The 54,301-nt window shown below is 65.0% G+C and carries 58 protein-coding genes and 1 tRNA gene (2 of these 59 only partly in view); 25 read left to right on the top strand and 34 right to left on the bottom strand.

Annotated elements, in window-relative coordinates:
* The 3 genes from PotMrB4_RS17625 to PotMrB4_RS17635 all read left to right on the top strand — a co-directional run.
* Positions 1-4, top strand: the 3' portion of a protein-coding gene (locus PotMrB4_RS17625) for a hypothetical protein (protein WP_172434083.1). 1,082 nt of this gene lie to the left of the window's left edge; 4 of the gene's 1,086 nt are visible here — the last part of the coding sequence; the start codon falls outside the window, past its left edge; it ends in the stop codon at positions 2-4.
* Between the two features lie 203 nt (positions 5-207).
* The gene (locus tag PotMrB4_RS17630; protein WP_172434084.1) at positions 208-807 is read left to right on the top strand and encodes a hypothetical protein; all 600 of its coding nucleotides are present in this window, start codon (positions 208-210) and stop codon (positions 805-807) included.
* A 13-nt stretch (positions 808-820) separates the two neighbouring features.
* Entirely contained in the window at positions 821-1,237 is a 417-nt protein-coding gene (locus PotMrB4_RS17635; protein ID WP_044400257.1) for a hypothetical protein, read from the top strand.
* A 13-nt stretch (positions 1,238-1,250) separates the two neighbouring features.
* Here the strand turns inward: PotMrB4_RS17635 and PotMrB4_RS17640 are convergent, their stop codons facing one another.
* Positions 1,251-1,541 (bottom strand): hypothetical protein, encoded by a 291-nt coding sequence (locus PotMrB4_RS17640; protein WP_074969339.1) that lies wholly within the window; start codon positions 1,539-1,541, stop codon positions 1,251-1,253.
* Between the two features lie 262 nt (positions 1,542-1,803).
* Here PotMrB4_RS17640 and PotMrB4_RS17645 point away from each other — a divergent pair, with 262 nt between their 5' ends.
* On the top strand, positions 1,804-4,602 hold the full coding sequence (locus PotMrB4_RS17645) for an autotransporter outer membrane beta-barrel domain-containing protein (protein ID WP_172434085.1): 2,799 nt from the start codon (positions 1,804-1,806) through the stop codon (positions 4,600-4,602).
* Positions 4,603-4,615: 13 nt separating this feature from the next.
* Complete coding sequence (locus tag PotMrB4_RS17650) at positions 4,616-5,467, top strand: alpha/beta hydrolase (protein WP_232060734.1); 852 nt, start codon at positions 4,616-4,618, stop codon at positions 5,465-5,467.
* A 3-nt stretch (positions 5,468-5,470) separates the two neighbouring features.
* On the opposite strand, the gene PotMrB4_RS17655 is transcribed toward PotMrB4_RS17650, so the two are convergent.
* The 4 genes from PotMrB4_RS17655 to PotMrB4_RS17670 form a co-directional block, all read right to left on the bottom strand.
* Positions 5,471-6,055, bottom strand: coding sequence for a GNAT family N-acetyltransferase (locus PotMrB4_RS17655; protein ID WP_074969335.1), 585 nt, complete (start codon positions 6,053-6,055; stop codon positions 5,471-5,473).
* A gap of 138 nt (positions 6,056-6,193) precedes the next feature.
* Complete coding sequence (locus PotMrB4_RS17660) at positions 6,194-6,853, bottom strand: PIN domain-containing protein (protein WP_172434086.1); 660 nt, start codon at positions 6,851-6,853, stop codon at positions 6,194-6,196.
* A 156-nt stretch (positions 6,854-7,009) separates the two neighbouring features.
* Positions 7,010-7,099 (bottom strand) — tRNA-Ser (locus PotMrB4_RS17665).
* 93 nt (positions 7,100-7,192) lie between these two features.
* Positions 7,193-7,411: a hypothetical protein gene (locus tag PotMrB4_RS17670; protein ID WP_074969333.1), complete on the bottom strand. Its 219-nt coding sequence runs from the start codon at positions 7,409-7,411 to the stop codon at positions 7,193-7,195.
* Positions 7,412-7,613: 202 nt separating this feature from the next.
* Here PotMrB4_RS17670 and PotMrB4_RS17675 point away from each other — a divergent pair, with 202 nt between their 5' ends.
* The 5 genes from PotMrB4_RS17675 to PotMrB4_RS17695 all read left to right on the top strand — a co-directional run bounded on the left by PotMrB4_RS17675 (position 7,614) and on the right by PotMrB4_RS17695 (position 13,137).
* Entirely contained in the window at positions 7,614-8,303 is a 690-nt protein-coding gene (locus PotMrB4_RS17675; RefSeq protein WP_044400244.1) for a crotonase/enoyl-CoA hydratase family protein, read from the top strand.
* A 214-nt stretch (positions 8,304-8,517) separates the two neighbouring features.
* The gene (locus PotMrB4_RS17680) at positions 8,518-10,401 is read left to right on the top strand and encodes a methyl-accepting chemotaxis protein (RefSeq protein WP_044400241.1); all 1,884 of its coding nucleotides are present in this window, start codon (positions 8,518-8,520) and stop codon (positions 10,399-10,401) included.
* Between the two features lie 39 nt (positions 10,402-10,440).
* Complete coding sequence (locus PotMrB4_RS17685) at positions 10,441-11,274, top strand: substrate-binding periplasmic protein (protein WP_172434087.1); 834 nt, start codon at positions 10,441-10,443, stop codon at positions 11,272-11,274.
* Between the two features lie 75 nt (positions 11,275-11,349).
* Positions 11,350-12,069 carry a 1-acylglycerol-3-phosphate O-acyltransferase gene (locus PotMrB4_RS17690; RefSeq protein WP_172434088.1) on the top strand — a complete coding sequence of 240 codons (720 nt, stop codon included), beginning with the start codon at positions 11,350-11,352 and terminating at the stop codon, positions 12,067-12,069.
* A gap of 96 nt (positions 12,070-12,165) precedes the next feature.
* Positions 12,166-13,137: a magnesium and cobalt transport protein CorA gene (locus tag PotMrB4_RS17695; RefSeq protein WP_044400228.1), complete on the top strand. Its 972-nt coding sequence runs from the start codon at positions 12,166-12,168 to the stop codon at positions 13,135-13,137.
* Positions 13,138-13,210: 73 nt separating this feature from the next.
* Here the strand turns inward: PotMrB4_RS17695 and PotMrB4_RS17700 are convergent, their stop codons facing one another.
* Together PotMrB4_RS17700 and PotMrB4_RS17705 are read right to left on the bottom strand one after the other, a co-directional pair.
* The gene (locus tag PotMrB4_RS17700) at positions 13,211-13,933 is read right to left on the bottom strand and encodes an amidotransferase (RefSeq protein ID WP_107330924.1); all 723 of its coding nucleotides are present in this window, start codon (positions 13,931-13,933) and stop codon (positions 13,211-13,213) included.
* Between the two features lie 45 nt (positions 13,934-13,978).
* A complete protein-coding gene (locus PotMrB4_RS17705) occupies positions 13,979-14,239 on the bottom strand; it encodes a hypothetical protein (protein ID WP_172434089.1) in 261 nt (86 codons plus the stop codon).
* Here PotMrB4_RS17705 and PotMrB4_RS17710 point away from each other — a divergent pair.
* Both PotMrB4_RS17710 and PotMrB4_RS17715 read left to right on the top strand, forming a co-directional pair.
* A complete protein-coding gene (locus PotMrB4_RS17710; protein ID WP_044400222.1) occupies positions 14,238-14,456 on the top strand; it encodes a hypothetical protein in 219 nt (72 codons plus the stop codon). The genes PotMrB4_RS17705 and PotMrB4_RS17710 overlap by 2 nt on opposite strands.
* A gap of 7 nt (positions 14,457-14,463) precedes the next feature.
* Complete coding sequence (locus PotMrB4_RS17715) at positions 14,464-14,727, top strand: hypothetical protein (RefSeq protein ID WP_172434090.1); 264 nt, start codon at positions 14,464-14,466, stop codon at positions 14,725-14,727.
* Between the two features lie 54 nt (positions 14,728-14,781).
* On the opposite strand, the gene brnQ is transcribed toward PotMrB4_RS17715, so the two are convergent.
* From brnQ to sdhC, 10 genes are all read right to left on the bottom strand, one after another.
* Positions 14,782-16,095, bottom strand: coding sequence for a branched-chain amino acid transport system II carrier protein (gene brnQ / locus PotMrB4_RS17720; protein WP_074969323.1), 1,314 nt, complete (start codon positions 16,093-16,095; stop codon positions 14,782-14,784).
* Between the two features lie 282 nt (positions 16,096-16,377).
* Entirely contained in the window at positions 16,378-17,265 is an 888-nt protein-coding gene (sucD, locus tag PotMrB4_RS17725) for a succinate--CoA ligase subunit alpha (protein ID WP_172434091.1), read from the bottom strand.
* On the bottom strand, positions 17,265-18,431 hold the full coding sequence (gene sucC / locus PotMrB4_RS17730) for an ADP-forming succinate--CoA ligase subunit beta (protein ID WP_044400213.1): 1,167 nt from the start codon (positions 18,429-18,431) through the stop codon (positions 17,265-17,267). Before sucC ends, sucD begins: the two co-directional genes overlap by 1 nt.
* Positions 18,432-18,619: 188 nt before the next feature.
* Positions 18,620-20,056 carry a dihydrolipoyl dehydrogenase gene (gene lpdA, locus PotMrB4_RS17735; RefSeq protein WP_142008077.1) on the bottom strand — a complete coding sequence of 479 codons (1,437 nt, stop codon included), beginning with the start codon at positions 20,054-20,056 and terminating at the stop codon, positions 18,620-18,622.
* Positions 20,057-20,122: 66 nt separating this feature from the next.
* A complete protein-coding gene (gene odhB, locus PotMrB4_RS17740) occupies positions 20,123-21,346 on the bottom strand; it encodes a 2-oxoglutarate dehydrogenase complex dihydrolipoyllysine-residue succinyltransferase (RefSeq protein ID WP_074969321.1) in 1,224 nt (407 codons plus the stop codon).
* A gap of 42 nt (positions 21,347-21,388) precedes the next feature.
* Positions 21,389-24,220, bottom strand: a complete 2,832-nt coding sequence (locus PotMrB4_RS17745) for a 2-oxoglutarate dehydrogenase E1 component (protein WP_172434092.1) — start codon at positions 24,218-24,220, stop codon at positions 21,389-21,391.
* Between the two features lie 246 nt (positions 24,221-24,466).
* The gene (locus PotMrB4_RS17750) at positions 24,467-25,183 is read right to left on the bottom strand and encodes a succinate dehydrogenase iron-sulfur subunit (RefSeq protein WP_044400201.1); all 717 of its coding nucleotides are present in this window, start codon (positions 25,181-25,183) and stop codon (positions 24,467-24,469) included.
* 11 nt (positions 25,184-25,194) lie between these two features.
* Positions 25,195-26,967: a succinate dehydrogenase flavoprotein subunit gene (sdhA, locus tag PotMrB4_RS17755; protein ID WP_165671072.1), complete on the bottom strand. Its 1,773-nt coding sequence runs from the start codon at positions 26,965-26,967 to the stop codon at positions 25,195-25,197.
* 3 nt (positions 26,968-26,970) lie between these two features.
* The gene (gene sdhD / locus PotMrB4_RS17760) at positions 26,971-27,339 is read right to left on the bottom strand and encodes a succinate dehydrogenase, hydrophobic membrane anchor protein (protein WP_044400195.1); all 369 of its coding nucleotides are present in this window, start codon (positions 27,337-27,339) and stop codon (positions 26,971-26,973) included.
* Positions 27,333-27,707 carry a succinate dehydrogenase, cytochrome b556 subunit gene (gene sdhC / locus PotMrB4_RS17765; RefSeq protein WP_044400192.1) on the bottom strand — a complete coding sequence of 125 codons (375 nt, stop codon included), beginning with the start codon at positions 27,705-27,707 and terminating at the stop codon, positions 27,333-27,335. Before sdhC ends, sdhD begins: the two co-directional genes overlap by 7 nt.
* 361 nt (positions 27,708-28,068) lie before the next feature.
* Here sdhC and gltA point away from each other — a divergent pair, with 361 nt between their 5' ends.
* Positions 28,069-29,355 (top strand): citrate synthase, encoded by a 1,287-nt coding sequence (gene gltA, locus PotMrB4_RS17770; protein WP_044400187.1) that lies wholly within the window; start codon positions 28,069-28,071, stop codon positions 29,353-29,355.
* 58 nt (positions 29,356-29,413) lie between these two features.
* Here the strand turns inward: gltA and PotMrB4_RS17775 are convergent, their stop codons facing one another.
* From PotMrB4_RS17775 to PotMrB4_RS17785, 3 genes are all read right to left on the bottom strand, one after another.
* Positions 29,414-30,022: an START domain-containing protein gene (locus PotMrB4_RS17775; protein ID WP_172434093.1), complete on the bottom strand. Its 609-nt coding sequence runs from the start codon at positions 30,020-30,022 to the stop codon at positions 29,414-29,416.
* Positions 30,023-30,071: 49 nt separating this feature from the next.
* Positions 30,072-30,347 (bottom strand): YkgJ family cysteine cluster protein, encoded by a 276-nt coding sequence (locus PotMrB4_RS17780; RefSeq protein WP_074969317.1) that lies wholly within the window; start codon positions 30,345-30,347, stop codon positions 30,072-30,074.
* 107 nt (positions 30,348-30,454) lie between these two features.
* On the bottom strand, positions 30,455-31,114 hold the full coding sequence (locus PotMrB4_RS17785) for a hypothetical protein (RefSeq protein WP_172434094.1): 660 nt from the start codon (positions 31,112-31,114) through the stop codon (positions 30,455-30,457).
* A 144-nt stretch (positions 31,115-31,258) separates the two neighbouring features.
* Between PotMrB4_RS17785 and PotMrB4_RS17790 the strand changes: the two genes are divergently transcribed.
* Complete coding sequence (locus PotMrB4_RS17790) at positions 31,259-31,600, top strand: DMT family protein (RefSeq protein WP_044400183.1); 342 nt, start codon at positions 31,259-31,261, stop codon at positions 31,598-31,600.
* 4 nt (positions 31,601-31,604) lie between these two features.
* Here the strand turns inward: PotMrB4_RS17790 and PotMrB4_RS17795 are convergent, their stop codons facing one another.
* Positions 31,605-32,471 carry an NAD(P)-dependent oxidoreductase gene (locus PotMrB4_RS17795; RefSeq protein WP_172434095.1) on the bottom strand — a complete coding sequence of 289 codons (867 nt, stop codon included), beginning with the start codon at positions 32,469-32,471 and terminating at the stop codon, positions 31,605-31,607.
* 121 nt (positions 32,472-32,592) lie between these two features.
* Between PotMrB4_RS17795 and PotMrB4_RS17800 the strand changes: the two genes are divergently transcribed.
* Both PotMrB4_RS17800 and ppnP read left to right on the top strand, forming a co-directional pair.
* Positions 32,593-33,153 (top strand): exonuclease domain-containing protein, encoded by a 561-nt coding sequence (locus PotMrB4_RS17800; protein ID WP_142008068.1) that lies wholly within the window; start codon positions 32,593-32,595, stop codon positions 33,151-33,153.
* A gap of 67 nt (positions 33,154-33,220) precedes the next feature.
* Positions 33,221-33,502 (top strand): pyrimidine/purine nucleoside phosphorylase, encoded by a 282-nt coding sequence (gene ppnP / locus PotMrB4_RS17805; RefSeq protein WP_044400175.1) that lies wholly within the window; start codon positions 33,221-33,223, stop codon positions 33,500-33,502.
* Between the two features lie 55 nt (positions 33,503-33,557).
* Here ppnP and PotMrB4_RS17810 read toward each other — a convergent pair whose 3' ends face one another.
* From PotMrB4_RS17810 to PotMrB4_RS17835, 6 genes are all read right to left on the bottom strand, one after another.
* Positions 33,558-34,664: a saccharopine dehydrogenase family protein gene (locus PotMrB4_RS17810; RefSeq protein WP_232060735.1), complete on the bottom strand. Its 1,107-nt coding sequence runs from the start codon at positions 34,662-34,664 to the stop codon at positions 33,558-33,560.
* Positions 34,665-34,674: 10 nt separating this feature from the next.
* On the bottom strand, positions 34,675-36,462 hold the full coding sequence (locus PotMrB4_RS17815; RefSeq protein WP_172434097.1) for an ABC transporter transmembrane domain-containing protein: 1,788 nt from the start codon (positions 36,460-36,462) through the stop codon (positions 34,675-34,677).
* Positions 36,463-36,474: 12 nt separating this feature from the next.
* On the bottom strand, positions 36,475-36,882 hold the full coding sequence (locus PotMrB4_RS17820; protein ID WP_172434098.1) for a DoxX-like family protein: 408 nt from the start codon (positions 36,880-36,882) through the stop codon (positions 36,475-36,477).
* Positions 36,869-37,312 (bottom strand): thiol-disulfide oxidoreductase DCC family protein, encoded by a 444-nt coding sequence (locus PotMrB4_RS17825; RefSeq protein ID WP_172435114.1) that lies wholly within the window; start codon positions 37,310-37,312, stop codon positions 36,869-36,871. The genes PotMrB4_RS17820 and PotMrB4_RS17825 overlap by 14 nt, the downstream gene beginning before the upstream one ends.
* A 39-nt stretch (positions 37,313-37,351) precedes the next feature.
* Positions 37,352-37,942, bottom strand: a complete 591-nt coding sequence (locus PotMrB4_RS17830) for a DUF1287 domain-containing protein (RefSeq protein WP_172434099.1) — start codon at positions 37,940-37,942, stop codon at positions 37,352-37,354.
* 328 nt (positions 37,943-38,270) lie between these two features.
* Entirely contained in the window at positions 38,271-39,401 is a 1,131-nt protein-coding gene (locus PotMrB4_RS17835) for an ATP-NAD kinase family protein (RefSeq protein WP_172434100.1), read from the bottom strand.
* 180 nt (positions 39,402-39,581) lie between these two features.
* Between PotMrB4_RS17835 and PotMrB4_RS17840 the strand changes: the two genes are divergently transcribed.
* Complete coding sequence (locus PotMrB4_RS17840; protein WP_172434101.1) at positions 39,582-39,761, top strand: PA1571 family protein; 180 nt, start codon at positions 39,582-39,584, stop codon at positions 39,759-39,761.
* Positions 39,762-39,815: 54 nt separating this feature from the next.
* On the opposite strand, the gene PotMrB4_RS17845 is transcribed toward PotMrB4_RS17840, so the two are convergent.
* The 3 genes from PotMrB4_RS17845 to PotMrB4_RS17855 form a co-directional block, all read right to left on the bottom strand.
* Entirely contained in the window at positions 39,816-40,583 is a 768-nt protein-coding gene (locus tag PotMrB4_RS17845) for a GntR family transcriptional regulator (protein ID WP_044404340.1), read from the bottom strand.
* A 137-nt stretch (positions 40,584-40,720) separates the two neighbouring features.
* Positions 40,721-41,425 carry a FadR/GntR family transcriptional regulator gene (locus PotMrB4_RS17850; RefSeq protein WP_044404337.1) on the bottom strand — a complete coding sequence of 235 codons (705 nt, stop codon included), beginning with the start codon at positions 41,423-41,425 and terminating at the stop codon, positions 40,721-40,723.
* Between the two features lie 71 nt (positions 41,426-41,496).
* Complete coding sequence (locus tag PotMrB4_RS17855) at positions 41,497-42,789, bottom strand: C4-dicarboxylate transporter DctA (protein WP_172434102.1); 1,293 nt, start codon at positions 42,787-42,789, stop codon at positions 41,497-41,499.
* Positions 42,790-43,102: 313 nt separating this feature from the next.
* On the opposite strand from PotMrB4_RS17855, the gene PotMrB4_RS17860 reads away from it, so the two are divergent.
* Positions 43,103-44,452, top strand: coding sequence for an NCS2 family permease (locus tag PotMrB4_RS17860; RefSeq protein WP_044404331.1), 1,350 nt, complete (start codon positions 43,103-43,105; stop codon positions 44,450-44,452).
* A 62-nt stretch (positions 44,453-44,514) separates the two neighbouring features.
* On the opposite strand, the gene PotMrB4_RS17865 is transcribed toward PotMrB4_RS17860, so the two are convergent.
* Complete coding sequence (locus PotMrB4_RS17865) at positions 44,515-44,787, bottom strand: hypothetical protein (RefSeq protein WP_044404328.1); 273 nt, start codon at positions 44,785-44,787, stop codon at positions 44,515-44,517.
* A 385-nt stretch (positions 44,788-45,172) separates the two neighbouring features.
* On the opposite strand from PotMrB4_RS17865, the gene PotMrB4_RS17870 reads away from it, so the two are divergent.
* Entirely contained in the window at positions 45,173-45,880 is a 708-nt protein-coding gene (locus PotMrB4_RS17870) for a LexA family transcriptional regulator (protein ID WP_160158544.1), read from the top strand.
* A 140-nt stretch (positions 45,881-46,020) separates the two neighbouring features.
* Here the strand turns inward: PotMrB4_RS17870 and uraH are convergent, their stop codons facing one another.
* On the bottom strand, positions 46,021-46,374 hold the full coding sequence (gene uraH, locus PotMrB4_RS17875; protein ID WP_044404322.1) for a hydroxyisourate hydrolase: 354 nt from the start codon (positions 46,372-46,374) through the stop codon (positions 46,021-46,023).
* Positions 46,375-46,772: 398 nt separating this feature from the next.
* Here uraH and puuE point away from each other — a divergent pair, with 398 nt between their 5' ends.
* The 6 genes from puuE (at position 46,773) to PotMrB4_RS17905 (ending at position 53,309) form a co-directional block, all read left to right on the top strand.
* Positions 46,773-47,699 carry an allantoinase PuuE gene (gene puuE, locus PotMrB4_RS17880; RefSeq protein WP_172434104.1) on the top strand — a complete coding sequence of 309 codons (927 nt, stop codon included), beginning with the start codon at positions 46,773-46,775 and terminating at the stop codon, positions 47,697-47,699.
* On the top strand, positions 47,699-48,214 hold the full coding sequence (uraD, locus tag PotMrB4_RS17885; protein ID WP_142008046.1) for a 2-oxo-4-hydroxy-4-carboxy-5-ureidoimidazoline decarboxylase: 516 nt from the start codon (positions 47,699-47,701) through the stop codon (positions 48,212-48,214). Before puuE ends, uraD begins: the two co-directional genes overlap by 1 nt.
* A 374-nt stretch (positions 48,215-48,588) precedes the next feature.
* Positions 48,589-49,092 carry an ureidoglycolate lyase gene (locus PotMrB4_RS17890; RefSeq protein ID WP_044404313.1) on the top strand — a complete coding sequence of 168 codons (504 nt, stop codon included), beginning with the start codon at positions 48,589-48,591 and terminating at the stop codon, positions 49,090-49,092.
* A gap of 51 nt (positions 49,093-49,143) precedes the next feature.
* Positions 49,144-50,415 (top strand): urate hydroxylase PuuD, encoded by a 1,272-nt coding sequence (locus PotMrB4_RS17895; RefSeq protein ID WP_107330962.1) that lies wholly within the window; start codon positions 49,144-49,146, stop codon positions 50,413-50,415.
* Between the two features lie 223 nt (positions 50,416-50,638).
* A complete protein-coding gene (locus PotMrB4_RS17900) occupies positions 50,639-51,982 on the top strand; it encodes a nucleobase:cation symporter-2 family protein (protein WP_165666630.1) in 1,344 nt (447 codons plus the stop codon).
* Between the two features lie 505 nt (positions 51,983-52,487).
* Positions 52,488-53,309 (top strand): outer membrane protein OmpK, encoded by an 822-nt coding sequence (locus PotMrB4_RS17905; RefSeq protein ID WP_172434105.1) that lies wholly within the window; start codon positions 52,488-52,490, stop codon positions 53,307-53,309.
* 60 nt (positions 53,310-53,369) lie between these two features.
* Here PotMrB4_RS17905 and PotMrB4_RS17910 read toward each other — a convergent pair whose 3' ends face one another.
* Both PotMrB4_RS17910 and PotMrB4_RS17915 read right to left on the bottom strand, forming a co-directional pair.
* Complete coding sequence (locus PotMrB4_RS17910; protein ID WP_172434106.1) at positions 53,370-53,819, bottom strand: ferritin-like domain-containing protein; 450 nt, start codon at positions 53,817-53,819, stop codon at positions 53,370-53,372.
* A 104-nt stretch (positions 53,820-53,923) separates the two neighbouring features.
* A protein-coding gene (locus PotMrB4_RS17915; protein ID WP_172434107.1) for a substrate-binding periplasmic protein crosses the window boundary here: on the bottom strand, positions 53,924-54,301 show its end. 465 nt of this gene lie beyond the right edge of the window; 378 of the gene's 843 nt are visible here — the last part of the coding sequence; its start codon lies off the right edge, out of view — the gene reads right to left on this strand; it ends in the stop codon at positions 53,924-53,926.

Consider the following 54,301-nt stretch of genomic DNA (forward strand, 5'->3'; position numbering starts at 1 on the left):
CTGAGCCACTCCCGCGCCAGACAACACCCCCTGGAGTCCACGACTCCAGGGGGTGTTGCGTTCAGGGCCCCGGCCCATCGCATTGCGCACTGGCGCACAGTCCGCCAACAAGCACCCTGCCACTAGTCCATGCGCCCTATTCATGCCGCCCTGGGGGCTCGCTACCGTTCGCCCAGCGCCGCAGACCGGCATACCAGGGAAGACCGCATGAACACCAGGAACAGACTGATCGGGGCCGCCACGCTGGCCCTGCTGGCCCAGGCCCCGCAATCGGCACTCGCCGCGGACTGGTGGGTGATATTCGGCACGGGCGATTCACCGGAGCGCGACATGTTCTACGCCGACGCCCTGTCGGTGGCCGAGCAGCGCCGGGGCTCGGGCGAAACGGAGGCCCCGCGCAGCGTCGGGGTCGTGCAGGTGCTCGAATCCGCCGAGGCGCCGAACTTCGTGCACTACAGCATGCAGTTCCAGTGCCGCCAGCGCCTGGTGAAGTTCGACGGCATCACCGCCTACATGCGCTCCGACACCCCCTCCAACCTGGCCTCGCCGCAGGGCTGGAAACCGGTGCCACAGAGCTGGGTCGACCGCGCCTACACCTTCGCCTGCGACGCGCAGAACCGCGAAGGCAACGCCATGCTGCGGATCGGCAACACCACGGCGGACGTGCTGGCCCAGGTCACCCGTACGCAGATCTGGGGCCTCACGACCCCAGCAGCCTATGACCAGGCCCCCGGCGCGGTGCGCAACGGCACCGACGGGGTGATGCGCGACCTCGACATCCTGCTCGGCAACCCGCCCAAGCGCTGAGGAGACGGCCCCCATGACCCTACGCGCCCTGCTCGCCCTGTTCGCCCTGCCCGCCGCCCTGTCCGGCTGCATCCAGATGGACACGCTCCCCGAGATACTGGCCCGCAACCAATGGATGGGGCGCCCGGCCGAAGACGCCATCAGCTATTTCGGCCGCCCCGACGAGATGACGCCCCTCGCCGATGGCCAGGTGGTGATGCGCTGGACCACCGACACCTCCTACTACCGCAGCGAAGTGGTGGGCAGCTCGACGGAGCAGCAGGGCAATGCCCTGGTCACCACCCACTACTGGGACAACGTGCACCACCCCAACCGCTGCATCATCTCCGTCACCGTCGACAAGACCCGGACCATCACCGCGTTCGAGGCCGATGACGGCGAATTACTGCTGTCCAGCGGGTGCGCCAGCATCCAGTACGGCCCTCCCTGATCACTCCGGGTCGTCACTCCTGCGCCATACGCGCGCGGTAGCGGGCGATGGCCTCGTCGCTGACGTCCTCGCGAAAGCACAAGGGCGCCTCGCCGCCCGGCCGGTCATGGGCACTGCGCCGCCCGCAGCGGCTGCCGTTACGGGCGGTGCTGTAGGGACAGGGGCAGCTCCCCGCATAGCGGGCGATGGACGCCTCGATCAGCCGGCGCGCGATCTCGTCGTCATCGGGAGAGGGGGTGGTGGGTTGTGCCAGGGCCAGCGTGGCCAGGAAGGCCAGCGGCGCCAGCAATAGGGAGGACTTCATGTCGGCTGCACTCATCATCCGGGTGATGAGGCAGATTTACCCAAAGGCAACATGCCATCAAGGAATTTTCTTACAAAGAAAATAGGGTTATATCTATTGCCATAGAAGACAGGACACGAATGCAAACCCATTCGACGATCCGTCCGGCAGCGGCATGGGGCATCGGGTACAGCGACCGGGGCATCGCGCTGGCATCCGGGACCTTCATGACCGCGGGCCACTGGTGTGCCCGCCATACGACCACCTGAACAGGGACGTCACCATGCGGCTGACCACCACCGCCTTTCCGCTCCGTCGCCTTGCCCAACACATCGCCCAGGCTTCGCTCCTGCTCGGCGCCTCTTCCGCCTTCGCCCTGCCACCGCCGCTGACCGGCTGTACCACGTCCGGCAACGTGGCCTCGCTGCAATGCGGCCCGACCGACATCCAGATGCAGGGCAACGCGGGAGCCTCTTCGCTGACCGTCACCGACGTGACGGCGAACTCGGTGGCGGTGCTGAGCAACCCCTCGGCCACCGGCCCCTTCACCCAGAGCCTGACCATCGACGGCACCACCGTGCTGAACCGCAGCGACTACCCGGCGGTGTACATGTACTCCAGCCAGGCGGGCTGGAACGCCAACCTGCTGATCGGCTCCGGCGTCAGCATCACCTCGGCCGGCCCGTTCGGCGCGGTCTGGCTGCGCTCGGAGAGCAACGACACGTCCACCCGCAATGAAATCCGCGTGGACAGCGCCGCCACCGTCACCAGCTACGGCGCCAACTCGGACGGCATCACCGCCACCTCCAACAATGGCCCGGTATCGGTGATCAACCGTGGGCAGGTGACGGTCGCCAACGGCCGCGGCCTGTACGCCGATGGCGGCTCGGCCAGCCTTACGCCGGTGGATGTGGGCATCACCAACCTGGGCACGGTCCATGCGTTCCAGGCCGGCGCCCGGGCCATCAACTACCAGGGCACCGCACGCATCGACAACCAGGGCAGCGTGCGCTCCACCACCCGGCAGGGCCTGATCGCCTGGTCCGCCAACGGCGGTGCGGAAATCACCAACAGCGGCACCGTGGTAGCCGACCACTACGACGCGGTGGTGGCTGCCGGCACCGACGGCAATGTGAGGGTGACCAACAGCGGCAGCATCACAGCCAACCGCAACCCCAACCTGGCCCAGGTCAGCCCGGACTTCCACGGCATCAGCGCCTACACCAACGGCACCGGCACTGTGACCCTCACCAACACCGCCAGCGGCCTCATCAATGCCGCCCATGACGCGGGCATGGCGGCCGCCAGCGCCCAGGGCGCGATCAGCCTGTTCAACGCCGGGCGCATCAATGCCCTCACCGGCCTGCAGGCCGAATCCAACAGCGGGCCGGTGGACATCAGCAACAGCGGCATCCTCACCACCACCGGCGTGGGCATCCGTGTGACCTCGGCCAGCGGCGGCAGCGTGGTGAACACCGGCACCGTCGCCAGCGCCGCCACGGCCGTGCAGGTGGACAACGGCATTGCACTGAACGTGGACAACCGGGCCGGGGGCACCCTCCTGGGGGGCGTTTCCCTCGGCAGCCTGGCCAACCTGAACAACGCCGGCAGCCTGTACCTGAAACAAGGCGCGACGGTCGCCAACCCGCTCGCCAGCGGTTCGGCCGTTGCCAGCAGCGTGGGCGGCAACTTCACCCAGACCGCCAGCGGCACCCTGGGGCTGGCCGCGGCCGGCGGCAGCTACAGCACCCTGGCAGTGGGTGGCAGCGCCAACCTCGGCGGCACCTTCGCGGTGGACGTGAAGCCCACCTTCGCCGGCGGCGACCTGACCAACGTGCTGACGGCCAACGGCGGCGTCACCAACAACGGCCTGCAGGTCACCGACAACTCGTTGCGCTATGCCTTCTCTGCGTTGTTCCGCAACAACGCGGTGGACCTGGTGGTGCGCGACACAGGCATGACCAGCATCAGCGCGGCCGTCTCCCCCAGCCAGCCCGGCGCACGGGGTGCCGCTTCGATCTGGGACGCTCTGCTGGCCAGTGGCACCGACTCGCCCGAGCTGGCCCAGGGGCTGAACAGCATCCTCGGCAGCGGCGATGCCGGTGAGGTGAATGACCGGGTCGAGCAGACCCTGCCGCTGCTGACCGGCAACTCCCTGTCCCTGGCCCGCGACACCCTCGGCAGCGTCAACGCCGTGGTGCAGTCGCGCATCGATACCGCTCGCGGCCTGTCGTCAGGCGATGCCTTCCTGGGTGACCGCCACCTCTGGCTGAAGCCCTTCGCCACCCACTCCCGTCAGGACAGCCGCAACGGGGTGAACGGCTACAGCGCTGACACTCAGGGGCTGGTGGCCGGCCTCGACGGCAGCCTCTCGACGGACACCGACCTGGGCGTGGCCTTCGCCTACGCCAAGACCGACGTCTCCAGCCACTCCGGCGGCCCCAAGCAGAGCGCCGATGTGGACAGCTACCAGCTCATCCTCTACGGCCGCCACGCGCTGGATGCCCAGAGCGATCTGTCGTTTCAGCTCGACGGGGGTCGCATGAACAATGACGGGCGCCGGCAGATCGACCTGGCAGGCCTCAGCGCGAAGTCCGACTACACCAGCAAGACCGCTCACGCCGGAGTGGCGGTGGACCGCCGCTTCGCCCTGGCGCCGAGCACCACCTTCGCCCCGTCCATCCGCCTGGATTACACCTGGATCGAGGACGAGGCCTATCGCGAGAAAGGTGCCGGCGGCCTGGACCTGCAGGTGAAGTCCCGCAGCACCGACGCCCTGGTGCTCGGCGTGGACGGCACCCTGACCCACGCCCTGAGCGACCAGCTCAAGGTGAGCGCCAACCTCGGCGCCGGCTACGACCTGTACAACCGCGACGCCAGCATCACTTCGGCCTATGCCGGCGCACCGGACGCGGCGTTCGTCACCTACGGCACCCATCAGTCGGCCTGGAGCCAGCGGGCCGGCGCCGGGCTGACCTACACCACCGCCTCTGGCACCGAGATCACCGGTCGCTACGACGCCACCCACAAGGAAGGCTTCCTCGGGCAGACCGCCTCGGTGCAACTGCGCTGGATGTTCTGAGCAGGCCTGCGCCATGAACGCCCGGGCGCACCTGGCCCTGATGGTGCTGCTGACCACCCTGGCCGGCTGCGCCACGGTGCCCTACCCGGCCGAGCGCACCCAACACGCCGATGCGCTGGCGCAGGCGCACGGCTGGGTGGCCGAGGACCTGGACGCAGGGCGCTTCGTGCTGCGCAGCTATCACCCACGGCAAGGCAGCGCTGGCGGGGTGCTGACCATTTACCTGGAAGGCGACGGGCTGGCCTGGCTCAGCCCCACCCTGCCCTCACCCGACCCGACCCCGCTCACCCCGCTCGCCCTGCAACTGGCCCTGGCGCAGCCGGACGGCAGCGCCGCCTACCTGGCCCGTCCCTGCCAGTTCGTGGGCACCCGCCACTGCACGACCCAGGATTGGACGGGGGCACGCTTCGCCCCGGACGTGGTGACCGGCACCAGCCACGCCGTGGACCGCCTCAAGGCGAGCCTGGGGGCCAGGGAACTGGTGCTGGTGGGCTACTCCGGCGGGGCCGCCGTCGCCCTGCTGGTGGCGGCGCGACGCGAGGATGTGCGCCAGGTCATCACCGTCGCCGGCAACCTCGACTCGGACGCCTGGGCAGATTGGCACCGCGTCCCGCGCCTCACCGACTCGGACAACCCGGCACGGCACCACGACGAACTGCGGGCGCTGCCCCAGGTCCACCTGGTCGGCGGCCGCGACCCGGTCACGCCCGCCGAACTGGCGCAACGCTTCCAGGCGGCCAACCCCACCGGGACGCCATCACAGGTGATCGAGATGCCCGGCTTCGACCATGGCTGCTGCTGGGCGCAGGACTGGGCAACCTTGTGGAAACGCCATGCCTATAAAGGCAGCCCAACGCGCCGCTGAGGGTCAGTCGCCGCGCGATGAAGCCAGCAACGCTCGCCCTGCCGGATCGGTGGCCAGCAGGCTGTACTGGTGCAGGCTGAGGAAGCGGCCATCCTTGCACTCCACGTCCCGCAGGGTGCCCTCGAGCACGAAGCCGAGACGCTCCAGCAAACGGGCGCTGGCGGGGTTCTCGGGCTCCACATCGGCGTGAATGCGGTGCACGCCGAGGGTGGCCAGGGCGAAGCGGAGGATGCTAGGCAGGCAGGCCTGCATCAGGCCCTGGCCCCAGTGCTCCGGCATCAGCCAGTAGCCGATGTCGAGGCTGCGGTCGGCGTGGGACCAGTCGTTGAAACCGCAGGCGCCCACCAACTCGTCCTGCCCCGGCAAGGCGATGCCCCACCAGATACCTCGGCGCTCCTCAAGGAGCGAGTCGTACCAGCGCATCTGCTCGTCCGTCGCCTCCAGGCTGTCGTAGGACACGCCGTAGTGGGCGATCACCTGGGGGTGGGACAACCCGGCGAAGATCGCCCCGACGTCACGGGGATGGATCCGTCGCAGCGTGCAGCGGGGCAGCAGGAACTCGGGAAACTGGGCAGGCAAGTCCGCCATGGTCCAACTCTCAGGGCTTGATCAGGGCACGCATGCTCGCAACAAAGGACCAGGGAGCACAGGGACAGTAAGGACCGGGATGAGCGGAACAGAAGGGCTCATGGCGAACCCGAAAGACCTTTAAAGCGGAGCCCCGCTTCAGGCGCTCTTGGGCAAGGCGTAGGAGACCTTCGTGCCTTTCTCCACGATCAGGCCACGCTTTCGCAAGACGTTGTAGATGGACTGGATGTCTTCGACGGACTGCTTTCCAAGCTTTGCACGAATGGTGTTGAGCAACGTTTTCACCGTTCCGGGACGAGAGCCCTTTCGGCCAATCAGGTCGGCAATCACCGCACGCACCTCCGCCTCATCCACCGGATTGACCTTGGCCTTGGGTGGAGCAGAAACGGGCTTCAATTTCGGCGCTGGCTCCGGAACCGCCTTGGGCGCGCAGAAACACGGCATGGCTTCAATGAGCTCGGATCGTGCCGCGAATACCCCCTGGTTCTTCAGGTGCTTGATCAGAGGGTCGAAACCCTTGTCCCGGGAAATCACGTGGAAGAACGCGTCAGGCTCCTGGACAGTCAGTTGTCCCAGGTAGAACGCGATATGGAAATCGAGTGCGTTCTGCCCAGGCGTTCCAAGTTGGATGTAACCGGCGCGATCCCCCAGACGCTGGATGCCTAACGCCAACTCGACGGGCAAGCGCGTATTGTTTGGCCCGAGAAAGACCTTGACCTTGAAATGGGGAGGCTGGAGCAGTTCCAGGGAATTGACCTGGACATTTTCGTAATCGATGAGGACGTAGTTGGTGCGCATCCCTGCAATCCTGGCTTATGGCAACGAGGCATTCTGTGCCAGCAGAGGGGCGCGTAGAAAGAGGGAGGCACCGAAGTGAGACGACACCGGGCCTTTTGGTCAAAAACAAAAAGCCCCTGATTTCTTTAGAAATCAGGGGCTTTTCTGTACGGAAAGTGGCGGTGAGGGAGGGATTCGAACCCTCGATACGGTTTCCCGTATACACACTTTCCAGGCGTGCTCCTTCAACCGCTCGGACACCTCACCGGAATCTCTCTGAGGCGTTGGCCCCGTCGAGGTGCGCTAATTTAGTGGAGTGTTTTCCGGAATGCAAATATTTTTTTGAGAATTTTCATGCGCTTATGGCCGACGCCCGGATTCGGCATCAGCACGGTGCGGGGCGTCATCGAATTTGAGGCTGCCGAAGAACACGAAGCCGAACGAGACCACGACGCCGAGCACGAACAGCAGCAGCACGCCCATTGGGCTTTTCAGGGTGGCGCTCTGGGCGAGCAGCACGGAACCACCGAGCAGGATGAGCGCGAGGATGATGGCAGCGCGATTGATCCACTTGTCCATAAGACCTCCTGGAATGGGGAACGCTGCCACCCTAGGGAGCGGTCGCGCCAGGGGCCAATTGGTCTTGGGTATCGGCCTGATAGAAAACCTCGCGGATGCGCTGAAGCCCGCATGGTGGCTGACTTGCCAGTCAGCCAAAGCGCTTTACCTGCCCACCGCCCGTGGGTAACGTCTGCCGCATTCCACAACAAGGACTCCCGCCATGAGTGAGCTGATCTCCTACCAACTCGAAGACGGCATCGCCACCCTGACCCTGTCCAACGGCAAGGTGAACGCCATCTCCCCGGATGTGATCGCTGCCTTCAATGCCGCGCTGGACCGCGCCGAGCAGGACCGCGCCATCGTCATCCTCACCGGCCAGCCGGGCATCCTCTCCGGCGGCTATGACCTGAAGGTGATGACCTCCGGCCCGCAGAACGCGGTGAACCTGGTCGCCGCCGGCTCCACCCTGGCCCGCCGCATGCTGGCCCACCCCTACCCCATCATCGTTGCCTGCCCTGGCCATGCCGTGGCCAAGGGTGCCTTCCTGCTGCTGTCGGCCGACTACCGGATCGGCGTCGAAGGGCCGTTCAACATCGGCCTGAACGAGGTGCAGATCGGCATGACCATGCACCACGTGGGCATCGAACTGGCCCGTGACCGCCTGCGCAAGTCCGCCTTCCACCGCTCGGTGATCAACGGCGAGATGTTCGACCCGCAGGGCGCGCTGGACGCCGGCTTCCTCGACAAGGTGGTTCCGGCCGAAGCACTGCTTCCGACCGCCCTGGCAGCCGCACAGCAGTTGAAGAAGATCAACATGACCGCCCACCGCAACACCAAGCTGAAGGTACGCAAGGCACTGCTGGAAACCCTCGACCAGGCCATCGAGCTGGACAAGCAGCACCTGGGCTAAGCGCCCCCGGCAAGCCCCCGAAGCCCGGCCCAGTGCCGGGCTTTTTCATGCCGGCGGGTCGCGCTCGCTCAGCGGAGCGGTTGTGGAGCGCCGCTCATTTTCCGACGGGTGATGGCACGTTGACAGGTGAGCTTGGCAAACCTGTATTACTTTTAATGCGTGGGGCAGTCAGGGACGGTAGCCGCCAGCCTTCCATCCGCTTGGGGAGTCCCGAATGAGAATCGTCCACAAGGTCAGCCTCGCCGCAGCCGCCGTGCTGTTCCTGACCACCGCGCTGTTGTCCCTCTCCCAGGTGAGCCAGGTCCGCGAGACGCTGCGCGCCCAGACCGAGTCCAGCATTTCCGAAAGCAGCAACGCACTGGCCCGGCAGATCGAGAACTGGCTCAACGCCAAGCTCCGCCTGATGGACCTCATGGCGCAGAACGTCGACAGCCAATACAGCCCCGAGCAGACCCAACGGGTGTTCGATTCGCCCATGCTGCGCAACGAATTCATCCTGGTATTCGGTGCACTGGAGGCAGACGGCAAGCCGATCAAGAACGATGCGTCCTGGCAGCCCAAGCCGGACTGGGACGGTCGCCAGCGCCCCTGGTACGCAGTCGGCAAGAACGGCAGCCAGGCCGTGCTCACCGAGCCCTACACCGACTCCACCACGGGCGAGATCCTCATTTCCGCCGTTGCACGCATCACCGATGCTGGCAAATTCCTCGGTGTGATGGGCGGTGACATCCGCCTGAAGACCGTGGCCGATGCCGTCAACACCCTGGATTTCAACGGTGCCGGCTATGCCTTCCTGCTGAGCCGCGACGGCAACATCATTTCCCACCCGGACACCAAGCTGAACGGCAAGTCCTACAGCGAGCTGTTCGACGGCAAGAGCCCGGCACTGCGCAAGGAGCTGCAGGAGGTGGAAGCCGGAGGCAAGAAGCTGCTCGTCTCCTTCACCCCGCTGCCCAACCTCAAGGGGATGGACTGGTACATCGGCGTGGTCCTCGACCAGGACAAGGTGATGGCCGAGGCCAATGCCCTGAGCTGGCGCGCCGTGATCGGCACTGTGCTGGGCGTGGTGATCAGCCTGGTGGTACTCAGCCTGCTGGTGAAGAGCCTGCTGCGCCCGCTGGACGGCCTGGCCGCTTCGCTGCGCGAGATCAACAGCGGCGAGGGTGACCTGACCCGGCGCCTGCCGGCCGAGGGCAATGACGAGATTTCCGTGCTGTCCCGCGAGTTCAACGGCTTCCTGCAGAACCTGCAGACGCTGATCGCCGACGTGATGAGCAGCTCCCGCCAGGTTCGCGGCAGCACCCAGCTCACCTCCCACGAAGCCGAGCAGGCCGCCAGCCGCCTGCAGGTGCAGCTGCAGGAGCTGGACCAGTTGGCCACCGCCATGCAGGAGATGGCCTCCACTGCCGAGGAGGTGGCGCGCAACGCCCAGGCCGCTGCCCAGGCAGCCTTGGCGGCCAACGAGGAGACCGAGAATGGCGTGGGGGTGGTCTCCAACTCCACCCAGGCGATCAAGCAGCTGGCCGACGAGATGGAGGACACCGGCCAGGCCATCAACGAGCTGGCCAAGCTGAGCCAGAACATCGAGTCGATTCTCTCGGTGATCACCAGCATCGCCGACCAGACCAACCTGCTGGCCCTCAACGCGGCCATCGAGGCGGCGCGGGCGGGCGAATCAGGGCGGGGCTTCGCCGTGGTGGCGGACGAGGTGCGCTCCCTGGCCTCCCGCACCCAGCAGTCGACCCAGGAGATCCGCCAGATGATCGACCAGCTGCAGACCGGCGTGCGCCAGGCCGAGCAACGCATGCAGCAGAGCCGCGACACCGCGAGCCGCACAGCGGAGGACGCCGGCGCGGCCAACGACATGCTCGGGCGCATCCGCGAGGCCATCAACCGCATCAACGACATGAACCTGCAGATCGCCACGGCGGCCGAGGAACAGAGCGCCACCACCGAAGAGATCAACCGCAACACCACCAATATCCGCGACATCAGCCACGAAGTGGCCGGCGGCGCCGAGCAGCAGGTGCGCCAATGCGCGGTGATGGTGGATCAGGTCGGCCAGCAGGATCGCCTGCTCAGCCGCTTCAGGATCTGACCACGCGCCGCGCCTGGCGCGGCGTTCCCGGAGGCCGCCATGCGTATGCTCCTGCGCCTTGCCTTCGTCTGCGCCCTGTTGCTGGGGCGCGCGGAGGCCGATCCCATCGAGGTCACCATCCTTTGCGATTCCGGCTACCCGCCCTATAGCTACGAGGAGAACGGCGAGGCCCGGGGCCTGTACACCGACATCCTGCGCAGCGTGTTCAAGCGCATGCCGGAGTACCACGTGTCCGTCCGTCCCCTCCCCTGGCCCCGTGGCCTGGCGGAGATCGCCAAGGGCAGCGCCTTCGCCCTCTACCCGCCCTACTACCGGCCTGAAGAACGGCCGTGGATGGAATATTCCCGGCCGATCCTGGAGGAGCGCCTGGCGGTGTTCATCCGCCCGGGCCTGGCGGGCAAGCGCCACTTCGAGGACTTCCCCAGGGCCTATGCCGGGTTGCGGGTGGGCCTGAACAGCGGCTTCGTCACGGTGGACGACGTGCGCTACCGCGACATGGTGGAGTCCGGGGTGATCGACCAGTCCTACGCCCGCGACAACCGCACCAACCTGCTGAAACTGCTGCACCAGCGCACCGACGTGTACATCAACGACCGGCTGTCGATCCTCTGGGAGCTGCAGCGCATGGTCCGCGACGGCAGTCTGAGCCATGACGAGGCCAGCCGCCTGGTGGAGGGCCCGACGCTGTCCACCGAGCATGGCCACCTGGGGTTCTCCCGCCTGAACACCGAGGCCTATCCGTACCGGGCCGATTTCATCCAACACTTCAATACCGCGCTGGGCGAAGTGATGGACGACGGCACGGTGGCTCGGCTGGTGCGGGAATACAGCGCACTGGAGCCCGAGCTGCCCACGCCGGGGCGCGGCCATTGACCCCGGTGGCCTGCGATTGCAGGCAAAAGTGCACACCCGTACACTGCGCGCCTTTTACCTGATCGAGCGAGCCCGATGCTTTTTCTCCTGCGCATGGTCCTGATGGGCGTGCATTTCATCATCGCCGGCGTCGCCGGTCTGCTGCTGGGCCTGTGCCGCCCGTTCAACCCCGATAACAGCCGCCTGTGTGCTCGCCTCTACGGGCTACCAGGCCTGTGCATCATGCGCTTGAAGCTCAAGGCCGAGGTCAGCACGCTGACCCGGGACCACCCCTGCGTGATCATCGCCAACCACCAGTCCAACTTCGATCTCTACGTGCTGGGCCGGGTGGTACCGCCACGTACCGTCAGCATCGGCAAGAAGAGCCTGAAATGGATTCCCTTCTTCGGCCAACTCTACTGGCTGGCCGGCAACGTGCTGATCGACCGGGGCAACGCCCGCCGCGCCCGCGACGCGATGGTCACCACCACCGAAACGCTGCGCAATCGCGACACCTCCATCTGGGTCTTCCCCGAAGGCACCCGCAACCAGGGCGAGCGCCTGCTGCCGTTCAAGCGCGGGGCTTTCCAGATGGCCATCAATGCAGGTGTGCCGATCATTCCGGTGTGCGTCAGCAACTACGTCCGCCAGTTGCGACTGAACCGCTGGAACAGTGGTCGGGTGCTGATCCGTGCGCTACCGGCCATCCCCACGGCCGGCCTGACACTCGACGACATGCCCGCGCTGATGGAGGAGTGCCGCCAGCGCATGCTCGACTGCATCGAGGGCATGGACCGCGAACTGGCTGCCGACTGACACCCACCCACACGGCCCGGAGCAACGCGGCGGCCCCACTGGTACGCCAGGCGGGTTAAGCTCGCCCCACTCTCCAGCCGCACAGGGAACACTTACATGGGTCATGTGGTCGCCGCCGCCGTCTACTCAAAGGGCAAGCGCGTTGCCAACATCAGCCTCGACGAGGGGCTCGAATGGGCGAGAAAGCCCGGCCACTTCGTCTGGATCGGCCTGCATGACCCGGGCCCCGAGGAACTGACCACGCTCCAGCGCCAGTTCGGTCTGCACGAACTGGCGCTGGAAGACGCCCTGCAGCGCCACACCCGCCCCAAGCTGGAAACCTTCGGCGATGCGCTGTTCCTGGTGCTCTATTCCCCTGTGAAGGTGGACGGCCAACTGGTGTTCATCGAAACCCAGCTGTTCGCCGGCAACGGCTATGTGATCAGCGCGCGCTATGGCGAGTCGGCGCCCTACTCCCAGGTCCGCCAGCGTTGCGAGGCCCGTCCGCTGCTGCTGGAGCACGGCGAGGACTTCGTGCTCTACGCGCTGCTGGCCTTCGTGATCGAGAACTACCGGCCGCTGATCGACACCTACCACGCCGATCTGGAAGCGCTGGAACTGCGGGTGCTGGAATGCCCGCTGACCCAGGCCGATGTGGTGCACATCCAGGGACTGCGCCGCGACCTGCTGCGCCTGCGCCGCTACATCGGTCCGCTGGCGGAAATCTGCCAGGAGCTGCAGCGCCTGGACTTCCCTTTCATCGACAAGAACATGCGCCCCTACTTCCGCGACATTGCCATCCACGTGAGTCGCCTGCTGGAGGACCTTACCGGCCTGCGGGAGATGGCGGACCACGCCATCGAGATCGGCTTGCTGCTGGAGTCCTCGCGCCAGAGCGTGGTGCAGCGCAAGTTCGCCGCCTGGGCAGCGATCCTCGCCTTCCCCACCGCCGTGGCGGGCATCTACGGGATGAACTTCCAGAACATGCCGGAGCTGACCTGGCACTACGGCTACTTCGGCGTGCTGGGCTTCATCGCCACCGGCTGCACGGCCCTGTTCGCCAGCTTCAAGCGCTCCGGCTGGCTCTAGCCCTTTCCCAGGCCTGAAAAAACCGATGCCCGCTGGTGCGGGCATCGGTTCGTGTGCGTGCGCGAGAGGAGGTTCAGGCGGCGCTACGGCCTTTGGCCACGAAGCGCATCATCCACTCGGCCACTGCCGTGCCCTGGTGGTCGCGATCGAGGCTGGCGATGCCCTGGCCATACACCTGGTCGCCCAGGGCCTGCTGGCGGATATCCAGCAAGGCACGGGAGTAGTCGTGAACGAACTCCGGGTGCCCCTGGAAGCACAGCACCTGCTCGCCAATGGCGTAGGCGGCATTGGGGCAGAACTCGCTGGAGGCGATGAGGGTGGCGTTCTCGGGCAGGCGGGTGACCTGGTCCTGGTGGCTGATCAGCAGGGTCAGCTCGTCCAGCGCCGGACTCATCCACTCCGGCTGTTTCTCGACGCGATAAGCATGGGTACCAACGCCCCAGCCCTGGGTGGCGCGCTCGGTCTTGCCGCCCAGCAGCAGGGCCAGCAACTGGTGGCCGAAGCAGATACCGAGCAGTTTGTCGCCAGCCTTGTAGCGCTCCAGCAGGTAGGTGCGCAGGGTCTGGATCCAGGGATCGTCGCCGAAGGAGTCGGCCTTGCTGCCGGTGACCAGGTAGGCATCGAAGCGCTCGCCGGCAGCCGGGTAATGGCCTTCCACCACGTTGTAGGTGACGAACTCGGCCTCGATGGGCTGCTTGGCGAAGAGCTGTTCGAACATCTTGCCGTAGCCCTTGTACTCGTCGACGAGCTCAGGGCGAAGGATGTCGGTTTCCAGAATGCAGATGCGTAGGGGCATGAAATTGTCCTGAAGCTTGGGTAAGGCACCTTGTGTGCGATTTATTTAACACAAGCCTCCGCGCTTTGAAATAGCGCCGCTTCGCAAGGCCTGCTCGTGTTGCCGAAGCGCCTGAAATTCGGGAAGGAAATTGCAACCTGCCACGACGGAGCTGGCATGACACTGCGCCAGCATCGTCAATAAAATTTGACGCTCGTGGCGGTGATATCGCCCATGTCGATAGTTGAAATGCTCAGGGAGCGTTTTTCCATCGAATCCGTATTGGCGATTCTGGGTCACCCCAACCCGATGACGGATCGCAGCCATGACCCCCTCCCCGCTCACTTACGCACGCAACGGCGCGCTGGCCAGCCTGGGCCTCTACACCATCGTGGTGACCATCGTTCTGGTGCTGAGCGGCAGCTTCAGCCAGGCGCGGCCGGTGCTGCCGCAGGCCGGCTGGGGAGAACGCCTGGCACAGGCCGTTCCGACTCTGTTGCTGAGCGATCCGCATCCCCTGTCGCCCCCCGCAAGGCGAAGCTGAGGTGGCCATGGAACAGCAGCGCTCAAGGCGCCGCCTGCTCGCACTGGCGGCACTGGCATTGATAACCAACGGCTTTACGCTGCTCGGCCATGCGCACGGCTCGGCAGGCGCGGTGGCCCAGAACCTGGAGACACGCCAGGAGATCGCCCGACAGGGCAGTAACGAGCGAGACACCCGCCAGGGACTCGAGAGCCCGCCCCTGAAACGCACCAGCTGGTTGCCAGAGCGCTTCGAGCGCACCTCATTGCGAGGTTGTGAGGGCAAGCTCTGAAGCCCCCGGAAACGAAAAGACCGCCCGGTGGGCGGTCTCTTTTGGCTACGAACCTCAGGCGACTTGTGGTGCCTTGGCCCCCAGCAGTCGATCCAGCACAGCGGCGACCAACAGGACTGCCAGTACCGGCAGCAACCAGCCGAGGCTCTGATCTGCCAGCGGCAGTTGCGCGACGAAACCAGGTATCCAACTCTTGAAGCCGGCTGCACCGATGCCATCCAGCACACCGAACACCAGGGCGACGCCCATGGTGGGGATGAAGACCCGACGGGCGTCGACCCACAGGCTCGATGCCAGGCTCAGGGCAACCAGCACGATGGCCAGGGGGTAGAGCCCTACCAGTACCGGCACCGACAGGCTGATCAGCTGTGTCAGGCCCTGGTTAGCAACGACCAGGCTGAAGACGCCGAGGATGATGACCACCGTGCGGTAGGAGAACGGCAGGAAGCCGCTGAAGAACTCGCCACAGGCCGTAAGCAGGCCAACGGCCGTGGTGAGGCATGCCAGGGTGATGACCAGAGCCAGCAGCAGGCTACCGGCGGTCCCGAAGGTGTGCTGCACATAGGCCGTGAGGATCTGCACACCGTTCTGCGCCTCGCCGGCAATGCCCTGGCTGGTGGCACCAAGGTAGAACAGCGTGAGGTAGACCAGGGAAAGGCCGATTGCAGCAATGCTGCCGGCGATCACCGAGTAACGGGTGACCAGACGCGGCTCGGAGATGCCACGGTCGTGGATCGCCGTGGCGATCACGATGCCGAATACCAGCGCGCCCAGGGTGTCCATGGTCAGGTAGCCCTGCAGGAAGCCCTCGACGAAGGGGGCCTTGGCGTAGGCGTCGTTGCTGGCACCGATGTCGCCCGCCGGTGCGAACAGCGCCGCACCGCCCAGGACCAGAAGTGCCGACAACAGCACCGGGGTGATGAACTTGCCAATGCTGTCCACCAGCCGCCCGGGGTTGAGCGCGAGGAACAGCGCGAAGGCGAAATAGACCAGCGAATAGAGGGCCAGTGCCGTGGGGTTGTCGCCGGTGAAGGGGGCAACGCCCATTTCGAAGGAGACGACAGCGGTACGCGGCGTCGCGAACAGAGGCCCTATGGCCAGGTACACGGCAATGGCCAGCAGAAGCCCTGCCACCTTGCCCAGGGGCGAGGTCAGGCGATCCATGCCGCCACCTACCCGCGCCAGGGCAATGACGGTCAGCAAAGGCAGACCGACGCCGGTCAGCAGAAAGCCCATCGCAGCGAACCAGACGTTCTCGCCTGCCGCCATGCCGGCGCTGGGGGGGAAGATGATGTTGCCGGCGCCCAGGAAGAGCGCAAAGGTCATGAAGCCGAGGGCCAGAAGGTCCGAGCCTTTCAAACGAGTCATAGAGAGGGATACCACGAGTCGAAATTCATTGTTCCGAGGGGGCTTCCCTTTGGGTGAGGGGAACCGTCATCCGCCCGTTTGGGGCAAACCACTACTAATGCGCGCCCTCCCCCTTTTGGGGTTCATGCGCAGGAAGGTCGCAAGCCTAGCGAATCCGACGGTTTTGCGGCACTGATGCAGGTCAGGCTGTCGGCTTGCTGTAATCGGTTGTCGCCATGGCTACATTGCGACAGAAAAAACGAAGGCCACCCGAGGGTGGCCTTCGCCATCAGTCAATCACGCTCAGACGTTCTTGACTTCCCAGCCGGTCAGCTCGGCCAGGGCCTTGCCGATGTCGGCCAGGGAACGCACGGTCTTCACACCAGCGTCCTGCAGGGCGGCGAACTTCTCGTCCGCAGTGCCCTTGCCGCCGGAGATGATGGCGCCGGCGTGGCCCATGCGCTTGCCGGGCGGTGCGGTGACACCGGCGATGTAGGACACCACCGGCTTGGTCACGTTGGCCTTGATGTAGGCAGCAGCTTCTTCTTCAGCGGAACCGCCGATCTCACCGATCATGACGATCGCTTCGGTCTTCGGGTCTTCCTGGAACAGCTTCAGGATGTCGATGAAGTTGGAGCCCGGGATCGGGTCGCCACCGATGCCCACGCAGGTGGACTGGCCGAAGCCGGCGTCGGTGGTCTGCTTCACGGCTTCATAGGTCAGGGTGCCCGAACGGGACACGATGCCGACCTTGCCCGGCAGGTGAATGTGACCGGGCATGATGCCGATCTTGCACTCGCCGGGGGTGATGACGCCGGGGCAGTTCGGGCCGATCAGGCGTACGCCCAGTTCGTCGCACTTGACCTTGGCTTCCAGCATGTCGATGGTCGGGATGCCTTCGGTGATGCAGACGATCAGCTTGATGCCGCCGAAGGCTGCTTCAAGGATGGAGTCCTTGCAGAACGGGGCCGGAACGTAGATCACCGAAGCATCAGCGCCGGTGGCTTCCACGGCTTCCTTGACGGTGTTGAACACCGGCAGGCCGAGGTGGGTGGTGCCGCCCTTGCCGGGGGTCACGCCACCAACCATCTTGGTGCCGTAGGCGATGGCTTGTTCGGAGTGGAAGGTACCCTGCGAGCCGGTGAAGCCCTGGCAGATTACTTTGGTGTCTTTATTGATCAGGACGCTCATTACTTACCCTCCGCGGCCTTGACGACCTGCTGGGCAGCGTCGGTCAGGCTGGTCGCCGCGATGATGTTCAGACCGCTCTCGGCCAGTACCTTGGCGCCGAGCTCGGCGTTGTTGCCTTCCAGACGGACGACCACCGGGATCTTCACGCCGACTTCCTTCACTGCACCGATGATGCCTTCGGCAATCATGTCGCAACGAACGATACCGCCGAAGATGTTCACCAGTACGGCAGCGACGTTGCTGTCGGACAGGATGATCTTGAAGGCCTCGGTGACGCGCTCTTTGGTTGCGCCGCCGCCGACGTCGAGGAAGTTGGCAGGCTTGCCACCGTGCAGGTTGACGATGTCCATGGTGCCCATGGCCAGGCCAGCGCCGTTGACCATGCAGCCGATGTTGCCTTCCAGCGCGACGTAGTTCAGCTCCCACTTCTGCGCATGGGCTTCACGAGCGTCGTCCTGAGACGGGTCGTGCATGGCGCGCAGCTTGGGCTGACGGTACATGGCGTTGCTGTCGATGTTGATCTTGGCGTCCAGGCAGTGCAGGTTGCCGTCAGCCTTGATGACCAGCGGGTTCACTTCCAGCAGGGCCAGGTCGTAGTCCTGGAACAGCTTGGCCAGGTTCACGAAGATGTGGGTGAACTGCTTGATCTGGTCGCCTTGCAGGCCCAGCTGGAAGGCCAGCTCGCGGCCCTGGTAGGGCTGAGCGCCAACCAGCGGATCGATGGTGGCCTTGAGGATCTTCTCGGGAGTCTCGTGGGCTACTTTCTCGATGTCCACGCCACCTTCGGTGGAGGCCATGAACACGATGCGGCGGCTGGAACGGTCTACCACGGCGCCCAGGTACAGTTCCTTGGCGATATCGGTGCAGGACTCGACCAGGATCTTGCTGACCGGCTGACCATTGGCGTCTGTCTGGTAGGTCACCAGGCGCTTGCCCAGCCAGTTGGCGGCGAAGGCCTTGGCGTCTTCCTTGCTCTTGACCAGCTTCACGCCGCCCGCTTTACCGCGGCCACCGGCGTGGACCTGGGCCTTCACGACCCATTCGCTGCCACCGATCTTGTCGCAGGCTTCAGCGGCTTCTTCCGGGGTGTCTACGGCAAAGCCCTTGGATACGGGCAGGCCGTATTCAGCGAACAGCTGCTTACCCTGATATTCGTGGAGATTCATGCTTGTCTACCGTCTTCGTTTGGGTATTGCGCATTCGGCGCTGCATTCGTGGTGCCGCGCCACCTGTGACTGCCCTGGGGCAGTCCGGCGAGCGTTCCGCGGTGAACACCCGAAGGCTTCACGACGGGCTGCCCACCGTGGTTCTGCTGCCCCGGGAAGGTCGCGCGCGCCCTCCCCGGGGATAGTGCTCAGCGCTTCTTGCGGTTGGCGATGTGGATCGCGTGGCCGTTGACGGCCAGGGCCGCTTCGTGGAGCGCTTCGGACAGGGTCGGGTGCGAGAAGACCATCATGCCCAGGTCTTCGGCACTGGTGCCGAACTCCATGCCGATGGCGCCCTGCTGGACCAGCTCGGCAGCGCTCGGGCCGATCACGTGGACGCCCAGGACGCGGTCGGTCTTGGCATCGGCGATGACCTTGACCAGACCGGCCGTGTCATTGGCAGCCATGGCACGGCCACTGGCAGCGAAGGGGAAGGTACCGACGTTGATCTCGACGCCTTCGGCCTTCAGGGACTGCTCGGTCTTGCCGACCCATGCGATTTCCGGGTGGGTGTAGATCACGGACGGGATCAGGTCGTAGTTCATCTGGGCCTTGTGGCCTGCGATGCGCTCGGCAACCATGATGCCCTCCTCCGAGGCCTTGTGAGCCAGCATGGCGCCACGTACCACGTCACCGATGGCGTAGACGCCGGGGACGCTGGTCTTGCAGTGGTCGTCGACGTAGATGTAGCCACGCTCATCGAGGGTGACGCCGCTGTCAGCGGCCAGCAGCTCGGTGGTCACCGGGCGACGGCCGACCGCGACGATCAGCTTGTCGAAGACTTCCTTCTGCTCGCCGTTGGCGTCGGTGAAGCTGACAGTGACCTGCTTCTTCTTCACGTCGGTGCCGGTCACGCGGGCGCCCAGGCGAATCTTCAGGCCCTGCTTGGTGAGGATCTTCAGGGCTTCCTTGGCGATCTGCTCGTCAGCGGCCGGCAGGAACTTGTCCAGGGCCTCGATGACGGTCACTTCGGCGCCCAGACGGGCCCAGACGGAACCCAGCTCCAGACCGATGACGCCAGCGCCGATCACGCCCAGCTTCTTCGGTACGGACTGGAAGTCCAGCGCGCCGGTGGAGTCGACGATGACGTCCTGGTCAACAGGGGCCGGGGGAATCTCGACCGGCTTGGAGCCGGAGGCGAGGATCACGTTCTCGGCCTCGACAACCTGGACCTTGCCATCCAGACCGGTAACTTCGACCTGCTTGTTGGCCAGCAGCTTGCCGTGACCCTCCAGCAGGGTGACGCCGTTGGCCTTGAACAGGGTGCTGACGCCGCCGGTCAGGTTCTTGACGATGGTGTCCTTGCGACCAACCATGGTCGGCACGTCGATGGAGACGCCCTTGGCTTCGATACCGTGCACTTTGAAGGCCTCATGGGCCTCGTGGTACTTGTACGAGCTGTCCAGCAGCGCCTTCGACGGGATGCAGCCGACGTTCAGGCAGGTACCGCCCAGCGCGGTCTTGCCGTCCTTACCCTGGTACTTCTCGATGCAGGCGGTCTTCAGGCCGAGTTGGGCCGCCTTGATGGCTGCCACGTAACCGCCAGGGCCCGCACCAATCACTACCACGTCGAATTTCTGGGTCATAACTCATTCCTTCTCGTATGAAACCGGACGGCCCCTTGCGGGGCCGCCGTTTGGAGAGATCGCCGATCAGATGTCCAGCAGCAGACGAGCCGGGTCTTCCAGCAGGTTCTTGATGGTCACCAAGAAGCTGACGGCTTCCTTGCCATCGATCAGACGGTGATCGTAGGACAGAGCCAGGTACATCATCGGCCGGATCACAACCTGGCCGTTGATCGCCATGGGGCGCTGGATGATGTTGTGCATGCCGAGGATGGCGGCCTGCGGCGGGTTGACGATCGGGGTCGACATCATCGAACCGAAGGTACCGCCGTTGGTGATGGTGAAGGTGCCACCGGTCATCTCGTCGATGGACAGCTTGCCCTCACGGGCCTTCTTGCCGAAGGTGGCGATGCCGTTCTCGACTTCGGCCAGGCTCATCAGCTCGGCGTTGCGCAGGACCGGAACAACCAGGCCACGGTCACTGGAAACGGCAACACCGATGTCCTGGTAGCCGTGGTAGACGATGTCGTTGCCGTCGATGGAGGCGTTGACAGCCGGGAAGCGTTTCAGCGCTTCGACGGACGCCTTGACGAAGAAGGACATGAAGCCCAGGCGAACGCCGTTGTGGGTCTTCTCGAACAGGTCCTTGTACTTCGAACGCAGGGCCATGACTTCGGTCATGTCGACTTCGTTGAAGGTGGTCAGCATGGCCATGGTGGACTGGGCTTCGACCAGACGCTCGGCAACCTTGGCGCGCAGACGGGTCATCGGGACGCGCTTCTCGACGCGGTCACCCGCAGCGAATACCGGCGCCTCGGCGGCCGGAGCAGCCGGCTTGGCAGCCGGAGCGGCCGGGGCGTTCTTCTTCGCCTCGACAGCGGCAACAACGTCTTCCTTGGTCACGCGGCCACCTTTGCCGGTGCCGGCGATGCTGTTCGGGTCGATGCCGTTTTCCTCGGCCAGCTTGCGAGCGGCCGGGGACAGGATGGCGTCATCACCAGCAGCAGCGGGGGCAGCAGCCTGAGCGGCCGGAGCCGGGGCAGCAGCGGCGGCCGGGGCGGCAGCAGCAGCGCCACCTTCGTTCAGTTTGCCCAGCAGCTCGCCACTGAGGACGGTGTCGCCCTCGTTCTTGACGATTTCTGCCAGTACGCCGTCGGCCTCGGCCAGCACTTCCATTACGACTTTGTCGGTCTCGATGTCGACGATCAGCTCGTCACGCTTGACGGCGTCGCCCGGCTTCTTGTGCCAGGTGGCCACGGTGCCGTCGGCGACCGATTCCGGGAAGGTTGGGGCTTTGATCTCGATAGCCATTGTGTGTTTTTCCTGTCTGATTCGGTTTTCTGCGCGAAGGCGTTAAACAGTAAAGGCGTCCTGCAGCAGTTTTTCCTGCTGCTCGGCGTGCATGGAGGCGTAGCCACAGGCCGGAGAGGCCGAGGCATCACGCCCGGCGTACTCGAGGAACAGGCCTTTCTTGTGGGCGCTGGCCACACGACGCATATGGTGCTGGCTGCAGTACCAGGCGCCCTGGTTCATGGGCTCTTCCTGGCACCAGACGATGTGCTTGAGGTTCTTGTAGGCAGCCAGAACCTCAGCCAGGTCGTCTTCCGGGAACGGATACAGCTGCTCGATACGCACGATCGCGATGTCCTCGCGGCCTTCGGTGCGACGCTTCTCCAGCAGGTCGTAGTAGACCTTGCCGCTGCAGAGCACGAGGCGCTCGACCTTCTTCGGATCGATCGGATCGATCTCGCCGATGACGGTCTGGAAGGAGCCTTCTGCCAGATCTTCCAGGGTGGAGATGGCCAGCTTGTGACGCAGCAGCGACTTGGGCGTAAGGGCAACCAGCGGCTTGCGCAGCGGGCGAATCACCTGGCGGCGCAGCATGTGGTAGACCTGAGCCGGCGTGGTCGGCACGCAGACCTGGATGTTGTGCTCGGCGCACAGCTGCAGATAGCGCTCCAGACGCGCGGAGGAGTGCTCCGGACCCTGGCCTTCGTAGCCGTGCGGCAGCAGCATGGTCAGGCCGCACAGACGGCCCCACTTGTGCTCGCCGCTGGTGATGAACTGGTCGATCACCACCTGGGCGCCGTTGGCGAAGTCACCGAACTGGGCTTCCCAGATCACCAGCGCGTTGGGCGTGGTGGTGGAGTAGCCGTATTCGAACGCCAGTACGGCTTCCTCGGAGAGGTAGGAGTCGTACAGCTCGAAGCTCGGCTGGCCGTCGAACAGGTTCTGCAGCGGCAGGTAGGTGCTGGCATCCTTCTGGTTGTGCAGCGCCGCGTGGCGGTGCGAGAAGGTGCCGCGGCCCACGTCCTGGCCGGTGATGCGAACCGGGTGGCCTTCGAACAGCAGGGTGGCGTAGGCCATGGTCTCGGCGTAGCCCCAGTTGATCGGCAGGCCGCCGGCGCCCATCTTCTGGCGGTCCTCGAGGATCTTCGAGACCTGGCGCTGGACGACGAAGCCTTCCGGGATCTCCAGCAGCTTGGCGGAGAGTTCCTGCAGGGTCTTCAGGTCGAAACGGGTGTCGTGACGAGCGGTCCAGGCATGGCCCAGGTACGGACGCCAGTCGACGAACAACTCCTTGTTGGGCTCCTTCACCAGGCTCTTGACCACGTGCTGGCCGTTGTCCAGCGCAGTGCGGTACTCGTCCATCTTGGCCTGGATGCGCTCGACATCGAGCACGCCACCCTGGATCAGGACATCGGCGTACAGCTCACGGGTGGTGCGCTGCTTGGCGATCTGCTGGTACATCAGCGGCTGGGTACCGGACGGCTCGTCGGCCTCGTTGTGGCCACGGCGACGGTAGCAGACCAGGTCGATCACCACGTCGCGCTTGAACTGCATGCGGTAGTCGACGGCCAGCTGGGTCACGAACAGGACGGCTTCGGGGTCATCACCGTTCACGTGGAAGATCGGCGCCTGGATCATCTTGGCGACGTCGGTGGCGTACTCGGTGGAGCGCGCATCTTCCTGGCGGCTGGTGGTGAAACCGACCTGGTTGTTGATGACGATGTGAACCGTGCCGCCGGTGCGGTAGCCACGGGTCTGCGACATCTGGAAGGTTTCCATGACCACGCCCTGGCCTGCGAAGGCGGCGTCGCCGTGGATGGAGATCGGCAGTACCTTGTCGCCAGTCTTGTCCTTGCGGCGATCCTGACGGGCACGAACGGAACCTTCTACCACCGGGGAAACGATTTCCAGGTGGGATGGGTTGAACGCCAGGGCCAGGTGAACTTCGCCACCAGCGGTCATGACGTTGGAGGAGAACCCCTGGTGGTACTTCACGTCACCGGAGGACAGGCCCTCGACCTTCTTGCCTTCGAACTCGTCGAAGAGGTCGCGCGGGTTCTTGCCGAAGGTGTTGACCAGTACGTTCAGGCGGCCCCGGTGGGCCATGCCGATGACGATCTCCTGGGTACCGTATGCACCGGAACGCTGGATGATCTCGTCCAGCATCGGAATGAGGCTTTCACCACCTTCCAGGCCGAAACGCTTGGTGCCCGGGTACTTGGTACCCAGGTACTTCTCCAGGCCTTCGGCCGCAGTCAGGCGCTCGAGCAGGTGGCTCTTGACCTCAGGGGAGAAGGACGGACGGCCACGCACGCTTTCCAGACGCTGCTGGAACCACTTGCGCTGCTCGGAATCGACGATGTGGGTGAACTCGGCGCCGAAGGTGCTGCAATAGGTTTGCTGCAGGGCCTGGTGGATCTCGCGCAGGGTTGCCTCTTCCTTGCCGATGTAAAGCTCACCGGTACGGAAGGTGGTGTCGAGATCGGCATCGGTCAGGCCGTAGTGATTGATCGCCAGATCGGCCGGCGCCTTGCGCTGCCAGAGGCCAAGGGGGTCGAGCTGGGCCGCCTGATGGCCGCGCATGCGGAAGGCCTGGATCAGGCGCAGGACTTCAACCTGCTTCTTCTCGTGCTCGGTGCTGACGCTGCCAGCGGAAACCGGCTGAGCGCGGCGCTGGTTCTTGGCGAGCAGGACGAAATGGTCGCGAACGGTAGAATGCGATACGTCGGTGGCTGCATTGCCGTCGGACGGCAACTTCTGGAAGTAGGTGCGCCACTCTTCTGGCACAGCGTTGGGATCGTGCAGGTAAAGCTCATAGAGCTCTTCCACATATGCAGCGTTGCCACCGGATAGGTGGGCGCTGTTCCACATGCGCTGCATTTCGCTTTCTTGCATGCTTGGTCACCCTCGGTAAGGGGACACCACCGGCGTGGAATCGGCATCGCAGCCTCAACTCCGGGTACGGCGACCAGGATGAAAGCCACTCAGGATCCCGCAGATAGTCCGGGCACCAGCCCGGTTGCCCCTGCTGGTCATCTATATCATTTCAAATAAGGACTTCGGCTTTGTGAGCGTCGGTCCTGGTTGTACTGCGGCGCCCCGAAAGGCGCCGCAGGTGTTACGGGTACAGCATGTAACGCATCAGGTACCGCTTTGCAGCAACATGTTGCGTACGTGACCGATAGCCTTGGTAGGGTTCAGACCCTTGGGGCAAACGTTCACGCAGTTCATGATGCCGCGGCAGCGGAATACGCTGAACGGGTCATCCAGGGCAGCCAGACGCTCTTCGGTCTTGGTGTCGCGGCTGTCGGCCAGGAAACGGTAGGCCTGCAGCAGCGCAGCGGGACCGAGGAACTTGTCGGGGTTCCACCAGAACGACGGGCAGGAGGTCGAGCAGCAAGCACACAGGATGCACTCGTACAGACCGTCCAGCTTCTCGCGCTGTTCCGGGGACTGCAGACGCTCGATCGCCGGAGCGGGCGTGTCGTTCTGCAGGAAGGGCTTCACCTTCTCGTACTGCTTGTAGAAGATGCTCATGTCGACAACGAGGTCACGAATGACCGGCAGGCCCGGCAGCGGGCGGATCACCAGCTTGCCGCCCTTCAGCCCGGCAGCGGATAGCGGGGTGATGCAGGCCAGGCCGTTCTTGCCGTTGATGTTCATGCCATCGGAGCCGCAGACGCCTTCACGGCAGGAACGACGGTAGGAGAAACCCTCGTCCTTTTCCTTGATCAGGGCCAGGACATCGAGAACCATGATGTCCTTGCCGCCGGTATCAACCTGGAAGTCCTGCATGGTCGGAGCGCTGTCGCTCTCCGGGTTGTAGCGATAGACGCTGACAGTGAGAGTGTTGGACATGTCGGCCACCCTTAATAGGTACGTACTTTGGGTTCGAAGGCCGGAACGGTCTTCGGCGCGAAGTTGACGGCGCGCTTGGATACGCGCTTCTCACCCGGGAAGTACAGGGTATGGCACAGCCAGTTCTCGTCGTCCCGATCCTCGAAGTCTTCGCGGGCATGGGCACCACGGGACTCCTTGCGGACCTCGGCGGCGATGGCAGTGGCTTCCGCGACTTCCAGCAGGTTCTGCAACTCCAGCGCTTCGATGCGCGCAGTGTTGAAAGCCTGGGACTTGTCGTTGATCTTGACGCCGGCGATGCGCTCGCGCAGGTCGGCGAGTTGGGCGATACCCTTCTGCATGTATTCGCCGGTGCGGAACACACCGAAGTAGTTCTGCATGCACTGTTGCAGTTCGCGCTTCAGCGGGGCGACTTCTTCACCACTGGAACGCTCGTTGACACCAGCCAGACGCTTGAGGGATTGCTCGATGTCGGTGTCGCTCGCGCCACGGGTCTCGATGCCTTCCTTGAGGGCCTTCTCGAGGTGCAGGCCAGCCGCACGACCGAAGACCACGAGGTCCAGCAGGGAGTTGCCGCCCAGGCGGTTGGCACCATGCACGGATACGCACGCGACTTCGCCGACCGCGAACAGGCCTTCGATGATCGTGTCGTTGCCGTTGGCATCCTGGGTAATGGCCTGGCCATGGATGTTGGTGGCAACGCCGCCCATCATGTAGTGGCAGGTCGGGATGACCGGGATCGGCGCAACAACGGGGTCGACGTGCGCGAAGGTCTTGGACAGTTCGCAGATGCCGGGCAGGCGGCTGTGCAGGACTTCCTCACCGAGGTGGTCCAGCTTCAGCAGCACGTGGTCCTTGTTCGGGCCGACGCCGTTGCCGGCGATCACTTCCTTGACCATGGAGCGGGCAACCACATCGCGACCTGCCAGGTCCTTGGCGTTCGGAGCGTAACGCTCCATGAAACGCTCGCCATGGGCGTTGATCAGGTAACCACCTTCACCACGGCAACCTTCGGTCACCAGCACGCCGGCGCCGGCAATACCGGTCGGGTGGAACTGCCACATCTCGATGTCCTGGACCGGCACGCCAGCGCGCAGGGCCATGCCGACACCGTCACCGGTGTTGATCAGGGCATTGGTGGTGGAAGCGTAGATACGACCTGCACCGCCGGTGGCCAGCACGACGGCCTTGGAGCGGATGTAGACGGTCTCGCCGGTCTCGATGCAGATGGCGATGATGCCGACGATGGCGCCGTCCTGGTTCTTCACCAGGTCAACGGCATACCACTCGTTGAGGAACGAGGTACCGCTCTTCAGGTTGGCCTGGTACAGGGTGTGCAGCAGCGCGTGACCGGTACGGTCGGCTGCGGCGCAGGTACGAGCAGCCTGACCGCCCTTGCCGAAGTCCTTGGACTGGCCGCCGAACGGACGCTGGTAGATGCGGCCTTGTTCGGTACGGGAGAACGGCAGACCCATGTGCTCGAGCTCGAACACGGCCTCCGGCCCCACGGAGCACATGTATTCGATAGCGTCCTGATCACCGATGTAGTCGGAGCCCTTGACGGTGTCGTACATGTGCCAGCGCCAATCGTCGTTCGGGTCGGCCGAAGCGATGGCGCAGGTGATGCCACCTTGAGCGGAAACGGTATGGGAGCGGGTCGGGAAGACCTTGGTCACCACAGCAGTCTTGTGACCACCCTGAGCCAGCTGCAGAGCAGCGCGCATGCCAGCACCACCACCACCGACGATGATGGCATCGAAGGAAAGAGTACGAATGTTAGCCATGAATCAGATACCCCACAGAATCTGAACGCCCCAGACGAAGTAGGCGAACATCGCCATACCGCAAACGGCCTGGAACAGGAAACGCACGACCACCGCCCAACGACCCAGCGCCATCGGCGTCAGGTAGTCAGTGGAAATGGTCCACATGCCGACCCAGGCATGAACACCCAGGGCGACCAGTCCGAGCAGACTGAAAATGCGCATCCAGCTCTGTGAGAACAGACCATGCCAATCGGCGAAGGTCAGTCCGGGGTGAGCAACGAGGTACCCCAGCAGGAAAAGGAAATAAGCCGCGAGAACGACTGCAGAAACGCGCTGAGCCATCCAGTCATAGAGACCCGAACGCGAGAAGTTCGTGACGTTGGTTACCATACCCATACCCCCGCGAGAATGATCAGCACAGCCGAAACTGCGATGACGATTTTCGAGCCCCGCTTGCCGCCCTCGAGCGTCTCACCGACACCCGCGTCCATTACCAGGTGGCGCACGCCGGCTACCAGGTGATAGAGCAGTGCGGACAGCAGGCCCCAAATCACAAGCTTGGCCAGCGGACTGGTCAGGCACGCCTTCACGCTCTCGAAGCCAGCCTCGGATTCAAGCGACTTGCCGAGCGCATATAGCAGCACAGCGATGCCGATGAAGAGGATGACGCCGGAGATGCGGTGAAGAATGGACGTATAAGCTGTGATCGGGAGTTTGATGGTCCTGAGATCTAGGTTTACAGGTCGTTGGCTATTCACGGCTTTTTTTCACACTGAGGCCCCTAACAATCAGGGCAAGTTGTCGGGAAGTGCACTGGTCAGGTACCCCTCACCAAGGGAGTGCCAACCTCCGGATTACAGGCCTTCAAAGCCCCCTGAGGTCGGGCCGTGAGTATAGACAGTTAGCTGACTAATGACAACGCAATCCCCCCCACCCAATAGCGGATTGCACGCCCTAAATAAAAGGCGTAAATAGGCCGCCTTTTTACTTGAAAAATGCCCGCAAACCCGCCTGCCACATGGGTTTCTCCAAATTGACATTCGGATTTATACCTCTATAGTGGTGCGGGCCCTGCGTGGGGGGCTGTCTGATGATTTCAAGCATAAATAGGAGGCCGTTATGGCTGACAAAAAAGCGCAGTTGATCATCGAGGGCGTAGCCCCCGTCGAGCTGCCCGTTCTGTCCGGAACCGTAGGTCCCGATGTAATCGATGTGCGGGGCCTGACCTCCACGGGGCGCTTCACGTTTGATCCTGGCTTTATGTCTACCGCCTCTTGCGAGTCGAAGATCACCTACATCGACGGCGACAAGGGCATTCTGCTTCACCGCGGCTACCCCATCGAGCAACTGGCCGAGAACTCCGATTACCTGGAGACCTGCTACCTCCTGCTGAACGGTGAACTCCCCAGCGCAGAGGAAAAGGCCAAGTTCGTCAGCACCGTGAAGAATCACACCATGGTGCACGAGCAGCTCAAGAGCTTCTTCAACGGCTTCCGCCGTGATGCCCACCCGATGGCCATCATGTGCGGCGTAGTCGGCGCCCTCTCCGCCTTCTACCACGACTCCCTGGACATCAACGACCCGCACCACCGCGAGATCTCCGCGATCCGCCTGGTCGCCAAGATGCCGACCATCGCCGCCATGGTCTACAAGTACTCCATGGGCCAGCCCATGATGTACCCGCGTAACGACCTGAACTACGCGGAAAACTTCCTGCACATGATGTTCAACACCCCGTGCGAGATCAAACCGATCAGCCCGGTACTGGCCAAGGCCATGGATCGCATCTTCATCCTGCATGCGGACCACGAGCAGAACGCCTCCACCTCCACCGTTCGCCTGGCCGGCTCCTCCGGCGCCAACCCGTTCGCCTGCATCGCTGCCGGCATTGCCGCCCTCTGGGGCCCGGCACACGGCGGTGCCAACGAAGCGGTACTGACCATGCTGGACGAGATCGGTGATGTGTCCAACATCGAGAAGTACGTCGCCAAGGCCAAGGACAAGAACGATCCGTTCAAGCTGATGGGCTTCGGTCACCGCGTCTACAAGAACTTCGACCCCCGCGCCAAGGTCATGAAACAGACCTGCGACGAAGTACTGGCCGAACTGGGCATCAACGACCCGCAACTCGAACTGGCCATGAAGCTGGAAGAGATCGCGCGCAACGATCCTTACTTCAAAGAGCGCAACCTCTACCCGAACGTGGACTTCTACTCCGGCATCATCCTGAAGGCCATCGGCATTCCCACCAGCATGTTCACCGTGATCTTCGCCCTGGCGCGCACCGTCGGCTGGATCTCCCACTGGAAGGAAATGCTTTCCGGCCCGTACAAGATTGGCCGCCCGCGCCAGCTGTACACCGGCCCGGAGCAGCGCGACTACGTAGAGCTCAACGCTCGCAAGTAAGCGCGAACTCCACGAAAAAGGCTGCCAATTGGCAGCCTTTCTTCATTTCAGCGATGGGTCATTTCTTCTCGGCCAGCTTGCGCAGGTGGTCCAGGGTATTAAACGGCGCATCGACCACGAAGCTGTTGGCCAGCCAGGACGGCACGCTGCCACCCGGCTCGGTGTGGACCTGGTAGGTCACCTCCACCGCATCGGCCCCTTTCGGCACTAACTTCCACTCCCCTTCAACCGACGCCACGCGAACGTAGCCCTTCTCCTCCGGCAGGTAGGTCGGCTCGCCCTTGAGGACACGGGTCAGGCTGCCATCGGCACCTTCGCTGGTCACCGCATGGATGATCGAATCACGAGGGGTGACCGGCCAGGGCGTATTGAAGCGCGTGTAGGTCCAGCTATCAGCACCTTCTCGCTTCAGCAGCTTCTGCTGCTCGCACTCGTGGATCCACTTGCAGGAGCCGGACACATCCTCCTGCAGCTTGCGCAGGGTGACGACGTCCGACTTGATGGTGACGACCCCGCGATAGGCCTTGTACTTGGACCCGGACACTTCGCTGAGATAGACCTTGATGCCATCCTCGTCCTTGGCCAGCTTCCAGTCCTCGGCGTGGGCAGCCGACGCCAGCAGGACACCCAGCCCGCAGGCCACGGCGATACGTTGCAGCGAAACCATCCTTCTTCTCCTTGTTATTCGATGACCAGTCCTCGTCCCTCTTGGACGCCTACCGGACAGAGTGACTGACCGCGACAGCGGTCTCTTGTTCCAGCCAGCCCAGCAAACGTATAGCGTCCTCACGGGTTTCGCCACAGACAAAAGGATCGGCATCGAAGGCCGAACAGACCTGCGGACGCTCGGGCCTGCCAAACAAACGGCATAGATGTTCGGGAGACAGGTGCAGACAACGCTCTCCCGCGGCCTTGCCATCGGGCATGCCGGGGATGGGGGAAGATATGGACGGTGCTATGCAGCAGGCACCGCAACCTGCTCGGCAGATCATGATCGCTGAGTAATGACAGGGCTGATGGGAGCGCGAATTCTACTCGCGGCGCAGCTCGCTGTGGAGAGGCCTGAACGCACCCGCCGCGCATCGGAGCCAGTGGAAGGTCATGGCGATAGCGCAGGCCTGGCAACCCGCAACTCAAGGCTGCCCGCTTCCACGGCAAGGGAAACGACTTCGGCGGATTCCGCATCGAATGCCCGCGTCACACCCGGTCCGCTGTAGAACGCACGGCTCGACGAAACCAACAGCAACGACTCGGAAGGCCCCATCATCCAGCGCCCCTTCACTTCGGGTATCGGCCCCCTCCCCTCACCCACACCGGCCGCTCTGCCATTTCCGGCATCGGCAACGCCCTGGAATCGCTCGTCGGCCTCGCGCTGCCAACGCAGCACAACCCGGTCGAGCACCGGGTCCCCCAGGATCACGGACAGAAGCACGCCGCGCGCGCCCTCGTCCCGCATCTCCAGGTGATAGGGGCTGATACGGCCATCCGTGCAGCGCAGGTGACCAAAGACCTGCAGCCGACGACCGGCACTCTGGAACCCCTCCAGGCTCTGCTCGTCGCAGCGCACCACAGGATCAGCCCTGCCGGCCGAGAGGAATCCCCCCTTCGTGCGCCACAACGAGCGCCCCGCACCATCGAGCAGGTCCAGGTCACGCCCGCTCCAGGCCAGGCGATAGGCGCCGAAGCCGAACTCCCTGGCCAGGGCAAAGGCCGGTGGAACCACCAGGCTCGGCGCCGAGGACACAGGGGCGCGAAGCATCCAGCCCCACCACGCCAAACCAGCCACCAGAAGCGCCAGCGCCGCAGCTGCCGACCAACCCCACACACCCCGCATCCCGCCCCCTTCTCATCCCACCATCACGCCCATTAGGCTGGCATCCCGCCCAACGCCCGGAGCCCTGCCATGCCCATCTGGATGCAGACCGCCATCCTCCTGACCTTCTCCAACGTCTTCATGACCTTCGCCTGGTACGGCCACCTGAAGACCCTGAACACCAAGCCGTGGATCATTGCCGCACTGATCAGCTGGGGCATCGCCCTGTTCGAATACCTGCTGCAGGTGCCTGCCAACCGCATCGGCTACACCGCGCTGTCGGTCGCCCAGCTGAAGATCATGCAGGAGGTCATCACCCTCGCCGTATTCGTCCCCTTCAGCGTCTACTTCATGCAACAGCCGCTGAAGCTGGACTACCTCTGGGCAGGGCTGTGCCTGCTCGGCGCGGTGTACTTCATCTTCCGCGCCTGAAGCGTCAGCGGGTCAACCGTGTGATCAGGCTGGAGGTATCCCAACGGCCTCCGCCCTGCCGCTGGATTTCCGCATAGAAGCGATCCACCAGCTCGGTCACCGGCAGCGCAATGCCGTTGCGCTGCGCCTCCTCGAAGACGATCGCGTAGTCCTTGCGCATCAGATCGACCGCGAAGCCGAAGTCGAACTTGCCTTCCAGCATGCTCTGGTGACGGTGGTCGAGCTGCCAGGACTGCGCCGCCCCCTTGCCGATCACCTCCATCGCCGCCGCCGCATCCAGCCCGGCACTGCGGGCGAAGTGCAGCCCCTCGGACAGCGCCTGCAGCAGGCCGCCCACGCAGATCTGGTTCACCATCTTGGTCAATTGTCCACTGCCGGTGGGGCCCATCAGGCGGCTCATCCGCGCGTAAGCCTCGATCACCGGAGCCGCCCGCTCGTACAGTTCACGCTCGCCACCCACCATGATGGTCAGCATGCCGCTCTCGGCACCGGACTGGCCGCCGGACACCGGCGCATCGAGGAAGCCCAGCTCCCGCTCCGCTGCCAGTACCGCCAGCTCACGGGCCACGGATGCCGATGCCGTGGTGTGATCGACCAGCAGGCTGCCCGGCGCCATGCCGGCAAAGGCACCCTGATCGCCGAGCAGCACCGCACGCAGGTCATCGTCATTGCCCACGCAGGTCATGACGAACTCGGAACCCTCAGCCGCCTCGCGTGGCGTGGCGAAGCACTCGCCGGCGAACTCGTCGCACCAGAGCCGGGCCTTCTCCGGCTTACGGTTGTAGACCCGCACCTCGTGCCCTTCGCAGGCCAGGTGGCCGGCCATGTGGAACCCCATCACGCCCAACCCGATAAAGCTCACCTTCGCCATCTCACACCTCCGCATTCGACTGTCCAAAGAAGCCTATCACGCGGTTTGCGGTGCCGCGAAAGCGCCCCCATACTCGCTCGCAGCCCATTGCAGACACCCTGCAGGCGCCAAGGAGAGCCCCATGCCGCACTGGCTGGTGATAGACCTGGAAGCCACCACCGACGAAGGCGGCTGGCCCATGGAAGAAATGGAAATCATCGAGATCGGCGCCACCCTGGTCAGCACAGAAGGGCGAGAACTGGACCACTTCCAGCGCTTCGTGCGTCCGCAACGCCGCCCCTGCCTGACGACCTTCTGCCGCGAACTGACCCACATCACCCAGGCCAATGTCGACGCCGCGCAGCCCCTGCCCAGCGTCTGGACGGGCTTCGAACGCTGGCTCGACAACCACAGCGCCCGCCTGGTGGGCTGGGGCAGCTGGGGCGACTACGACCGCCGCCAGCTGGAGCAGGAGTGGCGGCAGAACCAGCTCACCAGCCTGCTGGCCAGCCTCCCCCACCTGAACCTCAAGCAGCACTTCGCGAAAGCCCGCCAGCTCAAGCGCCCGGTCGGCCTCAATGCCGCCCTGCAACTGGCCGGACTCAGCTTCCAGGGGCAACAGCACCGCGCCCTGGAAGACGCCCGCAATACCGCCCGGCTGCTGCCCCTCCTCCTGCCCGCAGCGCCGGGCCAAAGGGACTAGTGACGCTGTCAGACGCCTTCGGCATACTGGCGAGCCTTTTTAGACCCCTTTCCAAGGAGCCCGCCCCATGTTCAAGGTCAACGAGTACTTCGACGGCACCGTAAAATCCATCGCCTTCGGCATGAGCGAAGGCCCCGCCACCATCGGCGTCATGGCCGCTGGTGACTACGAATTCGGCACTAACCAGCTGGAAGTGATGCACGTCATCGCCGGCGCCCTGACCGTCAAGCTGCCGGGCAGCGAGCAATGGGAAACCTTCGCCGCCGGCACCCAGTTCACCGTACCGGCCAACAGCAAGTTCCAGCTCAAGGTCGCCCAGGACACCGCCTACCTCTGCGAATACCGCTGAGTGACGGCCCCATGAAAAAACCGGCCCTGGTGGCCGGTTTTTTCATGCCTGGCGATCACCCCTCGCGCACCTGGGTCTCGATCCGCATGCCCTCCAGCTCCGCCAGGTACTCCTGGGTACTGAACAGGCCGATGCAGGGCATTGCCCCACGCGCCACAAGACTGCCATTCGCCAACTTGCGCACCAGCGCCACGGCCGCCATGCAGGGAATGTTGGGGCCGTCGTTGTCATGGGCGAGCAACTCCCAGGTGAGCGTCAGCGGCAGCCCGCTCGGGTCCTGGCCGGACAGCCGCACGAACATGCCACTCAGCCCGTCCCCCAGCGGCTCCAGCATCACCGCCCCGCGCCGCAGCAGCGGCGCAAGCCGAACGGCGTCACGCACCAGGCCGGCACGCACCAGCCAGGACAGCGCCCAGGTACCGAACTGGGTCAGACGCAGGCCGACCCCGGCGCGGAAGCTCACTTCCCGCACCCCGGGGTAACGCGCGGGGAAAAGCTCCAGGTCCGGCACATCGCAGGCGCCGATCCAACGGGCCCCCATGGGCGCGCGGAAGCGCTGCAGCCGCAGGTCCTGCCAACCGTATACCGAGCGCCACTGCCCATCCCGCCAGCAACGGATCGGCCGCCCGCAATAGTTGAGCACCGCCGCCAGGGTAGAGACGCCCGGCGTCTTTTCCGAAGAGCTGATGCCGTGCTCGATCCGCTCCAGGCGACCGAAACGGGGGAGCAGCTCATCCACCACCGCCGCACTCAGGCCGGGCACGGAGCTCGCCCCCGCGCAAAGCAATACACCGCGCTGGCGGGCCACCTCGTCCAGCCGGGTGATGCCGCACACGAAGCCCCGCGCATCCGCCAGGTCGATGTAATGCGAGCCCGCCGCCAGGGCGGCCTCGGCGACGCGGTAGTCCTGCCCCTGGAACGGCCCCACGGTGGAGATCACCACCTGCACGTCGAGCCGCGAAAACGCCTCCGCCAGCCCCGGCTCATCGATGTCCAGCCGCACCGCCCGGGCACCTTGCGCCTCGGCCACCGCCTGGGCCTTCTCCAGGTTGCGCCCCGCCACCAGCACCCGCACACCGGGCACACTGGCCAGGCGCCGGACGATCAGGCGGCCGAAATTGCCATAGCCACCCAGCACCAGCACGTTCAGTTCCGTTGACACCAACAGCTCCTCAGGCGCGGTCACCCGCCGCGTCCTCATGGGTTGAAAACTGCAGCTCGGCCAGGCGCGCATACAGCGGGCTGCTGCGCACCAGCTCGGCGTGGGTACCGATCGCCACCAGGCGGCCCTGGTCGATCACGGCGATGCGGTCCGCCCGCTGCACCGTCGCCAGGCGGTGAGCGATCACCAGGGTCGTGCGCCCCTGCATCAACGCCGGCAGCGCCTGCTGGATCTGGTATTCGCTCTCGGCGTCCAACGCGCTGGTCGCCTCGTCCAGCAGCAGGATGGGCGCATCCACCAGCAGCGCGCGGGCAATGGCCAGGCGCTGGCGCTGACCGCCGGACAGCCCGACCCCGGCATCGCCGAGGTGGGTGCGATAGCCATCGGGCATGCGCGCAATGAACTCGTGGGCGTGGGCGGCACGTGCCGCCGCCTCCACCTGCTCGGCGGTGGCAGCCGGGCAACCATAACGAATGTTCTCCTCCACGCTGCCGAAGAACAGCGCCGGCGACTGCGACACCAGGGCAAAGCAACGGCGCAGGTCGGCCGGGTCCAGCGACCGGAGCGGCACCCCATCGACCCGGACCTCACCGGAATCCGGATCGGAGAAGCGCAGCAGCAGGTCGAACAGAGTCGACTTGCCCGCACCGGATGGCCCTACCAACGCCAGCGTCTCGCCAGGTCGAATCTCCAGGTCGATGCCATCGATGGCAGGCACACCCGGGCGCGAGGGGTAGGCAAAGCGCACCGCCTCAAGGCGGAGCGCGCCGACCGGCCGGGGCGGCAGGTGCTGAAGCTGGTCAGCGGGCGGGGCCTGGATCAGGCTGCGCGTCGCCAAGAGTTCGGCGATGCGCTCGGCGGCACCGGCTGCGCTCTGCAATTCGCCGATCACCTCGCTGATGGCCCCGAAAGCCGAGCCGACGATCAGGCTGTAGAAGACGAACGCCGCCAGGTCACCGCCGGAAATACGCCCGGCGATCACGTCCATCCCGCCCACCCAGAGCATCACCCCCACCGCCCCCAGCACCAGCACGATCACCACGGTGATCAGCCAGGCGCGCTGAGCGATGCGCTTGCGTGCCGTGTCGAAGGCGCCTTCCACGGTGTGGCCGAAGCGAAGCCGGTCCTGGGCCTGGTGGTTGTAGGCCTGCACGGTCTTGATCTGGCCCAGGGTCTCGCCGACGTAGCTGCCCACGTCGGCGATGCGGTCCTGGCTCTGGCGCGACAGGCTGCGCACCCGCCGGCCAAAAAGGAGGATCGGCGCCACCACCAGCGGCAACGCCACCACCACGATGCCGGTCAGCTTGGGGTTGGTAATGAAGAGCAGCACGATGCCGCCCACCAGCATGATGCCGTTGCGCAGCGCCAGGGACAGCGAGGAGCCGATCACCGACTGCAGCAGGGTCGTGTCGGCCGTCAGCCGTGACTGGATTTCCGAGGCCCGGTTGCTCTCGAAGAAGCCGGGGTGCAGCTCGATGAGGTGGTTGAACACCCGCATGCGGATGTCCGCCACGAAGCGCTCGCCCACCCACGACACCAGGTAGAAGCGGGTGAAGGTGCCCACAGCCAGGGCCACCACCAGCGCGAAGAAGAACAGGATCGAATGGTTCAGGGCCTCTGGCGACTGGGTCGCCAGGCCACGGTCCACCAACAGGCGGATGCCCTGCCCCATGGACAGGGTGATGCCGGCGGTGAACAACAGCGCCAGCAGGGCACCGATCACCCGACCGCGGTAGGGCGCGACGAATTGCGCCGCCATGCGCAGGGCACCGCGCCGGCGAGAGGAAAGCAGACCCATGCTAGGACTCGATCAACGGGAGGAGGCGACACTCTGCGGGTTTTCCGGGCGCTCCGCCAGCCAGCCGATGGCACAGAGGAACAACGCCGTCAGGTTGGTGGACACCGGGTTGAAGGCCTGCACCAGGAAGCCCGGCGCCACCACCGCCACGTCCACCAGCAAGCCGACCAAGGCCAGCGCACTCAGCGCCAGCGGCCAGCGGCGCCTGCGCACCACCAGCAACGCCAGGGCCAGCACCACCTCGGCCACACCGGCCAGGGCCGCTAGGAGCCGCGCCTGCTCGAAGCCGTGGGCACGGATCATCTCCAGTTCCCCCGGGCTCAGCCAGAGCAGCTTGGGCACGATGCCGTGATAGAGGAACAACAGCGCAAGCCCCCAGCGGGCCAGGCTGGCGTGCAGCCTGGGATCAGCGCTCGCCATGCAGGAAGCGCCTCTCATGATCGGGATGGGGCAGCATGCACACCGGATGCCGGCCAAAGAGCCGGTAGCGGTTCAGGGCAACGCGGTCGTAGAGCCAGTCCCGCACAGGCGCGGGCACCACACGGAAGAGCCTCAGCCAGTGCCAGGGCGCCGGCAATTGCCCGAGCACCCGCAACACCGCATCGGTGCGCACATGCAGGCGCTGGCCCTCGATGTAGGCCAGGGTCTCGAAGTGGTCGGTGGGCAGGCCGTACCAGGCGAGTAACGCCTGCCCCTCGGGAGACTGCACCGACGCCAGCTTGAGGCGCTCGCGACGGTCATGCCGGATCAGGAAGCGTGCCCAGCCATTGCAGAGCTTGCAGACGCCGTCGAACAGCACCACGCGGTCGTCCGGACCGATGAAGGGCGGTTGGGTCTCACTGGGCATGATCCAGCTCCGGGGAAAATGTGGGCAGATGATAGGCGCGCTTCAGTGCGCTGCGAAACGGTAATGACCCAGGATCGGCCAGCGGAACAGGATGTCCTCCTCCCGCGTCCCCTGGCCGATGTTGTGCAGCGCCAACGGCGTGCCCTCGCGGCTGCGCCGGTCGGAGATGATGCCGATGTGCTGCAGGCCGCGCCCCAGGTCCCAGGTGACGATGTCGCCGGGTTGGTAATCGGCGGCAGCCTGCCCGACCTTGAGGGACAGGCCCTGGCGGTCGAACCAGGTCATCAGGTTGGGCACCCGGCGATGATCGATGCTGGGGTCGGGGCGTTTCAGCCCCCAATGCCGGGGATAGGCAGAGAAGTGCCGGCGCATGTCCTCGTGGACGCGCTGCTGGAGGTCCAGGCCCTGGGCGCGGAGCGCGCGGATGACCACGTCGGTGCAGACACCGGTCGCAAGTGGCACATCCCCGCCGGGGTAGGCAATGCGCCGGTAGGCGGGGTCATAGCCAAGGGTCACCCCCACCTGGGTACGGGCCGCCTCCACCAGGCGCCCGCCGTCGACGGCCGCCCACCCGGCCAGGCAGAACCACCACAGGCCAATGCCCAGTACGAACCTGAATGCCTTGCTGCACATGCCGGCCTCCCTTGCTGGCGCCCTGGCGAACGGGCACGGATCCAGGCGCCACCCTAGCTGGAAACATCCAGGACGTCATGGCGCTGGCGCACAGTGTGGGAAGGAGGCGAGAGAAGAGGGAGATCGAAAGGGGAGATGAAGCCGGAAAAGGAACCTGCCGCCCCGGTCCCCATGCTCGACGCCCCAACCATAAGCCCTGAGGAGATTGCGCCGGGCATGGGAGCCGGGACAGCAGGCCTGCACACCCTACCCACCACCTGCCTGCCAAGCCAGGGCGGGGAGTCGACTCAAGGCCGTCGGCCTGGCCGATCAGGCTGTAGCCATCGGCCTACTCGCCCTCCTCCGCTGCCCAACCGACGGGATACAGCAGCTCCTCGCGATAGCCCGACCAGACCCGTATCGCATCCGGGAATGCGACATCCAGCGCCGGATCACCGCTGTCCACCAGCAAGGGCCGCCCTTCCAGGGTCGCGAGCTTGCGCTTGGTCGCCACCACCCTCAAGCGGTCGAGCCCGACGGCGCGCAGCACGCGGGGGCTGATCTGCTGGTTGCCGCGCCCGATGATGTGGCCCTGGCCGCCAATGGCGGTCACCAGGATGAACGCCGGGTGGTCCGATACCAGCGCCAGCAACTCGGCCTCCGTCACGTCGCGGGCGATCATCTGCCCGTTCTCCACCACGTCCACGCCCAGCAGCGTGCCATCCAGCCCCAGGTTGGCGGCCAGCCCGTGCAGGGTCGACCCCGGGCCGAAGACGTAGCGCACGCCGGGCTGCCACTCCTCCGCCAGCCAGTCGGCCAGCTCCAGCAGCACCAACTCCTCCGATTCCACACCACCCTGCTTCACCTGCTGCATGAAGTGGCCCTCCACCGGCACCGTCAGCTCCCCGTACCAGCGCGAGGCCACACGCCCGTCACGCAGCGCCGCTTCGTCCAGGTCACGCACTTCGCCACTGGCCAGGCGCACCAGGCCGCCCTCCACCAGGCGCCGAGCCAGCTCCCCAGCGGCGCGGGGGCTGATGGCGTAGACGCCGGACTGGATCTTCACCCCGGCAGGGATGCCCAGCACCGGCTGGCCTTCCCGCGCCACGTCCCCCACATCCCGGGCCGTACCGTCGCCACCGGCGAAGAGGATCAGCGAGACACCCGCCTCCTGCATCGCCTGCACCGCACGGCGGGTATCGTCGGCACCGCTCGGCCCGTCCAGCGTGCCCAGCAGGCGATGACGAAAGCCCATCTGCGCCAGCAACTCACCGCCCATGACGCCGGGCAGGCAAAGGAACTCGATGCGCTCCGCCAGCCCCAACAGAGGCTCCAGGGCCAGGCGCGTACGTTGCTGGGCCTGAGGCACGGCGCCGCGCTCCAGTGCGAGCCCGGCCACACCGTCGCTGCCCCGCAATGCCGCGGGGCCACCGACGCCGGCCAGGGGATTGATGATCAGACCCATTCGGAATATCGACATGCACACCTCGTCTGAACGTTTCCTGCCGCGCCCGGGTCAACCGCTGCGGCTGCGCTGGCACGGCACCTGCTTCGGGCTTCCGATCCCGAAGATGTGACGTTTTCCCGGCGCTATCGCCTTCATCTTGCCTTCATCTGAGGGACCTAGACTGCGCACACCACCTGATGAGGAGACCTCCCCATGAGCCTGCAGACCCGCACCGAAAACCGTCGCGTCGTTCCGCTCAAACCCGAGCAACCGGTGGGCGGCGCCATCATCGATGCCCAGGGACGCGAGATCCCCATTACCGAGGGCATGATCCAGCGCGCCTGCCGTGAGCTGGACCGGCAATCGCACTCCGGCTCCGCTCGCCAGAGCTAGGATGGCCAGACATGAAAAAGCCCCGGAAACGGGGCTTTTTCATGTCCACGTGAATCAGGCGCCGCGGGATGCGCGGGTGCCCTTCTTCTTGTTCTGCAGGATGTGCGAGAACACCGCGTGCAGATCGTCGGAAGCCGTCTCGCCATCGAGGTTCAGCTTGGCGTCGACGCTGTCCATGTGGCGCATCATCAGCTCCACGGCGGTGTCCTCGTCACCCGCCTCGATCGCGTCGATCACCCGGTCGTGCTCCTCGTCGGAACAATGGGTACGACTGCTGCTTTCGTAGAGCGCGATGATCAGCGAAGTCTGCGAGATCAGGCTGCGCAGGAAGCCGAGCAGCGTGTAGTTGCCAGCTGCCTCGGCCAGCTTGAGGTGGAACTCACCGGACAGGCGGATACCCATCCCGCGATCGCCCCGGGCGAAGCAGGCGCGCTCCTCCAGCACCATCTGGCGCAACCCGGCGATCTGCTCAGGGGTGGCGTTCTTGCAGGCCAGTTCGGTGATGGCCCGCTCGATCATCCGGCGTGCATAAAAGATCTGCCGTGCTTCCTCGGCACCCGGGCTGGCCACCACGGCCCCACGGTTCGGCCGCAGCAGCACCACGCCCTCGTGGGCGAGGCGGGACAGGGCGCGACGAATGATGGTGCGGCTCACGCCGAAGATCTCGCCGAGGGCCTCCTCGCTGAGCTTGGTGGCCGGTGCCAGGCGCTGCTCGAGGATGGCTTCGAAGATGTGCGCGTAGACCACCTCGTCCTGGGTGCCACTGCGCGTGCCTTTGGTGGCGCGCGGCGGTTTCTTCAGACTTTGCTCGACGTCGTTCATGAGGACCACACAGTGAAGTTCAAAAGCGGGAATGGGCTGACACTATGCCGGCGGGATGCCGTTACGCCAGCACCCGAGCCATCAGCCGCGTGAAAGTGTGGCGCATTGTACACAAACCGCTCGTAGCTCACAGAACATCACGCTTTGGAGGCACTCATCGGCGACTCCGGCAACTGCAGCGGCAGGTCGAGCCGGCGAGCCTCATTGGCCAGGTGCTGGCGCATCAGGTCAGCGGCCAGGACGCTGTCGCGGCGGCGAATGGCCTGGACCAGCGCCTCGTGCTCGCGCACCCGGGCCTCAAGCTGGTCGGCGCCCTGGCGCAGCAACACATCGCTGCGGGCCAGCGCGTCACCAGCCTGGCCGACCAGATGCTGGAAGATGGGATTGCTGGTGAGGCTGCCCAGCAGCCGGTGAAACCCCAGGTAGGCCTCGACGAAGGCATCCAGCGCGCCGTCCTCGGCAGCATCACGCAGGTCCAGCAAGCGTAGGCGCAGGCGATCGAGGTCGGCACTGGCGATGGACTGCGCCACCAACCCCACGATGAAGGGCTCCAGCGCATAGCGCAGCTCGAGGATATCGGCCATGCGATGCCCGGCCGCCACGCGCGGCTCCGCCACATCGACGGCCTCCCGCGCCAGCACCTGCACCCCCTTGCCGGGCAGCGAGCGCACCATGCCGAGGGTCTCCAGCACGGTGACGGCTTCCCGCAGGCAGGGCCGGCTGACCCCGAGCTGGTCGGCCAGCTCCCGCTGCCCCGGGAGCATCTCCCCGGCGGGCCAGCGGCCCTGCTCGATGGCTTCACGCAACGACTGCACAACCGACCCCACCAGGGTGGTAGACATGGATTCGCTTCCTCCTCGACCCATTCAAGCCCGACGCCGGGCAGCATCATGCCTGCCCGGTCGGTCCGCACTCAATCGGCAGAGGTCCGCGCCTTGAAGGCCAGCCCCTGCTCACCGGCCAGCACACCACGAGCCCGCTGCAGGTCGATGTCCTGTTCCCAGCGGGCGATGGCGACGGTGGCCACGCAGTTGCCGATGAGGTTGGTCAGCGCCCGGCCGATGCCCATGAACCAGTCCACCGAAAGCACCAGCACCAGCCCGACCACCGGGATCGCCGGCACCGCCGCCAGGGTTGCCGCGAGGATCACCAGCGCCGATCCCGGGATGCCGTGGGCGCCCTTGGAGGTCACCAGGGAGACCAGCAGGATGGTGAGCAGGTCATTCATCGCCAGGGGCGTGCCGGTGGCATGGGCAATGAAGACGATGGCCAGGGTCAGGTAGATGGAGAAACCATCCAGGTTGAACGAGTAGCCGGTAGGGATCACCAGCCCCACGGTGGAACTGCGGATGCCCAGGTGCTCCAGCTTGCGCATGACCTGGGGCAGCACCGCATCGGAGGAGGCAGTGCCCAGCACGATCAGCAACTCCTCCCGCAGGTAGCCAAGGAACGGCAACAGGCGCAGCCCCGACACCCGCAGCACCGTCCCCAGCACCAGCAGCACGAAGGCCGTGCAGGTCAGGTAGAACACCAGCACCAGGCCGCCGAGGTGACGCAGGGAGTCAACGCCGTACTTGCTGGTGGTGAAGGCGATGGCGCCGAACACCCCGATCGGCGCCAGGCGCACGATCATCCCCATGATCCGGAAGATCACGTGGCTCAGCTCACCGATCAGCCGGGCAATGCCGGCCGCCGACTCACCGGCCATGTTCAGTGCGCACCCGAACAGCACCGAGAACACCAGCACCTGGAGGATGTCGTTATCGGCGAAGGCACCCAGTACCGAGTTGGGGATCAACCCCATCAGGAACGCCACCGGCCCATGCAGGTCGCCGGTGCGCGAGGTGTAGGCCGCCGCATCGCCGGCCGGCAGCTCGCTGAGGTTGATGTTGGCGCCCTCCCCCAGCCCGGAGCCGTAGGCCACCAGCAGGCCGATCAGCAACGCCAGGGTCGTCAGCACCTCGAAGTACACCACCGACTTGAAGCCGATGCGGCCCACCTTCTTCAGGTCGCCGGCACCGGAGATGCCACTGACCACCACGCAGAACACGATCAGCGCGATGAGCATCTTGATCAGCTTGATGAAGCCATCCCCCAGGGGCTTGAGCTGCGCCGAGAACTCGGGGAAGCCGACGCCACAGAGGATGCCAATGACCAGGCCGATGACGACCTGAAGGAAAATCGAGCGCGAACACCACTTGAGCATTGGAGTGATCTCCTGGGGTGCCTTCGCGGCGCGCAGCAGGGAGCCACGGATACCGGAGGCTTTGTTGTTGTGGTCTTACCGGTCAGTCCAGCTGTCGCAGTCTAGGGCCGTGAAAATCCGTACACAAGGCCCCGCAAACTCCAATTGACTTTTTTGTACACAAACACATAATCCGACTGCATACTTTCTGACCCAAAAGTCAGAAAAATGCGTCAGCCCGCCGGGCAAACACCTCAAGGCTTCTCCCTCAGTGCAAGGGACCCAGGTAACCAGCCGGGAAGAAGCTCACAACAACGAATGAGAGGTACCTGCTGTGGAACGCACCAGACAACAAGAACAAAACCTGTACGCCGAAAGCCCTCCTGCCCAGGGCCTGCTCGACCGCCTCTTCAAGCTCACCCAGCACCGCACCACCGTGAAAACCGAACTGGCCGCCGGTCTCACCACCTTCATCACCATGGCCTACATCATCTTCGTCAACCCGAACATCATGGCGGACGCTGGCATCGACCACGGCGCCGCCTTCGTCGCCACCTGCCTGGCTGCCGCGTTCGGTTGCTTCCTCATGGGGCTCTACGCCAACTGGCCGGTCGGCCTGGCACCGGGGATGGGCCTCAACGCCTTCTTCACCTATACCGTGGTCAACACCATGGGCTACAGCTGGCAGATCGCCCTCGGTGCGGTCTTCCTCTCCGGCGTGCTGTTCATGGTGCTGACCTTCTCGCGCATCCGCGAATGGCTGCTCAACAGCATCCCCAGCAGCCTGCGCTTCGCCATGGGTGCCGGGGTGGGCCTGTTCCTCGGGCTGATCGGCCTGAAGACGGCCGGCATCGTCGTCGCCCACCCCTCGACCCTGGTGCACATCGGCGACCTGACCTCCCCCGGTCCGCTGCTCGCCGCCATCTGCTTCCTGATGATCGCGGTGCTGGAATACCGCCGCGTATTCGGCGGCATCCTCATCAGCATCCTCACCGTCACCCTGGTCGGCGTCGGCCTCGGCATCGTCAAGTTCGGCGGCGTGTTCTCCATGCCCCCGAGCCTGGCGCCCACCTTCATGGCGATGGACATTGCCGGCGCGTTCAACGTGACCATGGTCAGCGTCATCCTCGCCTTCCTCTTCGTGCACATGTTCGACACCGCCGGGACGCTGATGGGCGTGGCCCAGCGCGCCAACCTGGTGAAGGAGGACGGCCGCATCGAGAACCTGTCCAGGGCCATGAAGGCCGACAGCGCCTCCAGCGTGTTCGGCGGCGTGCTCGGCGTACCGCCGGTGACCAGCTACGTGGAAAGCGCGGCCGGTGTGGCCGCGGGCGGAAGGACCGGCCTGACCGCGGTCACCGTGGGCGTGCTGTTCGTCGCGGCGATGTTCTTCGCCCCGCTGGCCGGGATGATCCCCGCCTACGCCACCGCTGGCGCCCTCATCTATGTCGCCATGCTGATGATGGGCGGCATGGCCCACATCGACTGGGACGAACACACCGAGACCATCCCCGCGATCGTCACCGTGATCATGATGCCGCTGACCTTCTCGGTCGCCGACGGCATCGCCCTGGGCTTCGTCAGCTACGTCGCCATGAAGGCCTTCACCGGCCGCTACCGCGAGGTGTCCCTCAGCCTCTACGTGCTCTGCGCCATCTTCATCGCCAAGTTCATCTTCCTCTGACCGCCCCGGAGCCTCGCGCGCCGACCGCGAGGCTCCGCCCAGACCCTCCTGCGCCCCGGCACTCAGTGACACAACGCCAGCAGGTGCGGCCGATAAGAGCCACCCGGCTCCTCACTGATCGAACACCTGAAGCTCAGCCGCGTCGGGCCGGACAACCACCCCACCTCCTCGAACACCCGTACTTCGGCGGTCACCTGCTGCACCAGGTAGCCCCGGTTGCAGCGGCGCTCCTCCCGGGTCGCAGGTTCGCGCGCGATGGAAGCGAAGCACCACACGCGTCCACCCGCCTCGACACGGTGGATGCCCAGGCACAGAACCGTCAGCTCAAATTGCACGTCGCGTCTCCTTTCGCGAAACACCGGGGCAGCCAGTCCCCGCCGTAAGAAAGCCCTCCAGCCGTCGCTGCACCGCCCTGGCCGGGGAGCACGCGACCGCCCGAGTGGGACAGGGCACCTTCCTGGCACCCCATCCAACCCAGGAGCGCGCGGGATACCAGGAGCGGGCAACCACGCGACGGTTGGAGGGCGAAACCTCCGCAACCGACGTCATCACCGTTCCTCCCAACCGCCAGCACCAGAAGGCGGATTGTCCGGGAGGAGGATCACAACGCCCGCCTGCGGAAACATCCCAAAGATAGAATACGCATCGTATTCGATGACACAACCCTGTAATACACAAGGTCACTGGCGAATGGCAATACGGCGCGTAATGTCGCCCTCCATGAAAAAATGGAACCTGCTGGCCAAAGCCAGGATGAAAGAACTGGGCGTCACCCAGGAGCAGTTGGCCGAACGGATCGGCGTGACCCAGGGCGCGGTCGCGCACTGGCTGAACGGCCGCCGCGAGCCCGGGCTGACGAGAATCAACCGGATACTCGCCTGCCTGCAGATGCCGACCCTCAGCATTGGGGGACAGCTCGTGCAATCGGCCCATGACCCCGATGGCAATGAAGAGGCGCGCGAGATCCCGGACGGAATCATCCCCATGACCATCAGGGAATCCGAAGCACCCCGCTACGAGTACGAAATCGAGCTGCCACTTCTGAAGGAAGCCACATCTCTGGAGGAAAACAGCACCTCCCTGGAGGAGCTGGACTACTCAGGCATCCGCTTCAGCCGACATGCACTTCAGGCGCGCCAGATCGACCCGGCCCTCGCCGCCTGCGTCATCGTCTGTGGCGACAGCATGGCGCCCCTGTTTCCGGACGGCGCCATCCTCGGCATCGACCGTGGCCGCCGCGAAGTCATCGACGGCAAGACCTACGCCCTGCTCGATGCCGGCATGCTCCGGGTGAAGATCCTCCATCGCCTGCCCGCCGGCCAGGTGCGCCTGCGCAGCTACCAGCGGGACGAGTACCCGGATGAAGAGCGGGCGCTGGCCGAGCTGGAGATCGTCGGCCAGGTCTTCTGGTCCTCGGTGCTCTGGTAGCGCCCCGCAACCGCCAGCCGATCCGGGCTGCTCGCGCCTGAGCGGCCCGCCCCACCAAATTCCAGGCAAAAAAAAGCCCGCAGTGTGAACGGGCTGGGAAAAGGGACTCGTTGAAGAGTCACGAGGATGGTGTCGGTTCTCTAGCTGCCCCGGTAGGTGGAGTAGCTGTAGGGAGAAATCAGCAGCGGGACGTGGTAGTGGTCCTGCTTCGCATCGATGCCGAAGCGCAGCACCACCACATCGAGAAAGGCCTGGTCGGCCAGTTGCACGCCGCGCTTGCGGTAGTAGTCACCGGCATGGAAATGCAGCTGGTAGACCCCGGTCGCATAGTCCTCGCCCTGCAGCAGGGGCGCATCGCAACGTCCATCGTCATTGGTGGCGGTGCGGGTGATCAGCTCCAGTCCGCCGTCTTCGACACGGTAGAGCTCGATGCGGATGTCATGGCCCGGGCAGCCGTGGGCTGCATCCAGTACGTGAGTAGTCAGTCGTCCCATTGCGTCTCCAGCCCCCGACGCCTGCCCGGCGCCCTGCAAGGGCCTTGCCTCCTCTGATGCGTTCCAATGATGCGGAGCGCCACCGGACGCCCCGTCACGGGGCAGCGCATGGCGCGAAACGAGTCCGAATATACCTCAGCAAAAATGAAACTGTATACAAAATAATGTGCAAGCTGAGCGCTTAGGCGATGCGCAACTCGCCGACCGTGCCAGAACCCTGCAAACATCACCTGACAGGGGCTTGCCGATCAATAACTGACCGACCAGGCAGATTTCTTGCAAGCACCACGGGCAACCCCTGAGCAAATAATCGATTTACAAGTGCGAGGCTTGTTTGTATACAATCACGCATCACGTTCACCTGCCCCTGTGAACGCACCAGAAGAAGGAACACAGCAGTGAGCTCCGACTACCCACGCGACCTGATCGGCTATGGCGCCACCCCTCCCCACCCGCACTGGCCGGGTGAAGCCCGTATCGCCCTGTCCTTCGTCCTCAACTACGAGGAAGGCGGCGAGCGCAACATCCTCCATGGGGACAAGGAGTCGGAAGCCTTCCTCTCGGAGATGGTCGCCGCGCAGCCCCTGCAGGGCGCCCGCAACATGAGCATGGAATCCCTCTACGAGTACGGCAGCCGTGCAGGTGTCTGGCGCCTGCTGCGCCTCTTCGAACAGCAGGGCATCCCGCTCACCATCTTCGCCGTGGCCATGGCCGCCCAGCGCCATCCGGACGTGATCCGCGCCATGGTCGAGGCCGGTCACGAGATCTGCAGCCACGGTTACCGCTGGATCGACTACCAGTACATGAGCGAAGAGCAGGAACGCGAGCACCTGCTGGAGGCCATCCGCATCCTTACCGAGCTGACCGGCCAGCGTCCGCTGGGCTGGTACACCGGCCGCACCGGTCCCAACACCCGCCGCCTGGTGCGCGAAGAAGGCGGCTTCCTCTACGACTCGGACACCTACGACGACGACCTGCCCTACTGGGACCCGGCCAGCACGCCGGATAAGCCCCACCTGGTCATCCCCTACACCCTGGACACCAACGACATGCGCTTCACCCAGGTGCAGGGCTTCAACAAGGGCGACGACTTCTTCGAATACCTCAAGGACGCCTTCGACGTGCTCTATGCCGAAGGCAGCGCCGGCGCGCCGAAGATGCTCTCCATCGGCATGCACTGCCGCCTGCTGGGTCGCCCGGCACGCCTGGCCTCGCTGGCACGCTTCATTGACTACGTGAAGCAGCACGACAAGGTCTGGTTCGCCCGCCGCGTCGACATCGCCCGCCACTGGCACACCCACCACCCGTTCAAAGGAAACGCCTGATGAGCCGCTTCCAGCACATCACCCCCTCGGGCCTGTCCCGGGACGCCTTCGTCAGCGCCTTCGCCGACATCTACGAACACTCGCCCTGGGTGGCCGAACGCGCCTACGACCTGGGCGTGGATGCCAGCCTCGACGAGATCGAAACGCTGCACCAGCGCATGGCCGACATCCTCCTCAGCGCCAGCCATGACCAGCAACTGGCCTTGATCAACGCCCACCCGGACCTGGCCGGCAAGGCCGCCGTGCGCGGCGAGCTGACCGAAGCCAGCACCAACGAACAGGCCGGGGCCGGCATCCATGAGTGCACGCCCGATGAGTTCGCCCGCTTCACCGAACTGAACGATGCCTACAAGGCCAAGTTCGGCTTCCCGTTCATCATGGCTGTGAAGGGCAGCAACCGGCACCAGATCCTCGCGGCCTTCGAAGAGCGCATCCACAACAGCGCCGAGGCGGAGTTCCAGCGGGCCCTGGCGGAAATCAACAAGATCGCCCTGTTCCGCCTGCAAGTGATGTAGCCGACCCCCGACCTTGCGTAACCACAGAAGAACAACAATGCATCCACGCACCCTCCCCAGCCGGCACGCCGCCTCGTCGCGACTGCACACCCCAACCCGCCCGGGTCTGGCGTGCAGCCCTGCGGCCTGCGCGGTTGCAGCGAGGGGCAGGTGCCGCAGCGACTCAGGGCACCATCCGGCCCTGAGCCACCTGCCACACCCTGGGCGCCACTCCGCACCAGGCCCTGCCTCCCCCTCGCACGCCCATCGCCGGGTAGCCACGCACTCCGCGTCGGTGCTGTCACGGCCACTGGGCAAAGGGCGCCTGCACCCGGGCGCCCCATTCCTCCCGCACCTACCGGCGCGGGCACCTGAAACGAATCAGTAGAGCAGCCATGCGAATCCTCAAGATCGAGCCCCTGACCAAGGAAGCCTTCGCCCCGTTCGGTGACGTGATCGAAACCGAAGGCAGCGATTACTTCATGATCAACAACGGCTCCACCCGCCGTTATCACAAGCTGGCCACGGTCGAGACCGCCCAGCCGGAGGACCGGGCGATCATCAGCATCTTCAGCGCCCAGGCCCTGGAGATGCCCCTGAGAATCCGCATGCTGGAGCGCCATCCGCTGGGCAGCCAGGCCTTCATCCCGCTGCTCGGCAACCCCTTTCTGGTCGTGGTCGCGCCACTTGGCGATGCACCTGTACCGGGCTTGGTCCGTGCCTTCCTCACCAATGGCAGGCAGGGCGTTAATTACCATCGCGGCGTCTGGCACCACCCGGTGCTGACGATCGAAAAGCGGGATGACTTCCTGGTGGTTGATCGCAGTGGTTCAGGCAACAACTGCGACGAGCATTACTTCACCGAGGACGAGCACCTGGTCCTCGACCCCCACCACTAATAAGAGAAGCCCGGTGTTCGGCGTGTCGATCCCGGGGAAGAGGTACGTACTGTGGAAGCACATCTGACCGAATGGCTGAACCTGAGCATTCGCTGGGTACACATGATCACCGGCATCGCCTGGATCGGCGCATCCTTCTATTTCGTCTGGCTGGAGAACAACCTGAACCGGAAGAACCCGCGCGACGGGCTCTCGGGTGACCTTTGGGCCATCCACGGCGGCGGGATCTACCACCTGGAGAAATACAAGCTGGCACCGCCGAAAATGCCGGACAACCTGCACTGGTTCAAATGGGAGGCCTACTTCACCTGGATGTCGGGCGTCGCCCTGCTGACGGTGGTCTTCTACCTCAACCCCACGCTCTACCTGATCGCACCCGGCGTCGACCTCTCGCCCGCAGCGGCCATCGGTATCGGCATCGGCTCGCTGGTCGCCGGCTGGTTCATCTACGACCTGCTCTGCGACTCGCCCCTGGGCAAGCAACCCGCCCTGCTCGGCCTGATCCTCTTCGTGCTGGTGATCGGCGCGGCCTGGGGCTTCACCCAGGTATTCAGCGGCCGTGGCGCCTACATCCACGTCGGCGCCCTGATCGGCACCATCATGGTCGGCAACGTGTTCCGCATCATCATGCCGGCACAGCGTGCACTGGTTAAGGCGATCGAAGAGAACCGCACCCCGGACCCGGCCCTGCCGGCCAAGGGCCTGCTGCGCTCGCGCCACAACAACTACTTCACCCTGCCGGTGCTGTTCATCATGATCAGCAACCATTTCCCGAGCACCTACGGCAGCCAGTACAACTGGCTGATCCTGGCCGGTATTGCGGTGATCGCCGTCCTCGTGCGCCACTACTTCAACACCCGCCACGAGAGCAACCGCTTTGCCTGGACCCTGCCGGCCGGCGCCCTCGGCATGATCTGCCTGGCCTTCGTCACCTCGCCGAACTACAAGGCAGCGACCCCGGCCCCGGTCGTCAGCGCGCCCCAGGCTCCGGCCAGCGCACCCGCGCAGGCTGCCGAACAGCCCGCCGGCCAGGCGCCCCAGGCCAGCGCCAGCAGCGGCTCGCCGCAGTTCGACAAGGTGCACAGCGTGATCCAGGAACGCTGCACCGTCTGCCACTCCGCCAAGCCCACCAGCCCGCTGTTCACGGCGGCACCGGCTGGCGTGATGTTCGACACGCCCCAGCAGATCCAGGCCCTGGCGCCCAAGATCCAGGCCCAGGCCGTAGCCAGCCAGATCATGCCCCTGGGCAACATCACCCAGATGACCCCCGAGGAGCGGGAGCTGATCGGCTCCTGGATCGCCCAGGGGGCCCGCACCGAGTGATCCCACGGCGGGCCGCATTCCCCCAAGCTCTGCGGCCCGCGATTCGCCTACCTCCGGGTAGGCTTTTTTATCGCGTCGCGGCGGGGCGGGCTCGTCTCCCTCCCCCGCCTTTATCCCTCCTGCCCGGCACGCCTGTGCCGGCTGCTGCATCGATACCCCGGCCCATCGACCTGAGGCGATGGGCCCGACGGCTCAACAAGAACAAAAGCGCCCGAGGTGTTGCATGACCCAACTGACAGCCCCCGCTGTGGCTCCGGCCGACCAGCGTCTACCCCTGATGCAGCTGCTGCTGGTCGGCCTCCAGCATGTACTGCTGATGTACGGCGGCGCCGTGGCCGTTCCCCTCATCGTCGGCCAGGCCGCCGGCCTCTCCCGGGAAGAGATCGCCTTCCTGATCAACGCCGACCTGCTGGTGGCGGGCATCGCCACCCTCGTGCAATCCATCGGCATCGGCCCGGTGGGCATCCGCATGCCGGTGATGATGGGCGCCAGCTTCGCTGCCGTGGGCAGCATGGTGGTGATGGCCGGCATGCCCGGCGTGGGGCTCCAGGGCATCTTCGGCGCCACCATCGCCGCCGGGCTGTTCGGCCTGGTCCTGGCGCCGTTCATGAGCCGCATCGTCCGCTTCTTCCCTCCGCTGGTCACCGGCACGGTGATCACCTCCATCGGGCTGAGCCTGTTCCCGGTGGCGGTGAACTGGGCCGGGGGCGGCAGCAAGGTCGCCGAGTTCGGCGGCCTCCAGTACCTCGCCGTGGCTGCACTGGTGCTGGCCATCATCCTGGTGGTGAACCGCTTCCTGCGGGGCTTCTGGGTCAACGTCTCGGTGTTGATCGGCATGGGCATCGGCTATGTGCTGGCCGGTTGCCTGGGCATGGTCGACCTCAATGGCCTGGGACAGGCGCCCTGGCTGCAGGTGGTGACGCCGCTGCATTTCGGCATGCCCACCTTCGAGCTGGCACCGGTGCTGTCCATGTGCCTGGTGACGGTGATCATCTTCGTCGAGTCCACCGGCATGTTCCTCGCCCTGGGCAAGATCACCGGGCGCGAGATCTGCCCCAATGCCCTGCGCCGCGGCCTGCTCTGCGACGCGGGCGCCTCCTTCGTGGCCGGCTTCTTCAACACCTTCACCCATTCGTCCTTCGCCCAGAACATCGGCCTGGTGCAGATGACCGGCGTGCGCAGCCGCTACGTGACGGTGGCCGCCGGCCTGTTCCTGCTGGCCCTGAGCCTGGTGCCGAAGGCCGCCTTCCTGGTGGCTTCCATCCCGCCGGCCGTACTCGGCGGCGCGGGCATCGCCATGTTCGGCATGGTGGCCGCCACCGGCATCAAGATCCTCCATGAAGCCGACATCACCGACCGCCGCAACCAGTTGCTGGTGGCCGTCAGCATCGGCCTGGGCATGGCGCCGGTGGTCAGGCCGGACCTCTTCGCCCACCTGCCCCACTGGATGGAGCCGATCACCCACAGCGGCATCGCCATGACCACCCTCAGCGCCCTGCTGCTGAACATCCTGTTCAACGTGCTGGGCGAGAAAGACCGAGCCCACCACTGTCACGCGACCCACTGAATCCCCCCATTGCTCCCACCCGCAGCGCGCCTATCCGGTGCCGTCGGGGCTGCCCGACCCGCCCATCCGGCGGGTCTTTTTTTGTCAGCTCGCACCGCAGCGGTCACCTCACGCACGCACGTTCAGGCCCGCACGACCATTCGCCATTTTTGTACACAAAACCATCGATTCCTGTTACCAAAAACAGGTGTCACTGCTATAGTTCGAAACCTGACCCCGCGTTCAACTTATCGAATCGCATCCCGGTCGTACCCACCCGATAGACGCCCAGACCGACAACAACAACAGGCAGGCCTCTCGATCATGCAGACGACACCCTTCTCGCTCCACGCCCGCGCTCCAGCGCCCAGGTTCCACCCGGACGGAAACAGCCCGTCCGGTGTCCTCCCCGACTCGGCCTGACCGGGTCAAGCACCTTCCCCCTCCTAGCCACCTCGTGCTCCACGAGGTGCGGCGACGCGTGCGGGGATCTCCAACCGAAGCCCTGAAAAACAAGGAAAACACGATGCGCACCAAGCTCCTGCCTGCCAGCCTGGCACTCGCGACCGGCCTGCTGGCCTGCAACCAGGCCCTGGCCGATGGCCCCCTGCTGTGGCAGAACAACAGCGTCACCTACCTCTACGGGCAAGACTTCAAGGTCAACCCCGAGATCCAGCAGACCTTCACCTTCGAGCACGCCAGCGGCTGGACCTGGGGCGACCTCTTCTTCTTCGTCGACCAGATCAACTACAACGGCAAGGCTGACGCCAACGCCGGCAACAACACCTACTACGGCGAGATTTCCCCGCGCCTGTCCTTCGGCAAGCTGTTCGACCAGAAGATCGCCTTCGGCCCCGTGACCGACGTGCTGCTGGCCGCCACCTACGAGCGTGGCGAGAACCGCAACCAGAACTACCTGCTCGGCCCGGGCTTCGACCTGGCCCTGCCCGGCTTCGACTACTTCCAGCTGAACTTCTACTACCGCAAGCCCGACGGCATCACCAAGAACCCGTCCGGCCAGTGGCAGGTCACCCCGGTGTGGTCCTACACCGTGCCGGTGGGCAAGTCCGACATCCTCATCGACGGCTTCATGGACTGGGTCTGGAACAACAAGGACGCCACCACCAACCGCCCCAACGATCTGCACGCCAACCTGCACTTCAACCCGCAGATCAAGTACGACCTGGGCAAGGCCCTGGACCTGGGCGCCAAGCAGCTCTACGTCGGCGTCGAGTACGACTACTGGAGCAACAAGTACGGCATCGACGACAACAGCTTCCTGGGTGACAAGATCCTCGGCGGCACCGACCAGAACACCGCCAGCCTGCTGGTCAAGGTGCACTTCTGATCGCGCCATGAAAAAGGGGACGGCGCCTGCGCGCCGTCCCCTCGCTTGAAACCGCTTCGATCAGCTGACGCGAGCCAGGTTGCGCAGCGCCTTGATCTGGTCATGGTTGCGCTGGACGCCCAGCAGCTGCCGCTCGACCAAAGTGCGTGCCTCGGTCGGCAGCTCCTTGCCCAGCGCCTCGCGATAATGCTTGAGCGCCACATCCTCGCCACGCTCGCACTCGTTGAGAATGGCCTCCTCGCTCTTGCCGGTCACCAGCGCCTTGAGGTCCACCCAGCGGCGATGCAGGGCACCCGCCACGCTGGAGGACGACTCGGGCTCACCCCCCAGGCTGCGCACCATCTGCTGCAGCTCGGCGGCGGCACGGCCGCACTCCCGCGAGCGCTCGGTCAGGGTGGCCTTGAGCTGCGGGGTCTTCACGTGCTCGGCGCATTCGAGGAAGCCCTTCTCACCGTCCTTGCTGGTCTCGATCAGTTCGTTCAGCGCATCAATGGCGTGCTCGTTGTTCATCGTGCAGTCCTCTTTCCGGTTGACGGGCGGCCGGCGGTCGCCCGGCCTTCGTATTGGTGGACCGGGCGACCCAAGAGACGGTTCAAGCTTTTCGCCCACCGGCGTTACTGCCCTTGCGCCTCCTTGCGCTTCTGCCGTTCGAGGAAGTCCACCTTCCACTGCTCCATGCCCATGTAGGCCGAGTCCAGGTTGGCCTCCACGCGATAGCGGGCCTTCAATGCCGCCACCTCCTGTGCGTGTTCGCCCAGGAAGCGATCGAAGCGCTGCACCAGTTCGGGGTGGCGTACGGACGACAGGTGGAAATGGCTGCGGGTGTGGGGCAGCGAAGGGTCGAACACCAGCGCACCCGGGCGGGCCCGGACGTTGTCCAGGTAATAGGTGGCGACCACCACATTGAAGTAGGCGCCATCCGTATCCCGCCGCAGGGTCTGGTTGATCATCTGCCGCAGGTCACGGGCCTCCACCGGCTGGACCTGCCCCGC

Source organism: Metapseudomonas otitidis (assembly GCF_011397855.1).
Taxonomy (GTDB): domain Bacteria; phylum Pseudomonadota; class Gammaproteobacteria; order Pseudomonadales; family Pseudomonadaceae; genus Metapseudomonas; species Metapseudomonas otitidis.

What these genes read in the sequence shown, in the direction of transcription:
- PotMrB4_RS17700 (WP_107330924.1), bottom strand. Translation starts at nt 13,933, where the DNA reads ATGCCCCTACGCATCTGCATTCTGGAAACCGACATCCTTCGCCCTGAG.
- lpdA (WP_142008077.1), bottom strand. Translation starts at nt 20,056, where the DNA reads ATGACCCAGAAATTCGACGTGGTAGTGATTGGTGCGGGCCCTGGCGGT.
- odhB (WP_074969321.1), bottom strand. Translation starts at nt 21,346, where the DNA reads ATGGCTATCGAGATCAAAGCCCCAACCTTCCCGGAATCGGTCGCCGAC.
- PotMrB4_RS17830 (WP_172434099.1), bottom strand. Translation starts at nt 37,942, where the DNA reads ATGTGCAGCAAGGCATTCAGGTTCGTACTGGGCATTGGCCTGTGGTGG.
- PotMrB4_RS17660 (WP_172434086.1), bottom strand. Translation starts at nt 6,853, where the DNA reads ATGCGCACCAACTACGTCCTCATCGATTACGAAAATGTCCAGGTCAAT.
- PotMrB4_RS17840 (WP_172434101.1), top strand. Translation starts at nt 39,582, where the DNA reads ATGAGCCTGCAGACCCGCACCGAAAACCGTCGCGTCGTTCCGCTCAAA.
- sdhD (WP_044400195.1), bottom strand. Translation starts at nt 27,339, where the DNA reads ATGGTAACCAACGTCACGAACTTCTCGCGTTCGGGTCTCTATGACTGG.
- PotMrB4_RS17815 (WP_172434097.1), bottom strand. Translation starts at nt 36,462, where the DNA reads ATGGGTCTGCTTTCCTCTCGCCGGCGCGGTGCCCTGCGCATGGCGGCG.
- PotMrB4_RS17645 (WP_172434085.1), top strand. Translation starts at nt 1,804, where the DNA reads ATGCGGCTGACCACCACCGCCTTTCCGCTCCGTCGCCTTGCCCAACAC.
- PotMrB4_RS17750 (WP_044400201.1), bottom strand. Translation starts at nt 25,183, where the DNA reads ATGTCCAACACTCTCACTGTCAGCGTCTATCGCTACAACCCGGAGAGC.
- PotMrB4_RS17845 (WP_044404340.1), bottom strand. Translation starts at nt 40,583, where the DNA reads ATGAACGACGTCGAGCAAAGTCTGAAGAAACCGCCGCGCGCCACCAAA.
- PotMrB4_RS17855 (WP_172434102.1), bottom strand. Translation starts at nt 42,789, where the DNA reads ATGCTCAAGTGGTGTTCGCGCTCGATTTTCCTTCAGGTCGTCATCGGC.
- PotMrB4_RS17820 (WP_172434098.1), bottom strand. Translation starts at nt 36,882, where the DNA reads ATGGCGAGCGCTGATCCCAGGCTGCACGCCAGCCTGGCCCGCTGGGGG.
- PotMrB4_RS17890 (WP_044404313.1), top strand. Translation starts at nt 48,589, where the DNA reads ATGCGAATCCTCAAGATCGAGCCCCTGACCAAGGAAGCCTTCGCCCCG.
- PotMrB4_RS17680 (WP_044400241.1), top strand. Translation starts at nt 8,518, where the DNA reads ATGAGAATCGTCCACAAGGTCAGCCTCGCCGCAGCCGCCGTGCTGTTC.
- PotMrB4_RS17745 (WP_172434092.1), bottom strand. Translation starts at nt 24,220, where the DNA reads ATGCAAGAAAGCGAAATGCAGCGCATGTGGAACAGCGCCCACCTATCC.
- PotMrB4_RS17695 (WP_044400228.1), top strand. Translation starts at nt 12,166, where the DNA reads ATGGGTCATGTGGTCGCCGCCGCCGTCTACTCAAAGGGCAAGCGCGTT.
- PotMrB4_RS17780 (WP_074969317.1), bottom strand. Translation starts at nt 30,347, where the DNA reads ATGATCTGCCGAGCAGGTTGCGGTGCCTGCTGCATAGCACCGTCCATA.
- PotMrB4_RS17870 (WP_160158544.1), top strand. Translation starts at nt 45,173, where the DNA reads ATGAAAAAATGGAACCTGCTGGCCAAAGCCAGGATGAAAGAACTGGGC.
- PotMrB4_RS17635 (WP_044400257.1), top strand. Translation starts at nt 821, where the DNA reads ATGACCCTACGCGCCCTGCTCGCCCTGTTCGCCCTGCCCGCCGCCCTG.
- PotMrB4_RS17690 (WP_172434088.1), top strand. Translation starts at nt 11,350, where the DNA reads ATGCTTTTTCTCCTGCGCATGGTCCTGATGGGCGTGCATTTCATCATC.
- uraH (WP_044404322.1), bottom strand. Translation starts at nt 46,374, where the DNA reads ATGGGACGACTGACTACTCACGTACTGGATGCAGCCCACGGCTGCCCG.
- sucC (WP_044400213.1), bottom strand. Translation starts at nt 18,431, where the DNA reads ATGAATCTCCACGAATATCAGGGTAAGCAGCTGTTCGCTGAATACGGC.
- PotMrB4_RS17835 (WP_172434100.1), bottom strand. Translation starts at nt 39,401, where the DNA reads ATGTCGATATTCCGAATGGGTCTGATCATCAATCCCCTGGCCGGCGTC.
- PotMrB4_RS17795 (WP_172434095.1), bottom strand. Translation starts at nt 32,471, where the DNA reads ATGGCGAAGGTGAGCTTTATCGGGTTGGGCGTGATGGGGTTCCACATG.
- PotMrB4_RS17655 (WP_074969335.1), bottom strand. Translation starts at nt 6,055, where the DNA reads ATGGCGGACTTGCCTGCCCAGTTTCCCGAGTTCCTGCTGCCCCGCTGC.
- PotMrB4_RS17790 (WP_044400183.1), top strand. Translation starts at nt 31,259, where the DNA reads ATGCCCATCTGGATGCAGACCGCCATCCTCCTGACCTTCTCCAACGTC.
- PotMrB4_RS17670 (WP_074969333.1), bottom strand. Translation starts at nt 7,411, where the DNA reads ATGGACAAGTGGATCAATCGCGCTGCCATCATCCTCGCGCTCATCCTG.
- PotMrB4_RS17910 (WP_172434106.1), bottom strand. Translation starts at nt 53,819, where the DNA reads ATGAACAACGAGCACGCCATTGATGCGCTGAACGAACTGATCGAGACC.
- uraD (WP_142008046.1), top strand. Translation starts at nt 47,699, where the DNA reads ATGAGCCGCTTCCAGCACATCACCCCCTCGGGCCTGTCCCGGGACGCC.
- brnQ (WP_074969323.1), bottom strand. Translation starts at nt 16,095, where the DNA reads ATGACTCGTTTGAAAGGCTCGGACCTTCTGGCCCTCGGCTTCATGACC.
- gltA (WP_044400187.1), top strand. Translation starts at nt 28,069, where the DNA reads ATGGCTGACAAAAAAGCGCAGTTGATCATCGAGGGCGTAGCCCCCGTC.
- PotMrB4_RS17800 (WP_142008068.1), top strand. Translation starts at nt 32,593, where the DNA reads ATGCCGCACTGGCTGGTGATAGACCTGGAAGCCACCACCGACGAAGGC.
- PotMrB4_RS17685 (WP_172434087.1), top strand. Translation starts at nt 10,441, where the DNA reads ATGCGTATGCTCCTGCGCCTTGCCTTCGTCTGCGCCCTGTTGCTGGGG.
- PotMrB4_RS17785 (WP_172434094.1), bottom strand. Translation starts at nt 31,114, where the DNA reads ATGCTTCGCGCCCCTGTGTCCTCGGCGCCGAGCCTGGTGGTTCCACCG.
- sdhA (WP_165671072.1), bottom strand. Translation starts at nt 26,967, where the DNA reads ATGGCTAACATTCGTACTCTTTCCTTCGATGCCATCATCGTCGGTGGT.
- PotMrB4_RS17900 (WP_165666630.1), top strand. Translation starts at nt 50,639, where the DNA reads ATGACCCAACTGACAGCCCCCGCTGTGGCTCCGGCCGACCAGCGTCTA.
- PotMrB4_RS17705 (WP_172434089.1), bottom strand. Translation starts at nt 14,239, where the DNA reads ATGGCTGCGATCCGTCATCGGGTTGGGGTGACCCAGAATCGCCAATAC.
- PotMrB4_RS17640 (WP_074969339.1), bottom strand. Translation starts at nt 1,541, where the DNA reads ATGAAGTCCTCCCTATTGCTGGCGCCGCTGGCCTTCCTGGCCACGCTG.
- PotMrB4_RS17630 (WP_172434084.1), top strand. Translation starts at nt 208, where the DNA reads ATGAACACCAGGAACAGACTGATCGGGGCCGCCACGCTGGCCCTGCTG.
- PotMrB4_RS17715 (WP_172434090.1), top strand. Translation starts at nt 14,464, where the DNA reads ATGGAACAGCAGCGCTCAAGGCGCCGCCTGCTCGCACTGGCGGCACTG.
- PotMrB4_RS17675 (WP_044400244.1), top strand. Translation starts at nt 7,614, where the DNA reads ATGAGTGAGCTGATCTCCTACCAACTCGAAGACGGCATCGCCACCCTG.
- sucD (WP_172434091.1), bottom strand. Translation starts at nt 17,265, where the DNA reads ATGAGCGTCCTGATCAATAAAGACACCAAAGTAATCTGCCAGGGCTTC.
- PotMrB4_RS17850 (WP_044404337.1), bottom strand. Translation starts at nt 41,425, where the DNA reads ATGTCTACCACCCTGGTGGGGTCGGTTGTGCAGTCGTTGCGTGAAGCC.
- PotMrB4_RS17650 (WP_232060734.1), top strand. Translation starts at nt 4,616, where the DNA reads ATGAACGCCCGGGCGCACCTGGCCCTGATGGTGCTGCTGACCACCCTG.
- PotMrB4_RS17905 (WP_172434105.1), top strand. Translation starts at nt 52,488, where the DNA reads ATGCGCACCAAGCTCCTGCCTGCCAGCCTGGCACTCGCGACCGGCCTG.
- PotMrB4_RS17775 (WP_172434093.1), bottom strand. Translation starts at nt 30,022, where the DNA reads ATGGTTTCGCTGCAACGTATCGCCGTGGCCTGCGGGCTGGGTGTCCTG.
- ppnP (WP_044400175.1), top strand. Translation starts at nt 33,221, where the DNA reads ATGTTCAAGGTCAACGAGTACTTCGACGGCACCGTAAAATCCATCGCC.
- PotMrB4_RS17710 (WP_044400222.1), top strand. Translation starts at nt 14,238, where the DNA reads ATGACCCCCTCCCCGCTCACTTACGCACGCAACGGCGCGCTGGCCAGC.